The following is a 49068-nucleotide window of genomic DNA, read 5'->3' as shown; positions in this document are numbered from 1 at the left end:
AGCCAATCTGCAGGCCATCGGCCTGGAATCGCGGCGCCTGCCCGGATACGACCTGGAGGCCCTGGTGCGACAGGCGGCGGATGACGGCGGCTGGCTGATCGCCTATGGGCATGACGTGTCGGACCGGCCGACACCCTATGGCTGTCGCCCCGAGGACATCGACCGCCTGATCCGGCTGGCCAAGGCGGCGGGTCTGGACATCCTGCCGGTAGGCGCCGCCCTGGACCGGGTGGCGGCTTAGATTATGAACCCATAGAGGTCGTCACCCTCGGGCTTGTCCCGAGGGCCCATGGCGGCCGCAGGCCGGACTGGTGGCTGTTCTGGCTTTTGGTCAACACCATCCGCGTTCGTGGACGATGCAAGGATGGGCCCTCGGGACAAGCCCGAGGGTGACGGAGTATTTGAACGTCCCTGTGAAACCTGGGCTCGGTTGGGAGTCCAAATCCTAGGCCGCTTCCGCCGCGCGGCGGTCGGCCCAGGCGATCAGGGCCTTGCGGGGCCAGACCATCAACCAGGACCGGGCCGTGTATTCACCGCTGTCGATCAGGGCCTTGCGCGTCGGCGAGGCGGTCGAGGCGCGCAGGGTGTGGATCTCGTCCGGCCCCTGATGGACCATGAAGGCGCCGCCGTTCAGCGGATTCAGCCGCAGGTGGGCCAGGCGCGGGCTGATCTCGGTCAGGGGCGGGTCGTAGAACCAGCTTGAGCCGATCATGCCGGCCAGGTCGGGGCGGACCCGGCAGATCTCGGCCGCCGTGGCCCAGGCCCGGTTCCAGCCGTCCTCGTTGAAGTCGTCCAGGTGCCGGCTCTCGGTGTGGACCTCCAGCCAGGTCTTGCGATGGCCGGCGCGCAGATAGTCGAACAGGGCCTTGAAGCCCCAGCCTTCACGCACATGGCGGATCACCTGGCCCGGCCCCATGGGCGAGGACAGGTCGAGTACCTGGGACCGGGCGCCCGGCACGCTGAGGGCCAGGGCGAAGCGCACGTCCTTGGCCCAGAAGTCGGGATCGTAGGGTTCGACCCCCGCCGCCAGAAAGGCCGCCAGCTTCTCAAGCCAGAAAGGATAGAGGGCCAGGACCGCCGGCGGCAGACCGGCCGCCACCGCCCGTTCGGACAGGCCCAGGGCCCAGTGGGCGATCAGGCCGCGCCGCACGGCGTCGGGCGCCGCATCGCCGATCACCGCATCGACCCGGGCGGCCGGAAGGGCGAAGTCCCAGTGGGCGGCGGCCGAGGCTGCGGCTGCGGCGGCCCGATCCGCCGTGCGCCCGACCAGGGCGCGGTCATCCGGAGACAATCCGTCCAGAACGGCGTGGAATTCGGCAAACGGGGCGCGAACCTGCATGTCCATGACCACCAGGGTCGCATATCGGGGTTGGCGAACCTTTAAGTCGGCGCCGGAGCGCGCTAAACCGCCGCCACATCCTGAGAGGAGCGCCCCATGAGCATCGCCGCCCGCCTGACCGAACTGGGCATCAGCCTGCCCGAGCCCGCCAAGGCGGTCGCCAACTATGTGCCCTTCGTGCGCAGCGGCGACCTGGTCCACATCTCGGGCCAGCTGTCGAACGACGCCGCGGGCGGGGTCAAGGGCACGGTCGGGGCCGACGTCTCGCCGGAACGGGCGCAGGAAGCGGCGCGCATGTGCGGCGTCAACCTTCTGGCCCAGATGTCGGCGGCGCTGGACGGCGATCTGGAACGGGTCGTGCGGGTCGTGAAACTGGGCGGCTTCGTCCAGGCGGCGGGCGATTTCGAGGCCATTCCGGCGGTGATCAACGGCTGTTCGGACCTGATGGTCGAGGTGTTCGGCGACAAGGGCCGCCACGCCCGTTCGGCCGTGGGAGTGTATCGGCTGCCGCTGGGCTTCGCGGTCGAGATCGACGCCATCGTCGAGGTGAAGTGACCCTTCAGGTCCAGGTCCACGATTCCATCGAAGCCATCGGCCGCGCGGACTGGAACGCCTGTGCGGACCCGACGGGCGATCCTTTCGTCAGCTACGACTTCCTGCACGCCTGCGAGGCCTCGGGCAGCGCGGTTCCGCGCCAGGGCTGGGGGCCCCGGCACCTGAGCGTGCGCGACCAGGCGGACACGGTCGTCGGGGTCATGCCCCTGTATCTGAAGGGGCATAGCCAGGGGGAATATGTCTTCGACCACGCCTGGGCCGAGGCTCTGGAGCGGGCGGGCGGGCGCTACTATCCCAAGCTGCTGTCGGCCGTGCCCTTCACCCCGGTGACGGGGCCGCGCCTGCTGGCCGCCACCGACGCGGCGCGGGACGCCCTGCTGAGCGGGGCCATGGCCCTGACCGAACGGCTGGACCTGTCGTCGCTGCACGTCAACTTCCCGACCGGGGCGGAATGGACGGCCATGGGCGAGACCGGTCTGCTGCAGCGGATGGACATGCAGTATGTCTGGACCAACCGGGGCTACGGGTCGTTCGAGGACTTCCTGGCCGCCCTGTCCTCGTCGCGACGCAAGACCATCCGCCGCGAGCGGCGCGAGGCCCAGGCGGGGCTGGACATCCGCGTCCTGACGGGCGACGCGATCACCGAGGCGCACTGGGACGCCTTCTTCGCCTTCTACATGGACACCGGCGGCCGCAAATGGGGCCGCCCCTATCTGACCCGCGACTTCTTCAGCCTGATCGGCGAGGCGATGGCCGACCGGATCGCCCTGGTCATGGCCTTCCGCGACGGGGCGCCCATCGCGGGCGCCCTGAACCTGATCGGGCGCGAGGCCCTGTATGGCCGGCAGTGGGGCGCGCTGGAAGAGGTCCCCTTCCTGCATTTCGAGCTCTGCTATTACCGCGCCATCGAATTCGCCATCGAACGCGGCCTGTCGCGGGTCGAGGCCGGGGCCCAGGGCGAGCACAAGATCGCGCGCGGATACCTGCCGACCCCGGTGTTCAGCGCCCACCATATCGCCCACGAGGGACTGCGCGCGGCGGTGGCCGAATACCTGGCGCGCGAACGGCCGGCGGTCGAGGCCGAGATCACGGCCATGACGGCGGACCTGAGCCCCTATCGGCGGGGCTAGGGTTCTGAACCCATAAATTTCGTCACCCTCGGGCTTGTCCCGAGGGCCCATGGTCGCCGCAGGCTGGACCGATAGCTGTTCCAACTGATGGTGGAGACCATCCGCTTTCTAGGACGACGCCAAGATGGGCCCTCGGGACAAGCCCGAGGGTGACGGAGTTTTGAAAATCCTGATGAAAATTGAACCCGGTTATGAGTCCAGGCCCTACCCTAATCCGGCCGCACCACCATGCAGGTGACCCGGCGTTCGGCCAGGGCGCGGCAGGCGGCGACGGCGGCGTCTTCGGTCATGCCGGTGAAGCGCGAACGGCGCCATTCGCCGGCGCGCTGGATGTCGCGGCCGGCCTCGGCGAACTGGCTGCGGAAGCGGCGTCCGACCTCGGACAGCCAGTCGCGCGCCACCTGTTCGTCACGGAAGGCGCCGACCTGAACCGCCCAGCGGCCGGCGGGCCGGGCCGGGGCCGCGCGGGTCGCGGGCGCCGCCGCGCGACGGGCGGGAGCGGCGGCGGGCGCACCGTTCAGGCTGGCCGTCAGGTCGCCTGACGCCTGGACGCGAGCCTGGGACGGGGCCGGAATGACACGGTCGATCTGAGGCGGGGCGGCCGGCAGGGAGGCATAGGAGACGGCGGTCGATCCGCCCTGATCCTCGTCGCTGGCCGAGGCGTATTGCAGGGGGCCGGAATCCATCCGGGTGTCGACGCCATAGCCGCGCGCCTCGAACACCGTCTGGGCCACGGGGATCAGCTGGCCCTGGGCGCGCATCCGCTCGACATCGAAGCCGACATCCATCAGTTCGGCCACATGGGCGTTGCGTGAGGCGCTGCTGCGTCCGCCCAGGACGACGGTGATCAGCCGGCGCCCATCGCGCACGGCCGAGGCCGCCAGATTGTAGCCCGAGGCGTTGGTGTAGCCGGTCTTCATGCCGTCATAGCCGTGGCCCGAGGCCAGAAGACCGTTGGTGTTGCGATATTCGCGGCCGTTGTAGGCCCAGTCGTGAAGGCCGAAATACCGATAATACTGCGGGTAGTCGCGCATCACGGCGCGGCTGAGGACGGCCAGGTCGCGGGCGGTGGTGATCTGGCGGCTGTCGGGCAGGCCGTTGGCGTTGACGTAGCGGGTGTCGGTCATGCCCAGGTCGCGGGCCTTGACCGTCATCATGGCGGCGAAGCGGGCTTCGGACCCGCCGACGTGTTCGGCGATGGCCACGGCCATGTCGTTGGCCGAGCGCACGGCCATGGCCTTCATGGCGTCGTCCAGGGTGATGGTCTGGCCCGCGCCCAGGCCCAGTTTGGACGGCGGCTGGGACGCCGCATGAGGCGAGACGGTCAGGATGTCGTCCGGCTTGACCCGCCCTTCGGCCAGGGCTTCGAAGGTCAGATACAGGGTCATGACCTTGGTGATGGACGCCGGGTAACGGCGGCTGTCGGCGTGGCGGGCGAACAGCACCTCGCCGCTCTCGGCGTCGACCACGATGGCGGCGTATTTGACGTTCGGCGCCTGGGCCACGGGCGCGGGGCCGGGCGACGGCGTCGCGGTCAGCAGCGCCAGGGCGATGAGGGCCAGAAATCCGCGTCGGGCGAAAGCAAGCATCGGCGGGCGAAAACCTTCGTCTTACTGTGGCGCGGCGACGGCCCCCCGGCGCGACGCGTGGAAGCAACCTAGCATGGTCCATCCGGGTTTCATGGCGGTTAACGCCTCGTCAACGCAGATTTGACCGCTGTGAGTCGCCGGCCGGCGCCGCCCCCTACTCGCCCCGTTTCACCGCCCCCGCGAAGGTCTTCCAGCTGAGTTTCGCGTCGGACAGGGCGCCGGCGCGGAAGGCGCGGCCGGCGATCAGGACCATCAGGACCGCGAAGGCGAACATGCCCGCCATGGCCCCGATCACCTCGATCATCGGCGGGTCGGACGGCATCCGGGCGATCATCAGGAAGGGGGTGAAGAAGGGAATCCACGATAGGATGCGGACCACCGGCGCGTCGGGCGACATCAGCGCCATCTGCATGGTCAGCATCGGCACGATCAGCACCATCATGATCGGCCCCATCAGGGTCTGGGCGTCGCGCGGCGTCTCGCAGAAGGCGCCGATGGCCGCGAACAGCACCGCATACATCAGATAGCCGCCGACCATGAAGGCCGCGAAATAGCCCAGCATGCCGCCGTGCAGCAGCACCTGCCCGACATCGGCCGCCTGGCTGGGGGCGAAGTTGAGCAGGCCCGCCGCCCCGATCCCGCCCCAGGCCGCCAGCACCGTCAGGGTCAGCAGCGCCACCCCCAGAACCTTGCCGGTCAGGATCTCGGACGCCGAGGCCGAGGACAGCAGCACCTCCAGGATCTTGTTCGACTTCTCCTCCATCACGCTGTTCAGCAGGATCGAGGCGCCGGTGATGATCAGCGACCACAGCAGGAAGCCCGAGGCCAGGCCGATGATGGCCGGCAGCTTGTCGCGGAAGGACACCTCTCCGCCGCTGGCCGACTTGGGCGAGAAGACCGTCACCTCGGGCCGGAAGCGTTCGGCCGCCTCGACCACCGAGGGGTCGATGCCCGCCCCCTCGAACACCGCCATCCGGTTGGCCGAGCGCAGGGCGTCGCGGACGAAATCCTCGACCGTGTCGTCGGTGGCCCGGGCGGTCCAGACCCGCGCCGTGGGCTGGTTTTCGACCCGGTTCAGGAAGACCACGGCGTCCAGCCGCCGGTCCTTGGGCGTCTCGTCGGTCAGCCAGCGGCGCACGGCGGCGTCGCGCGCCTCGCCCGGCGCGGCGGCCAGGATGTCGGCCGGGGTCTCGACCAGCTTCAGCCTCTGGCGCGACAGAGAGGCCATGGCGCCCGAGGCGGCGGTCGTCTCGGGCGGGGTTCCGGTGGTCCTGGCGGCGGCCTCGGCCGCGGCGCGGGTGCGCTCGGCCCGGCGGTCGGCGTCGCGCTTCAGGGCGTCCTGCACGGCGGCGGCCAGGCCTGTCGCGGCGGGCCCCTCCTCCACCACCGCCACGGCGCGGACGGGCTCGGACGAACGGATCAGCACAGGCACGGCGCCGCCCAGGACGGCGAACAGCGGAAAGGCCAGCAGCGACAGCCAGAAGCCGACGGTGCGGGCGTAGGCGGCGTATTCTCGTCGCGCGATCAGCAGGGTGCGGTTCATCGGCCGGCCTCCGGCGTCATCGACTGGTCCTGGTCGGGATTGTCCCCGGTCAGGCCGATGAAGGCGTCATGCAGGCTGGGTTCCTTCAGCGAGAAGCCGCGCACGTCCAGCCCGCCCAGGAAGGCCGCCTTCAGCGCCGCCTGTCCGCCCGAGCCGGCGCCCAGGGTGGCGCGCAGGACCCGCGCCCCATCGGCCTCCGACACCGTCTCGACCCCCGCCACGCCGGGCAGGGCCGCCACCGCCTCGGGCGTGATGGCGCCGGTCAGCTCCAGCACCTGGCGCGAGGTGGCCCGCGCCTGGTCCACCGTGCCCTCGAACGCCTTCTTGCCACGGGCCAGCAGCACCACCTTGTCGCACAGACGCTCGGCGTGCTGCATCACGTGGGTCGAGAACAGCACGGTGGCGCCGTCGGCCGCCAGGCCGCGGATCATCGCCTCCAGCCCCTGCTGGTTCATCGGGTCCAGGCCTGAGAAGGGCTCGTCCAGGATCACGAACTCGGGCCGATGGATGACCGAGGCGATCAGCTGGACCTTCTGGGCCATCCCCTTGGACAGGGATTTCATCGGCTTCTTCAGCGACCCGCCCAGGCCCTGGGCCGTCAGCTGTTCGCGGGCGCGACGCCGCCCCTCGCCCGCCGACAGCCCCTTCAGCGATCCGAAGAAGGCGATGGCGTCGACCGGGGTCATCTTCTTGTAGAGGCCACGCTCCTCGGGCAGGAAGCCGATCCGGTCGCGCACGCGCCGACCATCCTCGGCCCCCAGGATCTCGATCCGCCCCGACGACGCCGGCTGCAGGCCCAGGATCATGCGGATGGTCGAGGTCTTGCCCGCCCCATTGGGACCCAGGAAGCCGCAGATCGACCCCCTGGGCACCTCGAAACTCAGGTCCGACACGGCCTGGAAATGGCCGTACCGCTTGCTGACCCGATCCAGCGTCAACGCCGCCGTCATGCACCCTCCCTCGGACTTGGGCGACAGACTAGCAAGCGAGGTCGGAAGGAGGCCAGAGACGATGCGGTCCCTGGCCCCTGTTTCCGTCGGACTCGGCCGTCAGTTCAGGACCGGCAGGTCGATGTAGGAAGCGTCCTGGCCGTCGTGATGCACGGCGTTGTCGGCGATCACGCCCTGGCTTTCCGTCTCGTTCGGCCCGCCGGTGTTCAGGTTGCGGACGAATTTCGGGAAGTTGGAGCTGGTCACCTCCACCCGGATGCGGTGCCCCGGCTGGAAGGTGTTGCTGATGGTGATCGGGGTCGGCTGGACCGTGGCCACCTGGCCGGGGGTCAGCATCGTCGGCTGGTCATAGCCGTTGCGATACCGGGCCCGCATGATGGTGTCGCCCAGGATATAGGCCGTTCCGTCCGGCGCCACGTCCACCAGCTTGACCGCGAAGTCGGTGTCCGGGGCCGAGGACGAGACCTTCAGCACCGCATCGACGAAGCCGGTGACCTGCATCGGCTCGGTCAGGGGCTCGGACGTATAGACCAGCACATCGTTGCGGGCCTCGATCTGACGCTGGTCGAAGGCGCCGGCGATGACCAGGCCGCCGTTGCAGCAGTCGCCGCCGCCGATGGTCTGGACCGGGTTCATCGGGTCGTAGCGATAGCGGTCGGCCCGCTCGCCGGCCAGCGGCGCGTCGAAACTCAGCCGCCCGTCGCCGTTCAGGCTGTTGGCCGCGCCGTCCGAGCGCAGATACATCCGCACGGTCTTGACCCCGGCCGGCGGCCACTGGGCCGCGGTGCGCCAGGCGTTCTCGCCCATGTTGAAATACTGGACGTGCGGCGTGCTGTCGGGGAAGGCGCGCCGGTCGCCCTTCAGCCAGCGGTCGAACCAGGCGTGGACCATGGCGTCGCTGTCCAGGCTGGCGTCGCCTAGGTCGCGGTCGCCCGAGCGGAAATTGGCGTTCAGCCCGGCGAAGGCGCAGTGGTTGTTCGGCCCGACGACGGCGAACTGATTGGCGGCCGCCTCGGGATCCTCGGTGGTCGAACGGGCGTGGTTGAACAGCTCCATGTTCGGCCCGATGGAGACGTCATACCAGCTGTTGAACCACAGGGCCGGGACGCCCCACCCCATGTCGTCGTGATACAGGCCGCCCTGGCGCCAGGCCGGGTCGGCCGGAGTGCGGACGATCAGTTCCTCGAAGGTGGCGGGCGGCTCGCCCAGGTCGGACAGCAGATCGCTGATGGGCAGGTGGCGGATCTGGTTGGGCCAGTTCACCTGGGGCTTCTTGGCGTCCAGATCATTGTAACCCGCCACGCGGGCGCGCATCGGCTGATCCATGTCGGCCGGGATCTGGGCCCGCAGCGGATTGTCGACGCCGTAAAGCCAGACGAAGAACAGGTTGCGCGGCACACCGCCGGTGTACCAGTTGCCCTGTTCCTGGAAGCGGCCGACCTTGCCGATGCCGGCGCCGGAGGCCTGGGGCACCATGGCGGCGTGGGCGGGGTGGTTCTGGGCCGCCAGGGCCAGCTGCCATTCGGCCGAGGACGAGCAGCCCAGGGTCCCGACCTTGCCGTTCGACCACGGCTGGGCGGCGATCCAGGTCAGGGCGTCATAGCCGTCCGTCTGGGGGTAGCCCAGGATCTGATAGTCGCCGCCCGAGAAGTAGCGGCCGCGCTCGTTCTGGACCACGAAGGCATAGCCGCGGCTGACCCAGGACAGGGCGTTGCGCGCCGTGCGCGGATTGGCCCCCAGCTCGTTGTAGGGGGTCCTCCAGAAGACGGTGGGCAGAGGCCCCTGGGCGTTGCGCGGGCGATAGACATTGGTCGCCAGGCCGACGCCGTCGCGCATCGGCACCATCACGGCCATCTGCACCTCGGCGATGCGGGCCAGTTCGGTCTGGGCGGCGGCGTCGCTGTAGCGGCTGTAGTCCTGGGCCGTGGCGGTGATCGGGGTGGCGGCCAGAACACCCGCGACGACGGCGGCGACGAAACGATTCATGCGAACTTCCTCCCGTTGGCGGCGGGACGTTAGGCCGAACCGTGGCGGCGCCGCAACGCGCCTTTTGGAATCAGGAGACGGCGATCGCGGTTGGGAAACTGCGTCCCACCACCTTGGCGGGATTCACCTGTGCGCCGTGGCGACGCACCTCGAAATGCAGGTGCGGGCCGGTCGAATAGCCGGTGGAGCCGACCAGGCCGATGCGCGTCCCCTCGCCCACCGCCTGACCCGAATGGACGTCGATCCGGCTGAGGTGGCCATATAGGGTGGTCATGCCATTGGGGTGGCGCACCTCGATGAACCGGCCGTAGCCGCCGGCGTCATAGCCGGTGCGGACGACCTGGCCCTCTGCGGCGACGAAGACCCCCGTGCCCATCGGCGCGGCGATGTCGACGCCCTTGTGCGCCCGGGCGCGCGCCTCGATCGCCAGTTTGCGCAGGCCGAAGGCGGAGGTGATGTCGTGGCCCTTCACCGGCGCCTGGAAGGCCAGTTGCCGCATCACCGGGCCGGCGGCCTCGGCCACGGCCTGGACCGGCGCCGCCACCGGCCGGGCGGCGGCCTCGGCGTCGAAACCCTCGGGTTGGGGCGCGGCGGCCATGGCCATGACCGCCAGTCCGCCCAGGGCGGCCAGCTGGACAGCGGTCTGGCCCGAATGGACCAGGAATGTCCGGGCGGACGGCAACAGGCGTCGCATTCGGCGGCGTCTCCGGCTTCGGCTCCCAGGAGCAGGAAAGGACGCGGGGGCGAAGGCAGGCCCGCACACAGGCGGGCGCCGGCCGCGTCGGAAGACGGCGTTTCTAACGATCCATGGGGCGAGATTGGGGCTGGTTCCACGCAGCCGGGGCGGCGCATCGCCGCAGGCGCGAAAAAGGGGCTCGGTGCGGGACCGCGCCCCTCGTTCGGCTGTCCGTCAGCCGGATTTAGAGCGGCAGACGCAGGGTGATGGCGCCCATGTGGCTGTCGGCATGGTCGCCGAAGCGGCCGCGATAGCCGACCTCGACCTGGAACGGTCCCATGTCGCCGGTCAGGCCCGCCGAGGCGGTGACCTGGCCGCCGAACGGATCATCGACCGACCGCGACAGGATCTGGGCGGTGTTGCTGAGGATGCCGACGCGCACCGGGTTGTCGGAATCGCTGATCGAGTCGCGATAGCCGCCTTCGGCATAGACATTCCAGCCGCCCAGGTCGGCCTCGGCCCGCAGGCTGATCTCGGCGAAGGCGCCGTCGACCGTGCGGTCCTGATACGACAACTGGGCCGCGACGCCCTGTTCGACATAGCCGTTGACGTCGCTGGACACCCAGGTGACGGCGGCGCGGGGCGACAGGGCCAGGCCGCCCATGTCCCACCACATGCCCGCCTGCAGCCGCGCGCCCTTGGACACGCCGGCGGTCGAGCCCGAATGGATGATCGGCGCCAGGGAGGTCATCCGCTCGATGTCGTTGTAGTCGTCGTTCGACACGCCGGCGGCGGCGTTGACGAAGACATCGCCCGAACGGAAGCCGGCATAGACGTCCAGGCCCAGCGAGTTCAGGGTGAAGCTGTGGCCCGCGCCTTCGACGTCGGCCACGCGCCAGGCGCCGGCCATGCCGAAGCGCAGGGTCTCGGTCCCGCTTTCCAGCGCCATCCGCACGCCCTTGCCGTCCGAACGGGCGGCGCCGACCACGCCGCGCGCGTCGATGTCGGTCTTGTCCATCAGGCCGGTCACGCTGATGCTGGTCTGGGCGGCCCAGGTCGCGCGACCGGACAGGGCGTCGGTGGCGTCCGACAGGCTGTCCTGGCGATGACGCGAGGCCGTCTCGCCCTGGTGCGTCGTATTGGCGCCGTGGTCGCCATAATACAGGTAATCATCCGCCAGGGCGGCCAGGATCTGATGCCCGCGCCCGGTCGGGTGCACCCCGTCCAGATAGAAATAGGTGTCCGGTGTCGAGCACAGCGTCAGCTGCTGCTGGTTGAAGCAGGCCGTGGTGACATTGGTCAGGCCGAAGGCGCCGGGGTTGGCGATGATGGTGTCCCCGATCTTGAAGATGTCCATCATGATGATGTTGGTGTTCGGCCGGGCGGCGGCGGTGGCGGCCAGGCCGGTCGTCAGGGCGGTGTTGAAGGTGGTCACCGCATAGTCGGCCAGGGGCGCGGCCGCCTGGCCCCGGAATTGGGGCGTGATGCTGAGTTTCGGCAGGTTGGTGACCAGGACCGTCCCGGCGCCGGACTGGGCCACGCGATTGACGATCTGGTTCACGTCGGCCGCGGCGGCGGTCGAGACGGGCGAGATCGCCGCCAGCGGATTGGCCGAGGCGCCGGCGGTCGGCAGGGCCTGGAAGATGTTGTTGGCGCCGCCCAGGACGCTGACCAGGCTTCCCGAACTGAAGGTTCCGCCGCGCGCCAGATAGGCGTTCAGCTGATCCATCATGCCCGGAGGCGAGCCGGGCCGCGTCTCCAGCCCGGTCACGGCGCCGCCGAAGGCCGCGTTCACATTGCCGGCGATGTTCAGCGAGGGATCCAGCGGACCAAAGACATTGAAGCCGATCTTCTGGGTCGTGAAGCCCAGTTGCTCGGTGAACACCGGCCCGGTGGAGAAGCGGCCCTGCCAGTAGAAGGGCGCCGGCGGCTGGGCCCCGCCGGTGATCGCATAGAGGTTGCCGTTGTCGCTGAGGCTGTCGCCGAAGACGACCAGGCGGTCATAGGACTGGGCGTTGGCGGCGCCGGCCACGGCGCAGGCCGCGGCGACGGTCAGCGCGGCCGCGGCGGCCGAGCGAAGAAGGCTGGACATGGTGTTTCCTCCGAAGACCGACGATTTGCGGTCATTGAGGTCCACTGTGCGCCGGTTTTCGCCCGGCGCAAGATGCCGCTGCGTCACCTTTCAATGCAGCAGGCGGAACCGAAGCGTCCCCGCCACAGTCTTCAGGGCCGTCAGGGCCTGCGGATCATAGTCGCGGTCCACATCGGTGATGACATAGCCGGTGCGTTCATCCGTCTTCAGATGCTGGCCCAGGATATTCAGCCCGGCGGCGCTGAGCGTCTGGTTCAGTTCGGCCAGAACGCCCGGCTGATTCCGGTGGATGTGCAGGATGCGGTGACCGCCCGTCACCTCGGCCAGCTGCACGTTCGGCAGGTTGACGCAGAAGGTGGTGTCGCCCCGGTTCAGATAGGCCAGCAGCCGGTCGGCCGCGAACTCGGCGATGGCCTCCTGGGCCTCTTCGGTCGAGCCGCCGATGTGCGGCGTCAGGATGACATTGCGGCGGCCGCGCAGGGGGCTGTCGAACGGGTCGGCGTTGGTGCGCGGCTCCTCGGGGAAGACATCGACCGCCGCCCCGCCCAGGCGGCCCGCGTCGATGGCGGCGGCGAGGGCGTCCACGTCCACCACATGCCCGCGCGACAGGTTCAGCAGCAGGGCGCCGGGCTTCATCATGGCCAGCTGCGCCGCCCCGATCAGGGCCGTGTTCTCGCCGCGCCCGTCGACATGCAGGCTGACCACGTCGCTTTCGGCCAGCAGGGCGTTCAGCGACCGCGCCCGGCGCGCATTGCCCAGGGCCAGCCGCTCGGTCAGGTCGTGGAAGACGACCCGCATCCCCAGCCCCTCGGCCAGGACCGACAGCTGGGAGCCGATGGCGCCGTAGCCGACCAGGCCCAGGGTCTTGCCGCGCAGTTCGCGCGATCCGGCCGCCGACTTGTTCCAGACGCCGCCATGCATGGCCGCCGACTTGTCCGCCACGTCGCGCATCAGGGCGATGGTCAGTCCGACCGCCAGTTCGACCACCGAACGGGTGTTGGAATAGGGGGCGTTGAACACAGCCACCCCGCGCGCGGCCGCCGCCGCCAGGTCGATCTGGTTGACCCCTATGCAGAAGGCGCCGACGGCCAGCAGGCGGTCGGCCGACGCCAGGGCGCGCGCCGTCACCTGGGTCTTTGAGCGGACGCCCAGCACATGGACCCCCTTCAGCCGCTCGATCAGGGCCGCCTCGTCCAGGGCCCCGGCCTCGGTCTCGACGGTGTAGCCGGCGTCTTCCAGCCGTTCCACGGCGGCGGGATGGACATTTTCCAGCAGCAGGATGCGGATGCGGCTGGGCGGATAGGAGAAACGGCCGCGCTCGCCCTCCGCATGCAGCAGTTCGTCCATGGAGGCGGCCACGGCGTCGGCGGCGGCCATGACCGGCGCCCGACGGGCGATCTCGGTGAAGGCGTAGAAGCGGTCGGCGGCCCCTGCCTGCTTGACCTCGGCGTCGGTCCAGCCGTCGCCGACCATGATGACCGGGGCGGTCAGGTTCAACGCGCGGATCGCCACGGCCTTGCCCCCCGCCTGCGACAGGGGATTGGCCTCGTCCACGCCCGTCACTCGCCCTTCGGCGTCGTAGCGCAGGTCGTTGCACAGCACCCGCTCGGCCGCGACGCCCAGACGTTCTGCGATGGGGGCGATGATCTCGCGGAAGCCGCCCGAGACGATGACCACCCGGTCGGCGTTATCCAGGAACCATTGCCGGTTGCGCCGCACCGAGGGCGTCCCCTCGTCCAGGATGCGGTCGGCCAGGGCGTCGACATGGGCGCGGGTCAGGGGCAGCAGAGCCAGCCGAGAACGCAGGGCGGCGCCGAAGTCGATGTCCCCCGCCATGGCCGCGTCGGTCAGGCGGCCGATCTGGTCGCGGACGGCCGGGGCGTCGGCGACGCCCGCCAGGGCCAGGTCGGCCAAAGCCTCCAGGGTCTCGATCCGCACCAGGGTGGAATCGAAGTCGAACACGAAAACGGGGCGGGCGGTCATGCGACCAGCCTGCCCCGCCTTCGCAGTCGCAGCAACCGCCTTAACGGCGATCAATCATTGACGGATCAGGCCCCGAAGCCGGCTGTCCGGCCGTTTGGCGTCCAGGGCCGCCGCGCCCACCGCCGCCGCTATGGTCGCCAGGGCCAGAAGGGCGCCGCCCTCCCTGGCGTGATCGCGGGCGTAGTCGCCAGCCTCCCGTGCGTATCGCCGCGCCGTCTTGCCGTGCTTTTTCATGGCCTTGCGCGAGGATTTTCGCGTATCGCGCCACCAGCGGTCGGAGCGGTCACGCGCCTCCTCGCCGAAATCGGACGCGCGCTCCCCCGCCTCGCTCAAGCCCTGGCGGACGCTGTCGGCCAGGCCGCCGAAACGGTCGCGCAGATCGTCCGTGTCGATCCAGCCGCGCGGGTCGAACCGGCCGCGGATGCGCTCGAACCGCGTCGGGCCGCTGCGCTGATTCAGCAGGACGGCGGCGATGGCCGCCAGGGCCACCAGCGCCAGGGCGCCGCCGGTCACGCCGGGGTGTTTGCGGGCCTCGGCCAGGACGCTGAACTGTCGGACCATGGGATAGTGAACCTCTTCGTCGAGGCCGTCCTCGGTCGGGTCGTAGAGCCCGTCGTCGAACGGCTGGTAGGCGGAATGACGATCCCGCATCAGCGAAGGAGCGAACCGGGCGAAAAGAGGTTCCGCCAGACCCGGCAGGGCGGCGTAGAAACTGGCCGCCAGCCGCCCGCCGCCGCCCACGGTGATCTCGCGGATCGGATGGCTGGCGCAATACAGGATGGTGTCGGCCACGACATGGGTCGCATAGACCGGCTGGGGGTTGTGCACCGCCTGGCCGGTCAGGTTGCGGGCGTGGCGGTTGTAGGGGGTGTCCACGGCGCCCGGCTTGACCAGGCTGAGGGCCACCGGCGCCTGTTCGCGGATCAGCTCCATCCTCAGGGCGTTGGTGAAGCCCTTCACCGCATGTTTCGACGCCGAATAGACCCCCTGAACCGGGATCGGCGCATCGGCCAGGATCGAGGCCACATTGACGATGGCCCCGCCGCCGGACCGGTCGCGCAGATGCGCGGCCGCCACCAGGGAGCCGTTGACCACGCCCCAGTAGTTGGTCTCGAACAGCCGCCTCTGGTCCTCCAGCGTGGTGTCGCGGATGGGGCCGTAGATCGACACCCCGGCGTTGTTGACCCAGGTGTCGAAGCCTCCGAACAGCCGGATGCATTTCTCGGCCGCCTCGGCCAGGGCGTCATGGTCGGCGACATCGGCCACGGCGTAGGCGGCGCGCGCGCCCTCGGCCTGGAGTTCCTCGGTCAGGCGCTTCAGGTCCTGTTCGCCCCGCGCGATCAGGAAGACGCAGGCCCCCGCCCGCGCGGCCCGCCGCGCCGTGGCCAGGCCGATGCCCGAGGTGGCGCCCGTGATGACGATGGCCTGCTGGTCCAGGGGCTTCAGTCGCGGCTTGGTCATGTCGTGCCTCTGCGGCCTCCTGCTGCGATCGGAACGGGGTGATCGGCGGGCCGGTTCCGGCGTCGCTTTGCATGCCCTGCCCCTGCCCCTTATCACGGACGGGCCGGGCGCCTATCTAGAACGAAATCGGTTTAGTTGGACGCAGGTCCAACTAAACCCAGATATTCGCTCCAGCAGAAACTGGACCATTGTTCTGGGTTCAGTCGATTCCGACTGAACCGAAAATGGTCTAGGCCGCTTCCCATTTTCCCCGCCATCGGAGCCTTCGTGACCCAATCTCCCGCGCCCGTCGACGACCTGGCCGCCGCCTTCCAGATCGAAGGCTGGCCCGTGCGCGGGCGACTGGTCCGGCTGGGCGCGGCGGTGGACGAAATCCTGTCGGCCCATGCCTATCCCGACCCGGTCGCCGGCCTGCTGGGCGAGGCCTGCGCCCTGGCGGCCCTGATCGGGTCCAGCCTGAAGTTCGAGGGCCGGCTGATCGTCCAGGCCCAGGGAGACGGGCCGGTGCGCTATGTGGTGGCGGACTACGACACCTCAGGCGCCCTGCGCGGCTTCTGCCGATATGATGCGGACGAGGTCGCCGCCGTCGCGAGCGGCCCAGCGCGGCCGGGGGCCCAGGCCCTGTTGGGCAAGGGGGTCTTCATCATGACCCTGGACCGCGGCGCCGATTTCGAGCGGACCCAGGGGGTCACCCCGATCGAGGGCGACAGCTTGAGCCTGTGCGCCGAACACTATTTCGAACAGTCGGAACAGGTCCCGACCAAGGTGCGCCTGGCGGTCGGCCGCATCGCCACCGCCGAGGGCGAAAGCTGGCGCGCAGGCGGGGCCATGATCCAGGTCATCGCCGCCGACGACGCGCGCGGCGAGACGGTCGAGGCGTGGGAGCGCAGCCGCGCCCTGTTCCAGACCCTGGCCGACGACGAGATCGTCGACCCGACCATATCGCCCGAAACCCTGCTGTTCCGTCTGTTCCACGAGGACGGGGTGCGGCTGGAGGACGCCCGCGTTCTGCGGGCCGAATGCCGCTGTTCGCCCGAGCGCATCGTCTCGACCCTGAAGGCCTTCCCGGCTGAGGATCGGGCCGAGATGGTCGAGGACGACGGCAAGATCCGGGTGACCTGCGAATACTGCTCCAAGACCTATGAGCTGGAGCCGACCGAGGTCGAACCCGCGGCCTGAACGCTTCAGCGCCCGTCCAGGTCCAGCGAATAGCCGGCCGAGCGGACGGTGCGGATCGGATTGACCGTGCCTTCCACGTTCAGCGCCTTGCGCAGGCGGCCGACGTGGACGTCGACGGTGCGGGCCTCGACATAGACGTCGCTGCCCCAGACGGCGTCCAGCAGCTGTTCGCGGCTGAAGACCCGGCCGGGGTGCTGCATAAGGTGATCCAGCAGGCGGAATTCGGTCGGGCCCAGGTGGACTTCGCGACCCGCGCGGCGGACCCGGTGGGCGACCCGGTCGATGACGATGTCGCCATGGGTGACCCGGTCGTCGGCCAGGCCGGGCCGGATGCGGCGCAGCACGGCGCGCATCCGGGCGATCAGCTCGACCATCGAAAAGGGCTTGGTCAGATAGTCGTCGGCGCCGGTGTCCAGGCCGCGCACCCGGTCGCTTTCCTCACCACGCGCGGTCAGCATGATGATCGGGATGTTGCGGGTCTCGGGCCGGCCACGCAGACGGCGGCACACCTCGATGCCCGACACCTTGGGCAGCATCCAGTCCAGCAGGACCAGGTCGGGGACCCGCTCGTCGACCTGGACCAGGCCTTCCTCGCCGTCGGCGGCGACGGCGACGTCATAGCCCTCCTTCTCCAGATTGTACTGAAGCAGGGTGGCCAGGGCGTCCTCGTCTTCCATCACCAGGATGTAGGGCTGCACGACAGTCTCTCCGAAGCTCTAACTCAGACGACAGGCAAGGTCGGGGTGGGGGCGTCGTCGCCCGGACGCGGCGTGAAGCGCGGACGGTCGCCCGCCATCTCCTCGCCCGTGATCTCATAGTGGATGGTCTCGGCGATATTGGTGGCGTGGTCGCCGATCCGTTCCAGGTTCTTGGCCATGAACAACAGATGGGTGCAGGCGCTGATCGTGCGCGGATCGCCCATCATGTAGGTCAGAAGCTCGCGGAACAGGCTGTTGTAGTGTTCGTCCACCTCGTCGTCCGAGGTCCAGACCGCGACGGCCCGGTCCAGTTCAGAGGCGGTGTAGGCGTCCAGAACGTCGCGCAGCCGGTTGGACACCAGCTTGCCCATCCGTTCGATCGAGCGGGTCAGGACCTGCATCGGCTCGCCCTCGGCCAGGACCAGGCCACGCTTGGCGATGTTCTTGGCCAGGTCGCCGGTGCGTTCCAGATCGACCGCCAGTTTCATGGCCGAGAGGGTGCGGCGCAGGTCCGAGGCCACCGGCTGGCGCAGGGCGATAAGGCGGATGGCCTTGCGTTCGATGTCGCGGTGGAAGGCGTCCAGCTTGGCGTCGCGCTCGATCACGGCGCGGGCCAGGGCGACATCGCGGCGGGCGACGGCCTCGATGGCGTCGGCGACCTGGGCCTCGGCCAGGCCGCCCATGCGGGCGACCTCGGCCGTGATCTGGTTCAGTTCGTCGCCATAGGCCTTGACGGTGTGCTGGTTCATCCGAACCGTCCGGTGATGTAGTCGAGCGTGCGACGCTCGCGCGGATTGGTGAAGATGTCTTCGGTGTCGCCCGTCTCGACCAGCCGGCCCATGTGGAAGAAGGCCGTCCGCTGACTGACCCGTGCCGCCTGGGCCATCGAATGGGTGACGATGACGATGCAGAACCGCTCGCGCAGTTCGTCGATCAGCTCCTCGATCCGGGCCGTGGCGATGGGGTCCAGGGCCGAGCAGGGCTCGTCCATAAGGATGACCTCGGGGTTGACCGCGATGGCGCGGGCGATGACCAGCCGCTGCTGCTGACCCCCCGACAGGCCGGTGGCCGACTGACCCAGGCGGTCGGCCACCTCGTCCCACAGGCCGGCGCGCTTCAGGGCGTTCTGGACCACGTCGTCCAGTTCCGACTTCGACGTCGTCAGGCCGTGGATCTTGGGTCCGTAGGCCACGTTTTCCCAGATCGATTTTGGGAAGGGATTGGGCCGCTGGAACACCATGCCGACCCGGGCGCGCAGCAGCACCGGATCCACGCCCCGGTCGTTGACGTCCTCGCCGTCCATGTCGATGCGGCCGGTGACGCGGGCGTCGGCGATGGTGTCGTTCATGCGGTTCATGGTCCGCAGGAAGGTCGACTTGCCGCAGCCGGACGGACCGATCAGGGCGGTCACCGTCTTGTCCTGGATGTCCAGGCTGACGTCGAACAGGGCCTGTTTGTCGCCATAGAAGACCGAGACGTCGCGCGCGGCGATCTTGACCGGCGCCACGACGCGCGAGGCGGCGGGCGTTCCGGAATCCATGCCGTCGGCGGCGCGATAGATGCGGTTGCTCATGGGCTTACCACCGACGCTCGAAGCGTCGCCTCAGGATGATGGCGGCCGCGTTCATCACGATCATGAAGGCCAGAAGCACCATGATCGCGGCGGCCGTGCGTTCGTGGAAGGCCCGCTCGGAGGCGTTCTCCCAGATATAGATCAGCGACGGCAGGGCCCCCGCCGGCTGGTCGATGGCGGCCGGCACGCCGGGCACGAAGCTGATCATGCCGATCAGCAGCAGGGGCGCGGTCTCGCCCAGGGCGTGGGCCATGGAGATGATGGCGCCGGTCATGACGCCGGGCATGGCCAGGGGCAGGACATGGCCGAACACCGCCTGGGTGCGGCTGGCGCCCATGGCCAGGGCGGCCTCGCGGATCGAGGGCGGCACCGCCTTCAGCGACGACCGGGTGGCGATGATCAGGGTCGGCAGGGCCATCAGGGCCAGGACCAGCCCCCCGACCAGGGGACTGGCGCGCGGCAGGTGTGCCCAGTTGATGAACACCGCCAGGCCCAGCAGGCCGTAGACGATCGACGGCACGGCGGCCAGGTTGTTGATGTTGATCTCGATCAGCTCGCTGATCCGGTTCCGGGGCGAGAACTCCTCAAGATAGATGGCCGCTCCGACGCCCAGCGGAATGGCGATCAAGGCCGTGACCAGCAGCATCAGGGCCGATCCGACCACCGCGCCCAGCACCCCGGCCAGCTCCGGCTCGGTGGAATCGCCGCGCAGGAACAGGGCGCTGTTGAAGCGGGCGCTGACGGCGCCTTCGGCCTTCAGCCGGTCCAGCCAGTCCAGTTGGGCGTCCGACAGACGGCGACGGTCGGCGGGCACGTCCCGGCTGATCTGGCCTTTCAGATACAGGTCCGCGTCGTCCGACAAGGGAACGGTGACGGGCGCCGTCTCGCCGATCAGTCCCGGTTGGCGCGCCACCATCTCGGCCATCTGGAAATTCAGTTCGGCCGAGAACAGCGACCGGGCGGCCCGGGCCTGGGTTCCCGCGGCGTCGTCCCGGATGTTCCAGCGGGCCAGCAGCTGTTCGGCCGCCATCTGTTCGAAATTGGAGCCGGCCGGATAGGCGCGGTCGATGCGGGCCGGGTCCAGATAGACCGGCGCCGAGACGGTGTGGCTGTAGAAGGCGGTATAGCCCTGGGAGACGATGCGGCCCAGCAGCAGGGCCAGGAAGACCAGGGCCGCCAGGATCGCCAGCCGGCCGTACCAGCGGAAGCGCGTCTCGCGCGCATGCCGGCGCTTCAGCCCGGCGGCCAGGCGATCGCGGGTCGCCGGTCCGGCGACCGAGGGGATTTCGACGGCCTCAGTCATACTGTTCCCGATAGGCGGCGACGATGCGCTGGGCGACGATGTTCAGGGCCAGGGTCACCAGGAACAGGGTCAGGCCCAGGCCGAAGGCAGCCAGGGTCTTGGGACTGTTGAACTCCTGATCACCGGTCAGAAGGGTGACGATCTGCACCGTCACCGTGGTCACCGTGTCCAGCGGATTGAAGGTCAGGTTGGCGGCCAGGCCGGCGGCCATGGTCACGATCATGGTCTCGCCGATGGCCCGCGACACCGCCAGCAGGAAGGCGCCGGCCACCCCCGGCAGGGCGGCGGGCATCAGGACGCGCGAAATCGTCTCGGACTTTGTGGCGCCCATGGCCAGGGACCCGTCCCGCAGCGACTGGGGCACGGCGTTGATGATGTCGTCCGACAGGGACGAGACGAACGGGATCAGCATGATGCCCATCACCGCCCCGGCGGTCAGGGCCATCTGGTTCTGCACCAGGGCCAGATACTGCCCGATCCCGTCCAGCGGCCCGCCGATCAGCCAGCCGCCGATGGTGTTGAAGAAGACCCGCAGCGCCGGCCCCACGGTCAGGGCGGCGAAGAAGCCGTAGACCACCGTCGGCACGCCCGCCAGGATCTCCAGCAGCGGCTTGACCATGGCGCGGGTCCGGGGCCCGGCGTATTCCGACAGATAGATGGCCGAGAACAGTCCGATGGGGCCGGCCACGATCATGGCGATCAGCATGATCAGCAGGGTGCCGGCGAACAGGGGCACGGCCCCGAAGGCGCCCGACGAGCCCACCTGGTCCGCGCGGATGGCGATCTGGGGGCTCCAGCGGGTGCCGAACAGGAATTCCCCCACTGGCACCGACTGGAAGAAGCGCCAGGAGTCAAAGACCAGGGAGGCGATGATCCCGACCGTGGTCAGAACCGCGACGGCCGAACAGGCGAACAGGCCGATCACGATCCAGGCCTCGACGCTGTTGCGGGCGCGGAACTGGGGGCGGATGCGGGCGAAGGCGACCAGGGCGCCCAGCAGGGCGGCGGCGCTGACGGCGCCGGCCAGGGCCAGCATCAGCCCCTGATGGACGCCCGCGATCCGGCGTCCGGTGGTGGTCAGTTCCTGGGCCAGGGGCGCGGTCCATATCTGCTGGGCCGGCTCTCCGGCCCCGACGCGGCGGGCGTCGCTGTAGAAGGCCGCGCGCTGGAAGACCGGCAACTCGGCCACCGCCGCGGATTCCTGGGCCTGGATCAGGCCGGCCGAGACGCCCGGCAGGGCCAGCTGGCCGAGGATCAGCACCGCCAGGGCGGGCGCCACAGTCCAGATCATGGCGAAGGCGGCGTATTGGCCGGGGCGCGAATGGCTGACTTCACCGCGCCCGCGACGCGCCGACAGGACGCGCCCGCCCGCATAGGCCAGGGCGCCCGCCAGCAACAGGATCAGGGGAAAGAGCCAGGCCATCTGAATCCAGGGCGCGACGCGCCGAAAACCGTCAGCCGGACAGACTCGCCCGTCCGGCTCGCGGCGGAAACTGCCCGCGATTGGTCAGCGGATTAAGACGGCGCCGTGACAGTTCTGTTACGTCGCGGGGTCCGGCGTCTCGGCGCGGGCGGGGGCCATGGGAAACCAGGCGACGAAGGCCGTCCCCTGCCCCGGCGCGCTGGCCACCGCCAGGCCTCCGAGGTGGCGGTTGACGATATGCTTGACGATGGCCAGGCCCAGGCCGGCGCCCTCCCTGGGGCCGCTCTTTTGCCCTTCGACGCGATAGAAGCGCTCGGGAAGTCTGGGCAGGAATTCTCGCGCCATGCCTGGACCGTGGTCCCGCACCGTGACGGCGGCGAAGGCGGCGCCCCGGACACGGTCGGGCGTGACCAGCGGCAGGCGGCTGAGGTCGTCGATCCGTTCGGCCGCCATCTCGTCCGCCGTCAGCCCGGACCGGACGGTCAACTCCACCACCCCGCCAGGGGGCGAGTATTTCAGGGCGTTGTCGACCAGGTTCTGGATGACCTGGATGATCTCGTCGCGGTCTCCGACGACGGAGACGCCCGAGGTTTGGCCCGACAGGCTCAGGCCCACGCCCTTCTCCCGCGCCAGGATGGAGACCGCGTCGATGACGTCGGCCGCCGCCCGCGCCAGATCGACCCGGCCGGACGGCGGGATGTGTTCGTTCAGTTCGATCCGGCTGAGCGACAGCAGGTCCGAGACCAGCCGCCCCATCCGCTCGGCCTGGGCCGACATGATGTCCAGGAATTTCTCGCGCGCCGCCTCGTCCTGGCGCGCATGGCCGCGCAGGGTCTCGATAAAGCCGCTGAGCGACGCCAGGGGGGTGCGCAGTTCGTGGCTGGCGTTGGCCAGGAAATCGACCCGCATCATCTCCATGCGCCGGGCGTCGGTCTCGTCGCGCAACACCAGCAGGGCCAGGGGCTGGCCGGCCGGATCATGCGGCAGGGGTCGGCTGAAGGCCCGCCACACCCGGTCGCGCGCGCCGCCCGGCGTGTAGTCCGTGACCCGCGCCAGCCCGCCGAACAGGCTTTCATCCACCGCCTCCAGCACCGAAGGGTCGCGAAGGGCGGACAGCAGCAGGCCCCCGCCCGGCGGCAGGCGCAACAGGTCGCGCGCGGCGGCGTTGGCGGCCAGGACGCGTCGGCCGGCCAGATCGTCCGGCTCGCCGCCGCCGACCACCAGCACGGGATCGGCCAGGGCTTCGAAGGCTATATCCAGAAGCCCCGGCGCCGGTGCGGGCGCGTCGGCCGTGGCCACGACGGCCGCGGGCTCGACGGTCGCCGGTCGGCGATTGACCATCCAGGTCAGCACGGCGGTCGCCACGGCCCCGGTCAGAAGCAGAGGCGCGGCCTCATGATGAAGAACCGCCGCCCCGATCAGGACCAGCACGGCCACCCCGCCGCTGGCCCCCGCGGTCCAGAGGCGCGACCTCAGGCTGGGCGCGACCGGCGAAAGGGGCTGTTCGTACGGCATGGCGCGACCGGTCCGGCGAAGGGGCATAAAAGACGGCGGTTCGCCAGTCCCCACCCTTTTTTCACCTCTTTGCGACAAGAGTTCCACCCTGAAACGGGGGAATACACTTGGACGGACCGGCGATCAGTCTGGTTTATCAGCACGATCTGGGCGCCCTGATCCCGGCCTCGCTGCTCTGCCTGTTCGGCTTCGTCGGCTGCCGCCTGATGCTGGCCCACGCGGTGCGGACGGGGCATGCGCGGCGTAATGGCGTCCTGGGCCGCTGGGCCCTGGGCGCCGCCCTGGTGGCGGGTCTCAGCGCCTGGGGGGCGCAGCTGATGGCCCTGATGGCCTTCGACGCCGGCATGCCTGTTCATTATGACCCCATCGGCATCGTCGCGGCCCTGGGCGTCTCGGTCGGGGCGGTCTTCCTGTCGTTCCATGTCTGCAGTGAAGGCCAGCCCATGCGGATGCTGGCGTCCGTCGCCATCCGCTCGGTGGGCTATCTGCTCATGCATGTGCTGGCGGTCTGCGCCCTGCGCACCGGCGGGATCATCCACTGGAGCATGGAGACCCTGGCCCTGGCCTTCGCCGTCCATCTGGCGCTCAGCCTCGAGGGCGCGCGGTTCCAGGCGGATGGAAAGCTGCTGGGCACGGTCAGCGCGGGGATAACCGGCTGGGCCGGGCTGACCGCCCTCTATCTGATCTCCATGAGCGGCTTCTGGATCTCGCCGGGCGCGCCCGACGCGACGGTGATGGACGGGCTGAGCCGCGGCGACATGCTGACCTGGGCGATCGGCGCGGTGATGATCCTTTGCGCCGGCCTGGGAGGGGTTGCGGCCGCCGCCTACTGGTCCCGATCCAAGGCCCTGCACCACCTGCGGACCGCCATCGAGGCCATGCCCGACGGCCTCGGCTTCTATGACACCGAGGACCGGCTGCTACTGTGGAACGACCGCTATGTCGAGGTGAACGCCGAGATCGCCCGTGTCTTGAGACCCGGCGTTTCCTTCATCGAATTGCTGCAGGAAGGCCTGCGCCAGAACCTCTACGCCCATGCCGTGGGCCGCGAGGCGGAATGGCTGGCCGAACGCCTGGCGGCGCGCCGCGAGGCCGCCGGCAGCTTCGAACAGGAGATCGGCGGCGACCGCTGGCTGCGGGTGCAGGACCGGCGAACGTCGGACGGCGGCACGGTGACCATCGTCACCGACATCACCGAATTGAAGCAGGACGCCCGCGACTTGGCCGAGGCGCGCGACGTGGCCGAACAGGCCAACCGCTCCAAGAGCCAGTTCCTGGCCAATATGAGCCACGAGATCCGAACGCCCCTGAACGGCGTCATCGGCCTGACCGAGGCGCTGGGCCGCACGCCGCTGAACCCCCAACAGCGCGAGATGCTGGACCTGATGGCGTCTTCCGGGCGGACCCTGCAAACCCTGCTGGGCGATATCCTGGACCTGGCGCGCGTCGAATCCGGGCGGATGCAGCTGGTGGACGAGGCCTTCGACCTGGCCAAGGCCGTCCAGGAGGCGGGGCAGCTGTATGAAGCCACCGCCCGCGAAAAGGGGCTGGGCTTTGTCGTCGATATCGCGCCCGAGGCCCGCGTCTGGGTTATGGGGGATGTTGTCCGGCTGAAACAGGTCCTGACCAACCTGGTCTCCAACGCCGTCAAATTCACCGACACCGGCTTCGTCACCCTGAGGGCCGAGGCCGGCCCGACGCGCGCCGGCGCGCCGACCTTGCGGATGACGGTCGAGGACACCGGCATCGGCTTCGATCCGGAAACCCGCACCCGGCTGTTCACCCGGTTCGAACAGGCCGACGGCGGCATCGCCCGGCGTTTCGGCGGCACCGGCCTGGGCCTGGCCATCTGCCGCCAGCTGGCCGAACTGATGGGCGGCGATCTGGATTGCGAGAGCGAGTTGGGCGGCGGGTCGGCCTTCATCCTGACCCTGCCGCTTCAGGCCGTCGCCGCGCCCGAGACGCCTGAGACGCCGGAGATCGTTCCCGCCTCCACGGCCGCGATGGCCACGGCCCCCTTGCGGGTGCTGCTGGCCGACGACCATCCGACCAACCGCAAGGTGGTCGAGCTGGTCCTGGCCGCCGCCCGGGTGGAGCTGGTCTCGGTCGAGAACGGCGCCCAGGCGGTCGAGGCCTTCGCGGCCGGAACGTTCGACCTGGTGTTGATGGACATGCAGATGCCGGTCATGGACGGCCTGGCCGCCACCCGGGAACTGCGCCGGCTGGAGGCCGCCGGCGGCCGGCCGCGCGCGCGGATCGTCATGCTGACGGCCAACGCCCTGCCTGAACATGTGGCGGCCGGTCAGGCGGCGGGCGCCGACGGCCATGTGGCCAAGCCGTTCAACACCTCCGAACTTCTGGCCCTGGTGTGCGCGCCCGCGGCCGGCGAGGCGGCGAAGGCCGAAGCCGCCGCCTGAGGCCCCGCCTATTCGTAACCGTGCGCCGCCTCGTTGATGACCTGGCTGGGCATGTTCGAGAAATCGACGGCGACCGGCTGGGCCAGGGTCTTCTGGAAGGTGCCGATGACGTGGGTCAGGCGCCGGCGCACCTCGCGCTCGGCCTCGGTCCCCGCATCGACGTTCAGCGGCGCCAGGCAGAAGTCGATGATGGCCTGGGTGTTGGTCAGGGGCTGCATGGTCCTGTCTCCTGTCGGGTTCACGCCGCCGCGAACTGGGCGGTTTCGGTGGAGTCCTTCAGCGCCGTCGTGGACGACTGGCCGTTCGAGATGACGGTGGCCACGGCGTCGAAATAGCCGGTGCCGACCTCGCGCTGGTGACGGGTGGCGGTGTAGCCGTCGGCCTCGTTGGCGAACTCGCGCTGCTGCAGCTCGGAATAGGCCGCCATGCCGCGGTCGCGGTAGCCGCTGGCCAGTTCGAACATGCCATTGTTCAGGCTGTGGAAGCCGGCCAGGGTCACGAACTGGAATTTGTAGCCCATGGCCCCCAGTTCGCGCTGGAACCGGGCGATGGTCTCCTTGTCCAGCTTGGCCTCCCAGTTGAAGCTGGGCGAGCAGTTGTAGGCCATCAGCTTGCCGGGATGAGCCTTCTGGATCGCTTCGGCGAAGCGGCGGGCGTCGTCCAGGTCGGGATGCGACGTCTCCCACCACAGCAGGTCGGCGTGTTTCGCATAGGCCAGGCCGCGCGCGATGCAGTGATCCAGGCCCGAGCCGGGCTTCAGGCGGAAAAAGCCCTCGGGCGTGCGGCTGTCGCGGTCGATGAAGGGGTGGTCGCGTTCGTCGATGTCGCTGGTGATCAGCTGGGCCGATTCCGCATCGGTGCGGGCCACGGTGATCGTCGGCGCGCCCATGACGTCGGCGGCCAGGCGCGCGGCGATCAGGTTGCGCTCGTGCGCCTGGGTGGGGATCAGCACCTTGCCGCCCAGGTGGCCGCACTTCTTCTCGCTGGCCAGCTGGTCCTCGAAATGGACGCCGGCGGCGCCCGCCTCGATGAAGGCCTTCATGATCTCGAAGCTGTTCAGCGGCCCGCCGAAGCCCGCCTCGGCGTCGGCCACGATGGGGGCGAACCAGTCGCGTTTCGCCCCGCCCTCGGCATGCTCGATCTGGTCGGCGCGCTGCAGGGTGCGGTTGATGCGGCGGCACAGTTCGGGCGCGGCGTTGGCCGGGTACAGCGACTGGTCCGAATACATGGCCCCCGCCGTATTGGCGTCGGCCGCCACCTGCCACCCCGACAGATAGATGGCCTTCAGCCCCGCGCGGACCATCTGCATGGCCTGGTTGCCCGTCACCGCGCCCAGGGCGTTGATGTAGGGCTCGGAATGCAGCAGCTCCCACAGGCGGCTGGCGCCGCGTTCGGCCAGGGTGTGGGTGATCGGGACCGAGCCGCGCAGGCGCAGCACGTCGTCCGGCGTATAGGGGCGCTCGATCCCGTCGAAACGCCCCGCCGGGGCCGGAACCAAATCGGCGAAAGTGGTCATGGTCGTGCTCGTTCCCTGTTCGCGGCGGCGCGCGCCGCCTTCGACAGGGATCAGAACACGTCGAAGTCAAAACCAGCACCCATATGCGGCATGAATTATAGTCCAATAGTCATAATGTGACTTTGCATTGTCAGTCATATTGTGACATGCTGCCCACATGGATCGAGGGGCCGATCACAAGCTGTTCCTGGGCGGCCGGCTGAAACGGCTGCGGCGCCAGCTGTCCCTGACCCAGACCGCCATGGCCGGCGATCTGGGCGTCTCGCCCAGCTATTTGAACCATATCGAGCGGAACCAGAGGCCCCTGTCGGCGCAACTGCTGCTGCGCCTGGCCCAGACCTATGATGTGGACCTGCGCGACTTCACAGCCGCCGGCGGCGACGCCAGCGAGGGGGCGATGGTCGAGGCCCTGGCCGATCCCCTGTTCCAGGGCCTGGCTGTGCCCCGTCACGAGGTGGTCCAGGCGATCCAGGACCAGCCCGCCCTGTCCGACGCCTTCCTGCGGCTGTACCGCGCCTTCGCCGACCGCCGGGCGCGCGACCCGGACGCGCCCGACCCCGACAGCCCCGCCGACTGGGTGCGCGAATACATCCAGGCGCGGAAGAACCATTTTCCCGAGTTCGACACTCTGGGCGAGGCCCTGGCCCAGACGCTGGAGGCCGAGACCCCCGGCGAACCGTTCGAGACCCGCGCCCGCGCCCGCCTGCTGGCCCGCCATGGCCTCAGCGTCCGCACCCTGCCGGTCGAGGTGATGGTGGAATGGACCCGGCGGTTCGACCCGCACCGGGGGCGGCTGTTGTTGTCGGAAACCCTGGGGCCGGCGTCGCGCGCCTTCGCCCTGGCCTATCAGCTGGCGGCGGTCGAACAGGCGGCCGAGATCGAGGCCGCGGTCCAGGCGGCCGCCCCCCCGCAGGGCGCCCGCGGCCTGTTGAAGACCGCTCTGACCAACACCCTGGCTGCGGCGATCCTGATGCCCTACCGCGCCTTCCACGCCCTGGCGGAAGACAGCGGCTATGACATCGCCCGGCTTCAGGCGCGGTTCGGGGTGTCGTTCGAGCAGGCGGCGCACCGGCTGACCACCCTGTCGCGGCCCACGGCGCGGGGCGTGCCCTTCTTCCTGATGCGGGTGGACCAGGCAGGGAATGTATCCAAGCGGTTCGCGGCGGGGGCCTTTCCCTTCTCGCGCTTCGGCGGCGCTTGTCCGCGCTGGCGGCTGCATTCGGCGTTCCGCACCCCCGGCCGCATCGTCACCCAGATCGTCGAGACGCCCGACGGCGTCCGCTGGTTCACCCTGGCCCGCACGGTGGAGCGGCAAGGCCAGGACGCCTTCACCGAGGGCCACGACCTGGCCATCGGCCTAGGCTGCGAGCTGTCGCAGGCGCGGCGGCTGATCCATGCGCGGGGTCTGGATCTGGCGTCGCCCGAGGTCACGCCCATCGGCCCGGCCTGCCGCCTGTGTCCGCGCCATCCCTGCGCCGAGCGGGCCGCCCCGCCCATCGACCGGGCCCTGGCCGTCGACGACTGGGCCAAGTCGATCAGCCCCTATCCCTTCGCGGCCGGGTGACGCCCTACCTCAGGTGCGGATGGCCGGCGATCATGTCGAACGGCACGCCGGCGCGCTGGAACAGCCGTCCGATCACCACGGCCGGATCATCGGCCCCCTGGTCCAGCAGGCGTTCGACATCGGCCCGCAGCGCCGGATCGCCCGAAGCCCGATCCAGCCGGTCCAGCCACTCGGCGCGGCTGAGGACTCCGTCAGGATTGTCCGCCGTCAGGCCCCGCACCAGGACGAAGACATCCTGGCCGGAGGCCGCCTCCAGCGTCAGCCAGAACACGGCGCCGCAGGCATAGTAGGCGCGATGTTCGCCCCTCTGCCCGGCCGAGGCGACGCCGCGCCGGGTCGACAGGTCGATGCAGTCGTCGACCGAGTCCTGCAGCCGGGCGCGCGGATCGCGCGCCGGGTCCAGGGCCGCCAGGCCGCGCACCGCCATCAGGTCGGCGCCGCCTTCGGTGATCCAGGCGTCGCGGGCGAATTCGTAGCGCAGTCCCTGGCTGCCCAGCCAGAAATGGGCCGCCTCGTGCGCCAGGAACCAGTGGGCCAGTTCCAGCACCTGGTCCGAGGCCGACAGCACCCCCTCGCCCTCGAAATCTATGACGATCAGATTGTCCAGCACGCTGCCGGCCATGCTGGACAGACCGCCGGTGGGCCCGGCCCAGCTGACCATCACCAGCGGCCGCTCCCCGGCGCGAGGGCCGATGCGGGCGGCGTAAGCGGCCATGATCCGGGGGGTGAAGGCCTCAAGCTCGTCATGCAGCCAGGCCGGCAGGCCGGGATCGACGATGGTGGCGATGTCGGGGGTTTCCTCCACCGCCGCGCGGCCGAACAGGACATAGGTTTCGGCGTCCGCCGCCGTCGCCTCCGCCACCCTGTGTCCGCGAAACAGGACCGGTCCGGCCCGGTCGCGCCAGGTCACCTCGGTCAGGCCGCCGGCCACCTCGACCCCGTTCAGGTCGGCCGGCAGGTCGGCGGCGGCCTGGGCCCGGTCCAGGGGGATCAGGTCGAACTGTTCGGAGAACAGGGCGACCGCCCCGTCCGAAAAGACCAGGAAGGGCGAATATTCCGCCTCCAGATCGCCGCTGAACGGCCGCAGGGCGATGCGGATGCGGCGCGGCAGGGGCCGGCCGTCCCGGCTTCTCAGCACGTCATAGTCGCCGATGCGGACGATCTCGACGCCAGGCGTCTGGACCGTCCAGCCTTGGGGCCGCCAGGGCCGGCGTCCCTCGCGCATCAGGGCCGAGACGGCGAAGGCGAAGGCGGGCCGATCCAGCGCAAGCTGATAGTCCGCGGTCCAGCGGTCGCCGTCACGGGTCACCGCGACCCGGACGATGGTGTCGGGCCCGTCCGACTGGGCGCACGCCGGCGCCGCGCCGACCAGGGCGACGAGCATGAGGGTCAGGAGAAGAAGAGGGCGCATGCGGGTTTCCTTGCCGGACCGCACCCTGAACGGCGAAGTCGGCGGCGTCACCTTAAGGACGGCTCAGCTTCGTGACCGATCCAAGGCGCGGCGGGCGGCGGCCAGTTCCTCGGCCATCACCGTCTTCAGACGGTCGGGCGCCAGGATCTCGACCTGGTCGCCCCAGGTGAACAGGTGCCAGGCCAGTTCGCGCATGCCCGAGGCGCGGAAGCGGACCACCACCGACCCATCGGCCTGATCCTCCAGCACCTGGGTCGGATGCCACCGCCAGCCGCGCGCCTCATCTGCCCCCTGCGGGCTAATGCGCAGGGCCACATCCTCGATCTGGTCCTGATAGATGCCGAACGACTGGCTGGCGAAGGCGCCCAGGTCGAAGTCGGCGGGCGGCGGGGCGTGGCCGTCCTGGGCCTCGACGCCGCTCATCCGGTCCAGGCGGAAGGTCTGGACCTTGGCCGTCTCGCGGTCGGCGGCGACCAGATAGTTTGCCCGCCCGAACATCAGGCCGCAGGGCGCCACGCTGCGCCGCCTGGGCTCGGCGCCCGGCCGCGAATACAGGAAGCCCAGCGGGCTCTGGGCCAGCAGGGCGTTGCGGATCTCGGCCAGCATGGCCTCATCCGCCGTCGGCCGCGGCCCGGCCTGGACGGCGATGGTCTCGGCCCGCACCAGGGCCTCCAGGTCCGGGGCCAGCCGGTTCAGGGTGGTCGAGCGCATGGCCGCCTTGACCTTGCGCTCCAGCCCCTCCAGCGCCGCGGCCCGCGCGGGCTCGCCCGCCGTCCGCAACACCTGCGCCGCCTTGGTCAGCTCCAGCATCTCGGTGGCGGTCGGCGCCTGTTCGAAGCCGTTCAGCCCGCCCCGGATGCGCCACCGCTTGGTCGGCGGGTCCGACACCTCTTCCGCCAGAGGGAACAGCATCAGGACCGCATCGCGCATCCGCTCCGCCGTGCGCCGACCCACCCCCGTCTCCTGCGCCATCTCGTCCAGGGTCAGGCCCTCGGCCGAGGCGGCCATGCGCCGCGCCAGTTCGATCAGCAGAACCGCCTTGTCGTGCCTCATGCCCGGCCCCCGAAAATGATACGACCGTTTCTGGCGCAATGCCGCAGCATTGTCCACTCATCGGATCACCGACAAGACCCGGAGACATTCCATGGCCCGCCGTTTCGCCCCCGCCGCCGCCGTCAACGCCAGCCGCTATCTGATCGTGCCCTGCGAGGCCGAGGGCTGCGCCGACCTGGCCGTGATCTGGGACCGGCTGGAGGAACAGGTGGTCGATGTCATCTCGGCGGCGGCCCAGGTGCGCTACACCGAGGAAGACGCCCTGTGGGACGAGGCGCGCGGCGGCTGGGAGGCGGCCGACCTGCGACTGGCGGCCTGAGGATCAGTCCGGATGGCGCGCCCGGGTCGAAGCCGCCGATTTCACGGCCAGTTCCCGCACCACGTCCAGGTCGATCTTGTTCAGGTCCGTGACATAGACGCAGGACACGCTCGACTTGTGCGGCCCCATCCTGGCCATCAGCGCCTCCCGCTCCGGAAACTCGGGCGCGAAATAGAGCACCAGATTGGCCTTTCGCGGCGAGAAGCCGTGCAAGGGCCATTCCCCGGTCGGCCCCCGATAGCGGCCATAGCCGATGATCGAAGGGCCCCACATCACCGCCGTCTCGCCACTGACCTCAGTCAGCAGGTCGTGGATCACCTGGGCCTGAGCGCGCCGTCTGGGGTTTTCGACGGCGGCGATGAAATCCGCCACCGAGGCGTCGGTCGGCCTGGTCTTGGGTTCTGAGGCCATGTGCGGCTCCTCTGCGCGATCACCTTAACAGGGCCGGGCCTCGAAATCGCGCCGGTTTCACCCTAAATGGCGGCGATGACGCAGATCGAGCCGTCCTGTCCGATCCCGACCATCGCCCCCATGAGCGCCGACGGCGACATGGATGCGGCGATCGCGGCCGCGCGCGCGGCGGTCGGCCTGCCGGTCGGATCGCGCGTCGTGGCGGCCATGTCGGGCGGGGTGGACTCCACCGTCGTCGCCGCCCTGCTGCACAAGGCGGGATACGACGTCGTCGGCGTGACGCTGCAGCTCTACGACCACGGCGCGGCCCTGAAGAAGAAGGGCGCCTGTTGCGCCGGTCAGGACATCCACGACGCCCGGCTGGCGGCCGAGACCCTGGGCATCCCCCACTACGTCCTCGACTACGAAAGCCGGTTCCGCGACGCGGTGATCGACCAGTTCGCCGACAGTTACTTGCGCGGCCAGACGCCCGTGCCCTGCATCCGCTGCAACCAGACGGTGAAGTTCCGCGACCTGCTGGATGTCGCCCGCGACCTGGGGGCCATGGCCATGGCCACCGGCCACTATGTCCGCCGCGCCGTCGGCGCCGATGGCCGCAGCCAGATGCGCAAGGCGATCGACCACAGCCGCGACCAGTCCTATTTCCTGTTCGCCACCACGCGCGATCAGCTGGATTTCCTGCGCTTTCCCCTGGCCGACCTGGAAAAGCCCCAGGTGCGGGGCGTCGCCGCCGAACTGGGCCTGAAGATCGCCGCCAAGCCGGACAGCCAGGACATCTGTTTCGTGCCGTCCGGCGACTATCGCACCCTGATCGACCGGCTGCGGCCGCAAGGCCGGGCGCCGGGCAAGATCGTGCATATGGACGGCCGCGAACTGGGCGATCACACCGGCATCACCGGCTACACCATCGGCCAGAGGCGCGGGCTGAACGTGGCGGTGGGCGAGCCCCTGTTCGTCACCCGGCTGGACCCCGACCGTCGCGAGGTGGTGGTCGGCCCGCGCGAAGCCCTGCTGACCGCCGCCCTGACGCTGGAAGAGACCAACTGGCTGGGCGACCAGGCGACCATCGACGCGGCGGCGACCGAGGGCGCGGCCGTGCTGGCGCGCGTGCGTTCGACCCGTCCCCCCTCCCCCGCCCGGCTGCGGCTGGACGGAGACACCGTTCAGGTGGTGTTCGCCGACGGCGAGGAAGGCGTGGCGCCGGGCCAGGCCTGCGCCCTCTATGATCCCGCCGATCCCGACCGGCTGCTGGGCGGGGGGTTCATCCGGGACACGACCCCGGTTGTCTGACCCCCGGATTTCAGAGTCTCTGGCTTTGGCGTCGCGGACAGGTCTGCCCGCCGACTGGCTGTATCTGCGTGACCGGTTCCCGCGCAGCCGGTGGTCCGAACCGTCGCTGGGCCCCACGGCGGCCCACTGGCTTCAGATGCATCAGGGTTTCCGGGCCCAGGGCGCGCGGATGACCGGACTGACCGACCGGTTCCGCGCCGATCCGGCCGATCCGCACGGCCTGCATCAGGCCCTGATCCCGACCCTCCAGGCCTTCCTGCAGCATCTGGATGGTCATCACCGGGTCGAGAGCGGCCATTATTTTCCCGCCTTCCGCCGGATGGAGCCGCGCATCGGCGAGGGCATCGACCTGCTGGACCGCGACCATGACGCCGTCCACGCCCATCTGGAGGCCATGCTGGAGGCGGGTCGAGCCTTCCACCTGGCCGTGGCGACCGCCGCCCCGGACGCGCCCGGCGCGGCCCTGCGCCTGGCCGACGCCATCGAGGCCGCCCTTGCGCCCCTGACCCGGCACCTGGACGACGAGGAGGACATCGTCATCCCCCTGATCGCCCTGCGCGGCGTCGGCTGACGGCGTTCGCCGAAAAAGCGCGACAGTCTGCATCCGAAATGCTCAGGTGAAGCCTCCTTCAGGGGAGCCTTCAAAGGGGAATTCGATGAAACGCGCATACGCCGCCGGCCTGGTGTCGGCCCTGGCCCTTTCCGTCGTCCTGGGGGCGCCCGCCGCGGCCCTGGCCCAGGAGGCGCCGGCCGCCGCCGCGGCCACCCGGACCTATAGCGCCGCCCAGTTCTTCGAGACCACCAGCTTCGGCATGTCCGCCGGGGCCGGCCGCGCCTTTTCTCCGGACGGCGCCCATGTGCTGATGACCTCCGACGCCAGCGGGGTGTTCAACGCCTATGCCCAGCCCGTGGCGGGCGGCGATCCGGTTCCCCTGACCGCCTCGACCACCAGCGCGGCGCGGGCGGTCAGCTATTTCCCCGCCGACGGCCGGGTCCTGTTCAGCCAGGATGGCGGGGGCGACGAACTGGACCACCTGTTCGTGCGCGAACTGGACGGGTCGATCCGCGACCTGACGCCGGGCGAGCGGCTGAAGGCCGACTTCGTGGGCTGGAACACGGACGGCGCCACCCTCTATGTCGCCGCCAACGGGCGCGATCCGGCCGCCTTCGACATCCTGGCCATCGACGCCGCGACCTACGACAGCCGCATCGTCTTCCAGAACCCCGGCGGGCTCCAGCCCGTCGCCCTGTCGCCGGACGGACGCTGGCTGGTCCTGGACCGCCAGATCTCCAGCGCCAACAACAACCTGTATCTGGCCGACCTGGAGCAGGGCGGGGAGCCGCGCCTGCTGACCCCGCACGAGGGCGACGTGGCCTATGCGGCCTATGACTTCACCCCCGACGGCAAGGCCCTGCTGATCGCCACCAACGAGACCAGCGAGTTCGACGAGGCCCTGACCTACGATCTGGCCACCGGCCAGACCCGGCCTCTGATCCGCGCCGACTGGGACGTCAGCTTCGTCACCTATTCGCCCTCGGGCCGCTATCGGGTGTCGGGGCTGAACGCCGACGCCAAGACCGAGGTCAGCCTGATCGACACCACGACCGATCAACCGGTCGCCCTGACCGGCCTGCCGGACGGAGACGTGGGCCAGGTGCGGTTCAGCCAGGACGAGGCGCGCATCGCCTTCACCGTCTCGTCCGACACCTCGCCGGCGGATGTGTTCGTCGCCGACCTGGCGACCGGCCAGGCGCGGCGGCTGACCCACGCCCTGAACCCGGCCATCGACGAAAGCGACCTGGTCGAGGCTGTGATCGTCCGCTATCCGGGCGAAGGCGGGGTGATGATCCCGGCGGTCCTGTATCGGCCCAAGGGCGCCTCGGCGGCCCATCCGGCGCCGGCCGTGGTTCTGGTGCACGGCGGGCCGGGCGGCCAGACCCGGCGCGGCTATTCGGCCATGATCCAGCATCTGGTGAACCACGGCTATGCGGTGCTGGGCGCCAACAACCGCGGCTCGTCCGGCTATGGCAAGACCTTCTTCCACATGGACGACAAGGCCCATGGCGAGGCGGATCTGCGCGACATCGTGGCGGGCGGCGACTGGCTGCGCCAGCAGGACTGGGTGGCCGACGACCAGGTGGCGGTGATGGGCGGCTCCTACGGCGGCTTCATGACCGCCGCGGCCCTGGCCTTCCATCCGGAAGCCTTCGAGGCGGGGGTGAACATCTTCGGCGTGACCAACTGGGTGCGGACGCTGGAATCCATTCCCGCCTGGTGGGGTGCGCAAAGGGACGCCCTGTTCGACGAGATGGGCGACCCCGCCGTCGACGCCGAGCGGCACCGCCGCATCTCGCCCCTGTTCCACGCCTCGAACATCAAGCGGCCGCTTCTGGTGGTCCAGGGCGCCAACGACCCGCGCGTGCTGCAGGTCGAGTCGGACGAACTGGTCGCCGCGGTGCGGGCCAACGACGTGCCGGTCGAATACGTCCTCTTCCCCAACGAGGGCCACGGCTTCACCCGCCGCGACAACCGGATCACCGCCCAGGAGGCCTATCTGGCCTTCCTGGATCGATATGTGAGGAAAACGGGCGACTGACCGGCGTCAGGCTGCCGTCATCGGTCCGCGCCGGGCCTCGCGGCCGAGCAGGGTCGTCTCGGTGGGGGCCAGGCCGAACTCGGGCAGCACCTCGCGGTGCTGTTCGACCGGCGTCCTCATCAGGCGGCCCGCCAGCCGGTTCAGATTGCCTAGCGGCGTGTCCTGGACCCGGGCGATGAGGCCCGCGAACCGGGGCCAACGGGCCGGATCCACCCTCACCCGGATCGCCTCAAGGTTCATGCAGGCGGCGGTGACGGCGAAATCGGCCACGCCAGGCTCCTCTCCGAACAGGAAGCCGTCCTGAGCAGACACGCTTTCCAGATAGTCCAGGATTTCGGGCAGTTCGACGTCGCGCGCATGGGCCACGACGGCCTGGTCCGTCTCTCCGCCGAAGAAGCGCGGCTTCAGGGCGATCTGGAAGAACAGCTTCCAGCCCAGCACGTCGAACAGCCGGGTGTCTCCATACTCCTCCAGCCAGCGCGCCCTGGCCCGGTCGCGCGGATCGGCCGGCCATAGAGACGGCCCCGGTCGCGTTTCCTCGATATATTGGACGATGGCGCTTGAATCGTTGAGGATGAAATCATCCTCGATCCACACCGGAATGCGCCTGAGCGGACTGATCCTGGAAAAGCCGTCGTTCCCCATGAAAGGCGTGATCGGATCGACCGCGACCGTCACCCCCTTGACGGCGCAGGCCGCCAGCACCTTGCGGACATAGGGCGAGACCGGACTGCCGATCAGGGTGGCGGAGGCCATCCTAGGCCGCTTCGTCCTTGGGCAGGACGTCGGCGACCGTGGGCCGGTCGGCCTGGAAGCTGATGGCGATGTCGCGGCGCTTGACGATCTCGCCGCAGCACGAACAGGCCAGCCGCGGCGTCAGTTCGGCGCCGCAGGTCGTGTGGGTGAAACTGACCCCCGCGTCCATCTCGCCATACAGGTGTTTCAGCCCCCAGCCGTGCAGGGTCAGCAGCACGTCCGACAGGTCCTTGCCCTTGGCGGTCAGCACATATTCGTTGCGCGGCGGCCGTTCGGAATAGAGACGCGGTTCCAGCACCCCGTGCGCCACCAGGGTCTTCAGCCGCGCGGCCAGGACGTTGCGCGCTACGCCCAGCCGCTCCTGCCACTGTTCGAACCGGCTGACGCCCTGAAAGGCGTCGCGGATGACCAGCAGGGTCCAGGGATCGCCGATCACCTCCAGCGTCGCGGCGATCGAACAGCTTTGTCGGGAATAGTCTGCGGTGCGGCCCATGGGTCCAAGGTGACCTCGCGTCAGGCTTTTGGCAAGTGGGTTGCCAATCGGGACGCAGTAAGTCAGTCTTGTTTTGCAACGGACAATCCCCCGAACGGGCCGGAGCGTTCCTGCATCCCTCGACTGGGGCGAGAGGCGTCTGACGCCTTTCGCCCTCCTTTTCCTCCGTCTATGCCCGCCCCATGACCGTGACCGTTTCCGACGCTCTGACCCTGACGCCCAGCGGCGATGACCTGATCGCCCGGCTGTCGGGCGACTTCTCCAACGGCCGGCAGGACCAGCCGCCCGAGACCGGCTTTCCGTTCGGCGGCCTTCTGGCGGCCCTGTGCGCCCAGGCGATGCGCCACGGCCTGGGCCTGACCGCGCCCCTGCGGACCCTGTCGGTGCAATATCTGGCCGCCGCCCGGTTCGAGGACGACCTGGCCTTTCGTCCCCGGCTGCTGCGCGGCGGCCGATCCGTCGCCTATGCGGCGGTTCAGGCGCATCAGGACGGCCGCCTGACCCACAGCGGCTCGGCCACCTTCGGCGGCGACGGCGACGGGCCCGCGCTCGCCGAGATCGCGGCCCCTCCCCCGCCCCTGGACAGTCTGGACCCGGCCGCCACCATCGCCGGCCCCATGGCCCCCCGCTTCGCCCAGCATGTCGAGTTCAGGTTCGACGGCGGCCCCAACATCCTGGGCGGCAATGAGGGCCGGCCGGTGGTCGAGCGTCTGTGGATGCGGATCGCCGATGGGCGGCCGCTGGACGAGGCGCGGCTGTGCTACCTGCTGGACGCCCTCTATCCCCCCGCCTGGACGGCCAGCCGGCGACCGCCGATGATGACGACGGTGGACCTGCGCTACGACATCCTGGCCGATCCGAACCCCGAGACGGCGCCCGACGGCTGGGCCTTCTTCGAGTTCCACATGCTGGACCTGGGGCTGGGCTGGACGGTGGACGACGCCGTCTGCTGGGGCGCGGACGGACGGCCCCTGGCCCTGTCGCGGCAGAGGCGCAAGCTGATCCCGCCGCGCCGGGCGGCGCAGGCCTGAACCTGATCCTCCCCCATCGGGGGAGGATTTTTCCTCAGCCTTCCTTCACCATCATCGCCCTAGATGGGCGGATCAGGAGACGCTCCGCCATGATCCGATCCTTCTCGCGCCTGCCCGCCCTGACCGCCGTCCTGAGCGCCGGTCTGATGCTCCAGGGCTGCCTGGTCGGGGCCGCGGTCGGCACGACGGGCGCCGTCATCGGCGGGGCGGCGAAAGCCACGGGCGCGGTCGTCGGCGCCGGCGTGGACGCCGTCACCACCTCGGACGAGGAAACCCGCCTGCGCCGCGAACGCGAGGCGCGCGAGGAACAGCGCCGCCAGGACCGCTGCGAACGCCGCCAGCGCCAGGGCAAGCGCTGCTGACCGGCATCCTGTCTCCTCCCCATCAGCGATGGGGAGGTGGATCGGCGGCATAGCCGACGAGACGGAGGGGTTCTGTCTTCGTGTCGTGAAGAGCCCCTCCACCGCTTCGCGGTCCCCCTACCCATGACATGGGGAGGAGACGCTTCATCTTCTCAAAGTGTCAGGGTGCACCGCTCGTTGATCGTCGGCCGCCCCACGGTCACCCGGCACAGACCCGGCCATTCCGGCTGTAGCCGCCCCACGAACCACAGGCACAGCTTCTCCAGGCTGGGCAGCTCCAGCCCCGGCTTGTCGTTCAGCAGGCCGTGATCCAGTTCTTCCGCCGCCGCCTTCAACGCGCGGTCCAGGGCGCCCAGGTCGGCGACCCAGCCGTGATCGGCGTCCAGCGTCTCGCTGCGCACCGTCGCCTCGACCATGAAGGAATGGCCGTGCAGGCGGCGATAGATGCTGCCCTCCGGCTCGTTGGGGAAATGGTGGGCCGCGTCGAAGGTGGCCGCCTTGGTGATCTCGAACTGCATCAACGCACGCCGATGTATTTGTGGGTCTGGACGCTGAGGCGCCACTGGGGATGGGTCAGGCAATAGGCGATGGCCGCCGTCGTATTGGCCGCCTGGTCCGGGCCGTCCATGGGCTGAAGCCAGAACCGCTCGAAATCCATGCCGGCGAACCGTTCGGGCCGCGCCAGGGCCTGGGGGAAGACCAGTTTCAGCTCCTGGCCCGACGTCTGAACCACCGGCGCATCGGCCTTGGGGCTGACGCAGATCCAGTCCAGGCCAGGGGGCGCCGCCACCGTGCCGTTGGTTTCCACCGCGATGTCGAAGCCCCGCGCCTTCAGCGCCGCGATCAGGGCCGGGTCCAGTTGCAGCAACGGCTCGCCCCCGGTGCAGACCACCAGCTTCGGCGCCCCGTCCGGCCCCCGCCACATCGCCGCGACATGGTCGGCCAGGGCTTGTGCAGTGCGGAATTTGCCGCCGCCGTCGCCATCGGTCCCCACGAAGTCGGTGTCGCAGAAGTCGCAGACGGCCGTGGCCCGGTCCCGCTCCAACCCGTTCCACAGATTGCAGCCGGAAAAGCGCAGGAAGACCGCCGGCCGCCCGGCCTGGCCGCCCTCGCCCTGGATGGTCAGGAAGGTCTCCTTCACCGCATAGGTCATGAGGCGACCCATTCGGCATGGCCCGCGGCCCTGAGCTCGCAGGCCGGGCAGGCGCCGCAGCCATAGCCCCAGGCGTGGCGTTCCCTGCGTTCGCCTAAGTAGCAGGTATGGCTGTCCTCGACGATCAGTTCGACCAGGGCGTCGCCGCCGATCCGGTGCGCCAGGGCCCAGGTCTGGGCCTTGGTCAGGGCCATCAGCGGCGTCTCGATGGGAACCGGCTTGTCCAGCCCCAGGCTCAGCGCCCGGCTCATGGCCTGGATGGTGTCGTTGCGGCAGTCGGGATAGCCGGAATAGTCGGTCTCGCACATGCCGCCGACCAGCACGCCCAGCCCCCGCCGGTCCGCCAGCGCCGCCGCCGCCGTCAGGAAGATCAGGTTCCGCCCCGGCACGAAGGTGGTCGGCAGGCCCCGCGCGTCCATCTCGATGGCCCGTTCAGCCGTCAGGGCGCTGTCGGCGATGCGGCCGTATCCGGTCAGGTCGACGACATGATCCGGTCCCAGCCGGTCGGCCCATTGCGGCAGGACACGCGCCATGGCCTCGCGCACCGTCTGGCGGGCCTGCATCTCGACCGCATGGCGCTGGCCGTAGTCGAAGCCGACCGTTTCCACCCGCCCGTATCGCTCCAGCGCCCAGGCCAGGCAGGTGGCGCTGTCCTGCCCGCCCGAGAACAGGACGAGGGCGGAATCCGGCGTGTGTGACGAGGGTTGGCTCATGGCGAATCTGCGGTCGGCCACGGGCCGCGCGCATGTATCCAGGTCGGGGTGTGTCGTTGATGGGCGGGCCTTCTACACCAGGGCGCGGCGCGGCGCAAAACAGGTCATTCACGCGCGTGAGAATTTTTTGGCGCCGCTTAACCCTTCCGAAAACCGTTCGCGGTTAATGTCCGGACGTCTGACGGGAGTTGCGGCCGGTATGCCGACCATCGAAGCGTTGACTGAACGGTCCGAACCGGCGACGCCGGAGACGCCCGCGAACGAGATTCTGGCGCGCTTCGAACGCGAACCCGACACCCTGGCCATCGCCGTGGTGCGGGAGCGCCGGCCCGTGGGCCTGATCGAGCGCGACTCCTTCCTGCTGAAGATGGCCTCGCCCCTGGGGCGCACCCAATATGGTCACCGCGCCATCGAACACATGATGGACCGCGAGCCGGCCGTGATCGAGGCGGGGGTTCGGATCGACGCCGTCTGCGACGTGCTGGTCCGCAGCGAGCCCGGCGCCCTGTTGCGCGGCTTCGTGGTGACACGGGGCGGTGTCTATTTCGGGGTCGGGTCCTGCCTCGCCGTATTGAAGGCCATGCATGAACAACGGCTGGCCGACGGCCGGCTGATGGCCGAACAGAGCCGCGCCCTGGCCGACAGCGAGGCCCAGGCCCGGACGGCCGCCCAGGCCAAGAGCCGGTTCCTGAACGTCCTGGGGCACGAACTGCGCACCCCGCTGAACGGGGTTTCGGCCGTCGCCGACCTGTTGCGGCGCCAGCCCCTGAACAGCGCGGCCCTGGCCCATGTCCAGACCATTTCCGATTCTTCCGAGACCGTCCTGCGCGTCTTGCAGGACGCCCTTGACCTTGCCCGCGCCGAGGCGGGCGAACTGGCCATGGCCCCGGCCCCCACGCCGCTGCGGGCCCTGATGGACGAGGTCCAGACCCATTGGGCGCCGCGCGCCCAGCAGGGCGGCCACACCCTGCTGATCGGGTTCGAGGGCGACACCGAACTGGCCGCCGAGATCGACGGTCCGCGCCTGAAGCAGGTGTTCAACACCCTGGTCGGCAACGCCCTGCGGTTCGCCCGCGGCGGCATGGTCGAGGCCGGTCTGAAGGCCTGGGTCGAGGACGGCCAGGTGCGGATCGAGGCCCGCGTCCGCGACGACGGCCAGGACATCGACATCGACGCCGACATCTTCGAACCCTTCGCCAAGGGAACCGCCGCCGACGGCGCCGGCCTGGGCCTGTCCATCTGCCGCCAGCTGATCGACCTGATGGGCGGCCGCATCTGGGCCGAGAACAACGCCGGGCGCGGCGCGACCTTCGCCTTCGACCTGACCGCGCCGCGCGCCCAGGTCCAGACCGAGGCGGCCAGCAACATTTCCGACCTGGAGGAACTGGCGCTTCAGTCTCAGCCCCACATCCTGATCGTCGACGACAACGCCACCAACCGCGTCGTCGCCCAGGCCCTGTGCGAGATGTTCGGCTGCACTTCGGAACTGGCCGAGGACGGTCTGGAGGCCCTGGAGGCGGTCCAGGCCCGGCCGTTCGACCTGGTGCTGATGGACATCAAGATGCCGCGCATGGACGGGGTCCAGGCGACCCAGGCGATCCGCGCCCTCAGCGGCCCGGTCAGCCAGATCCCGATCGTGGCCCTGACCGCCAACGCCGATCCCGAGGACGCCAAACGCTATCTGGCGACCGGCATGGCCGCCGTGGTCGAAAAGCCGATCAAGCCCGAACGCCTGCGCCGGGCCATGAACGCCGCCATGAACCTGGAGGCCGAGACCCAGGCCCCGGCCGAGGCGCCGGTCAAGGGATGTTCGGCGGCCTAAGCTCCCCCTCTCGAAGGCGTTTCGTCTGGGGAATCCGGCGCCTCGTCGTCCTCGTCGTCATAACCGACCAGTCGCAGCGCGCGGCCCTTCAGCCCGTTCAGTTCGCACCAGCGGATCAGCCCCTCCTCGCGGCCGTGGGTGATCCAGATCTCCTCGGGCGACAGCTCGCGGAAGGTGGCCGTCAGCTCGGTCCAGTCGGCGTGATCCGAGATCACCAGCGGCAGTTCGACCCCCCGCTGGCGCGCCCGCGCCCGCACCCCCATCCAGCCCGAGGCGAAGGCCGTCACCGGGTCGGCGAAACGCCGCGACCAGCGGTCCTGGATGGCCGACGGCGGCGCCACCGCCACCTCTCCGCCCAGGGCGTTTCGGGGCAGGCCGGTCGCCGGGGCCAGCGGCCCCAGCTCCACCCCCTCGCGCTCATAAAGGGCGTTCAGCCGCTGCAGGGCGCCATGAACGTAAATCGTCCGGTCCCAGCCCATTTCGCGCAGGCGACGGATCACCCGCTGGGCCTTGCCCAGGGCATAGGCCCCGACCAGATGGGCCCGATCCGGAAACTGGCGCAGCGACAGCAACAGCCGCCCGATCTCCTCCTCGTCCGGCGGGTGGGTGAAGACCGGCAGGCCGAAGGTCGCCTCGGAAATGAAGACGTGACAGGGCACGGGCTCGAACGGCGCGCAGGTCGGGTCGCGCCGCCGCTTGTAGTCGCCGGACACCACCATCTTCAGGCCCTTCCAGTCCAGCACCACCTGGGCCGACCCCAGCACATGGCCGGCGGGGACCAGCCGGATGTCGACCCCGTTGATCGCCGTCGCCTGGCCATAGGGCGCCGCCTGGGTGCGGCCGGCGAAGTCCTGGCCATAGCGTTCGGCCATGATGGCCAGGGTCTGGGGCGTGGCCAGGACGACGCCATGGCCCGCCCGGGCGTGGTCCGAATGGCCATGGGTGATGACGGCGCGGTCCACCGGTCGGACCGGATCGACGTGAAAATCGCCGGGCGGGCAATAGAGGCCGGCGGGGGTGGGCCGCAGCAGGTCGTCGGGTCGGATCATGTCAGCCGTTCAATCGGGCGATGGCGGACGACACAACGCACTCGACGGCCATCGGTCGCCCCGGCATGATCGCTCCCTCCCATGACCCAGTCCGATCTTCTGTCCATCCTGCCCCAGCTGGCCTCCGGCGCGGCCCACACCCATGCCCTGGGATTCGTCTATGACGGGCTGACCGATGACAAGGCCGTGCGCATCCGCGTTCCCCGTCGGCCCGATCTGGTCGGCGACGCCGAGACCGGCGTCCTGGCCGGCGGCCTGGTGACCGCCCTGCTGGATCACGTCGGCGGGCTGGCGGTCTGGATCGCCATGGACGCCTTCCGGCCCATCGCCACCCTGGACCTGCGCGTCGACTACATGCGGGCGGCCGCGCCGGGGCGCGACCTGATCGGACAGGCCCGCTGCTATCGACTGACCTCGACCATCGGCTTCGTCCGCGCCTGGGCCTTCGAGGACGATCCCGACGACCCGGTCGCCGCCGCCCAGGCCGCCTATATGGTCAGCGAAGAGCGCAACGCGGGGTCGCCGTCATGACCGACACCGCCCGCATCCTGAACCGGATCCCCTATGCCGGCTTCCTGGGGCTGAGGGCCGACGCTTCGGATCAGGGGGATCGCGTCGTCATGCCCTTCGCCGACCATCTGATCGGCAACCCGATGTTGCCGGCCCTGCATGGCGGATCGACGGCGGCCCTGCTGGAGATCACCGCCATCGCCCTGGTGGCGGTGCGCTATCCCCGCCCTCGCCTGCCCAAGCCGATCAATGTGACGGTCAGCTATCTGCGAAGCGGGCGGCCGCGGGACACCCACGCCTCGGCCCAGATCCGCCGCGCGGGGCGACGCGTTCTGCACGTCACGGCCGAGGCCTGGCAGGACCAGGGCGCCGATCCCATCGCCACCCTGAATGCCCACTTCCTGCTGGGCCAGGACGCCTGATGGTTGACGGTTGATATTGAACACAACTCATGATTGCTTCCCACGGTGACGCTTGGTCACCCGTGGGAGGAGTTCTTCATGACCAGACAAGATATCGGCGAGAGCCTGGCCGGCCGGCTGTTCGCGGCCGAAAGCGCCATCGACGCGGCCCTGGCCGAGACGGCGACCCTGGCGGCCATGCTGCCGGCGGCGCGGGCCCAGGCCTATCTGTCGGCCGTCAGCGGTCAGCGCGCCTTCGACGGCGCGGCCGCCTCCATATCGGCCCTGGCCGAGGCGCGCTCCCACCTGGTCCAGACCCACAACACCCTGGCCGCCCTGGCCCGCAAACTAGGGCTGGACACCCTGGCCTCAGGCCCTGTCGACAAGCCCGACGACCTGCCGCCGCGCACCGGCGGCGGAATAGCGCCGGCCCGCGAGGAGGCCGCGCCCTGACGCCGATGCAATCAGGGTAAACAAATCCCTACCAGATTCGCCTGGAGCGTGTTAATCTCCCGTTTACTGTTCTTTTTGGGAGAGGTTGTATGGACAGGACTGACATCATCGCGGGCGTCGCCGGCGATCTTCACGCCACCGAAAAGGCCATCGATACGGCCATCAGCCAGGCCACGACCCTGGTCCAGTCCATGATCGCCGGGCGCGCCGCCCTGGAACTGTCGCCGGTCTCCGGCGCGGTGTCCCAGACCAAGGCGATGGAAACCGTCGCGGCCCTGAGCACGGCGCGCGAGGCGATCGTCGCCTGCCACGCCGAGCTGCAGAAAGACCACCGCCGGATGGGCTGGGGCGTCTATGCCGCCGGCCCGGTCAACAAGCCGGACGACTGGGAAACCCCGATGGGCGGACCGCGCGGCCACCTGACCCGCGTCGCGTGAATTCGCGTTAAGATCGGTCATGGTCGTTTCGTAACGGCCAGACTCCTTGCTATGGTCGCCCCCGTGTCGTTTCGGCATGGGGGCGATTTCATGTTCGATACCCTCTACGCTCAGATCGGCGCGATCGTGATGATCGCGGTGGGCGTCTTCGCCTTCGTCAAGGGCGACGAGCCGGAACGGATCGGCGCCGGCGCCTATCTGTTCGCCTGGTTCGCCTCCTTGCTGGTCCAGGGCGACGGGCGGCTCTACGACGTCCAGTGGGGCATGTTCGCCATCGACATCATCATGCTGCTGGTGTTCGGCGGCCTGGTCTGGAAGTCGCGGCGGTCCTGGCCGGTCTGGGCCTGCGCCCTGCAGCTGCTGGCGGTCATGAGCCACATCATGATCATGGTCGATCTGCGGACCCCGGTCGCCTCCTTCTACACCGTGCTGAACATCGCCAGCTACGGCATCGTCCTGTCCATCGCCATCGGCACCTTCTGGGCCTGGCAGGAACGGCGGGCCGCCGGACTGGAATAGGTGGATATTCCTATCGCCCCCCTGTAGGCTGCGGGCGAATCGGGACGCCGCGCCTTGCCTCTTTCGCATGCCAAGATCTGGAAGGCGCTGGACACCCTGGCCCAGCGCGAGGGGCTCAGTCCGTCCGCACTGGCGCGCCGGGCCGGGCTGGACCCCACCGCCTTCAACCGTTCCAAACGCCTGGGGCCGGGCCAGCCGCCGCGCCCCCGCTGGCCTTCGACCGAAAGCCTGACCGCGGTGCTGGAGGCGACCGGGGTCTCCCTGGCCCAGTTCGCCGCCCTGGCCGAGGATGACGCCCCGGCGACCATTCCCCTTCTGGGCCTGGCCCAGGCGGGTCAGAACGGCTTCTTCGACGACGCGGGCCTGCCCCTGGCCGAGGGCTGGGACCAGACCGATCTGCCGCGCGCGTCGGACAGCCTGTTCTCCCTGCGGATCACGGGGGATTCCATGGCCCCCCTGTACCGTGAGGGCGACCGCGTCATCGTCGATCGGGCCGCCGCCGACATCCGGCGCGGCGACCGGGTGGTGGTCCGCACCCAGGCCGGCGAGACCCTGGCCAAGGAGATCGCCGCCCTGACCACGCGCCAGGTGGTCCTCGCCTCGATCAATCCCGCCTATCCGCCCCGCACCCTGGCCCGGGGCGAAATCGCCTGGATGGCCCGCATCCAGTGGGTCAGCCAGTAGCCCAACGCTCAGGCCGCCAGCGCCCGCGCACCCAACAACAGCTAATGCGCTCAAGCAGCGAGCCGACGCGTGGCGAGCGTTAGTGCGCCAATCGCCCTCAAGCAGCGAGCGACCGAGTCGCGAGCGGTAGGGCAAGAAAAAAGCCGCCCTTTCGAGCGGCCCTTCCCTGCTACCGAACCCTGAGCTCAGTAGGCGCGCACATAGTCGGCGCTGACCCAGCCGCCGCCGGCGATCTGGACCCAGCCGGGTTCCGAGCCAACGGCCGTTACCGGTTGACCGGCCGACAGACTGCCCACCTGGCGATAGCTGACGCCCGGACCGGAACGGATGCGCAGGTTGGAGGTGGCCTGGACCATATTGCCGTTCGACTGACCGGCGGCGCGGGCGCGTTGCTGGTTGCAGCCGATATAGCTGCCGGCCGCGGCGCCGGCGGCGGCGCCCGCCACGGTGCCCAGGGTGCGCTCGTTGCGCGCCACGTTCGAGCCGACGACCCCGCCGACAACGGCGCCCAGCAGGGCCCCGGTCTGCTGGCGGCCGCCCGGGGCGTCGCAGTTGGTGATCCCGTTCGCCTGTTGCGCCGCGGCGGCGCCCGGCAGGGCCACCGGGGCCAGACCGCCCAGCAGGGCGGCGACGGCGACGGCGGCGGACATACGGTTCGACATGGCTCTTCTCCTGTCATCGCGTTGGTCGATGCGGAAACAATGCCTCAGACGCCCCGAAGGCTCCCCTGAACGCGCCGTTGTTTTCGGTTCATGTTTGTTGCCCTACCGCTCGGCTCGCGGAGCCTCGCTGCTTGAGGGCGTAGGTAAGCCGCCCCTTCTCCCCTCGGGGGAGAAGGTGTCATGCAGCGCATGACGGATGAGGGGGATGCGTCCCCGCGCAGACCGTCAGACGATCGGGGTGGATCAGCCTTCCCCCTCATCCGAGCGGTTCCGCCGCCCACCTTCTCCCCCGAGGGGAGAAGGATCAGGGCATCAGCCCGCCAGTTCACCCGCCGCGCCGCGTTCGATCAGCTCGATCGTCTGGGGCAGGCCGTAGATGGCGGCGAAGGAGCCGAAGCGCGGCCCCTGGCTGGCGCCCAGCAGCACTTCATACAGGGCCGCGAACCAGGCGCGCAGGGGCTGGAAATCGTGTTCCTTGCCCACCGCATAGACCGCGTTCTGGATCACCTCGCCATCCGTAGTGTCCGCCGGCAGGGCGCGCAGACGCCCGGCCAGGTCGCGGAAGGCCGCCGCCTCCTGTTCCGTGGGTGCGCGATAGGTCTTCGCGGGCTTCACGAAGTCCTCGTAATAGTTCAGCGCCCGGTCCATCAGTTGGTCCAGCACCGGCTCGGACTGCGGCGTCGCCTGCGGCAGATAGCGCGCCATATAGGCCCACAGCTGGTCCTTGGACGAGGCGTTGGCCACCCCCACCAGGTTCAGCAGAAGGGCGAACGACACCGGGCTGGCCACCCTCGGCGGCGCGCCCGCATGGATCGACCAGACGGCGTTGTCGATCTGCTTGGCCGGCTCCTGCGACGCATACTGGTCGATGAAGCTCAGATAGTCGTCGATGGCGCGCGGAATGACGTTGAAATGCAGGCTCTTGGCCGACTTGGGCGACTGGAACATATACCAGGACAGGCTCTCGGGCGTGCCGTAGCGCAGCCACTGGTCCATGGTCAGGCCGTTGCCCTTGGACTTGGAGATCTTCTTGCCCTCGATGTCCAGGAACAGTTCGTAGTTGAAGCCTTCCGGCGCCACCCCGCCCAGGGCGCGACAGATCTTGCCGCTTTCGCGCACGCTTTCGATCAGGTCCTTGCCCGACATCTCGTAATCGACGTCCAGCGCGGTCCAGCGCATGGCCCAGTCGGGCTTCCACTGCAGCTTCACATGACCGCCGGTGACCGGAACCTCGGTGCGCCCGCCGGCCGGGTCGTCGAAGACGATGGTCCCCTTCTCGATGTTCCGCTCCAGCGTCGGAACCTGCAGCACATGGCCGGTGATCGGGCTGATGGGCAGGAAGGGCGAATAGCTGGCTCTGCGCTCGGGGCCCAGGGTCGGCAGCATGATGGCCATCACCGCCTCATACCGCTCCAGCAGCGTCAGCAGGGTCGCGTCGAACCGGCCCGACCGATAGGTCTCGGTCGAGCTCATGAACGCATAGTCGAAGCCGAACGAATCCAGGAACGCCCGCAGCCGGGCGTTGTTGTGGGCGCCGAAACTGTCGTGCGTGCCGAACGGATCGCGCACCCGCGTCAGCGGCAGATGCAGGTCTTCGGTCAGCATCTGCGGGTTCGGCACCCCTTCGGGAACCTTCCGCAGGCCGTCCATGTCGTCGGAAAAGGCGATCAGCCGTGTGGGCCAGTGGTCGCCGGTCAGGGCGCGAAAGGCGTTGCGCACCATGGTCGTGCGCGCCACCTCGCCGAATGTGCCCATGTGCGGCAGGCCCGACGGCCCATATCCCGTCTCCAGGATCACCGGCCGGTTCAGCGCCTCGAACGTCGTCAGCGCTTCGTCGGTCTTGCCCGCGTCGATCAGCAGTTTCGCCGCATCCCGCTCGGCGTCGCTCAGCCGCTTCTTCAGCACATGGGCCAGAAGATTGCGGGCCTGTTCAAACGGCCAGGACTTGGCGTCGCGCGCCAGGGTTTCGAGGTTCTGCAGCATGCCGGGCGGTTTGCAGCCTCACGCGCGGCGGGTCAACGACTGCCGTGCGCGCCCCGCTCGTCTCCTCCCCGTCGCGCAGCGATGGGGAGGTGGATCGGCGGCGTCAGCCGACGAGACGGAGGGGTTCTGTCTTCGTATCGCGAAGAACCCCTCCACCGCTTCGCGGTCCCCCTCCCCATTCCATGGGGAGGAGACAGGGGCGGTCAGGCTTGACCCACCCCCGCCAGCATGGCCTTTGCCCCGCCTAATGAAGACCGCCGACTTCGATTTCGACCTGCCCGAGGACCGCATCGCCCTGCGGCCGGTGGAGCCACGGGATTCGGCCCGGCTGCTGGTCGTGCGCGAAGGCGCCCTGGAAGACCGGATCATCCGCGACCTGCCGGACGTCCTGCGGCCCGGCGACGCCCTGGTGTTCAACGACACCCGGGTGATCCCGGCGCGGCTGTCGGGCGTACGCGACCGTGACG

The 49068-nt window shown here is 69.6% G+C and carries 47 protein-coding genes and 2 pseudogenes (1 of these 49 cut by a window edge); 20 read left to right on the top strand and 29 right to left on the bottom strand.

Features of this window, described 5'->3' with window-relative positions; translation table 11 throughout:
- Nucleotides 1-241 (top strand): annotated as a pseudogene (locus KF910_RS09895) (polysaccharide deacetylase); the annotation flags it as partial.
- A 204-nt stretch (nucleotides 242-445) separates the two neighbouring features.
- Here KF910_RS09895 and KF910_RS09890 read toward each other — a convergent pair.
- Nucleotides 446-1339, bottom strand: coding sequence for a hypothetical protein (locus KF910_RS09890; RefSeq protein ID WP_292261285.1), 894 nt, complete (start codon nucleotides 1337-1339; stop codon nucleotides 446-448).
- 96 nt (nucleotides 1340-1435) lie between these two features.
- On the opposite strand from KF910_RS09890, the gene KF910_RS09885 reads away from it, so the two are divergent.
- Both KF910_RS09885 and KF910_RS09880 read left to right on the top strand, forming a co-directional pair.
- On the top strand, nucleotides 1436-1894 hold the full coding sequence (locus KF910_RS09885; protein WP_292261283.1) for a RidA family protein: 459 nt from the start codon (nucleotides 1436-1438) through the stop codon (nucleotides 1892-1894).
- The gene (locus KF910_RS09880) at nucleotides 1891-3024 is read left to right on the top strand and encodes a GNAT family N-acetyltransferase (protein WP_292261280.1); all 1134 of its coding nucleotides are present in this window, start codon (nucleotides 1891-1893) and stop codon (nucleotides 3022-3024) included. Before KF910_RS09885 ends, KF910_RS09880 begins: the two co-directional genes overlap by 4 nt.
- 209 nt (nucleotides 3025-3233) lie before the next feature.
- Here the strand turns inward: KF910_RS09880 and KF910_RS09875 are convergent, their stop codons facing one another.
- The 9 genes and pseudogenes from KF910_RS09875 to KF910_RS09840 form a co-directional block, all read right to left on the bottom strand.
- A complete protein-coding gene (locus KF910_RS09875; protein ID WP_292261277.1) occupies nucleotides 3234-4613 on the bottom strand; it encodes a D-alanyl-D-alanine carboxypeptidase family protein in 1380 nt (459 codons plus the stop codon).
- A gap of 154 nt (nucleotides 4614-4767) precedes the next feature.
- On the bottom strand, nucleotides 4768-6156 hold the full coding sequence (locus KF910_RS09870; RefSeq protein WP_292261275.1) for an ABC transporter permease: 1389 nt from the start codon (nucleotides 6154-6156) through the stop codon (nucleotides 4768-4770).
- Complete coding sequence (locus KF910_RS09865) at nucleotides 6153-7106, bottom strand: ABC transporter ATP-binding protein (RefSeq protein WP_292261273.1); 954 nt, start codon at nucleotides 7104-7106, stop codon at nucleotides 6153-6155. Before KF910_RS09865 ends, KF910_RS09870 begins: the two co-directional genes overlap by 4 nt.
- 99 nt (nucleotides 7107-7205) lie before the next feature.
- A complete protein-coding gene (locus KF910_RS09860; protein WP_292261270.1) occupies nucleotides 7206-9092 on the bottom strand; it encodes a CocE/NonD family hydrolase in 1887 nt (628 codons plus the stop codon).
- A gap of 70 nt (nucleotides 9093-9162) precedes the next feature.
- A complete protein-coding gene (locus KF910_RS09855; protein ID WP_292261267.1) occupies nucleotides 9163-9786 on the bottom strand; it encodes a M23 family metallopeptidase in 624 nt (207 codons plus the stop codon).
- 226 nt (nucleotides 9787-10012) lie between these two features.
- The gene (locus tag KF910_RS09850) at nucleotides 10013-11860 is read right to left on the bottom strand and encodes an autotransporter domain-containing protein (protein WP_292261265.1); all 1848 of its coding nucleotides are present in this window, start codon (nucleotides 11858-11860) and stop codon (nucleotides 10013-10015) included.
- A 90-nt stretch (nucleotides 11861-11950) separates the two neighbouring features.
- The gene (gene serA, locus KF910_RS09845; protein WP_323805636.1) at nucleotides 11951-13207 is read right to left on the bottom strand and encodes a phosphoglycerate dehydrogenase; all 1257 of its coding nucleotides are present in this window, start codon (nucleotides 13205-13207) and stop codon (nucleotides 11951-11953) included.
- A 108-nt stretch (nucleotides 13208-13315) separates the two neighbouring features.
- Nucleotides 13316-13843 (bottom strand): annotated as a pseudogene (locus tag KF910_RS14290) (HAD family hydrolase); the annotation flags it as partial.
- A gap of 54 nt (nucleotides 13844-13897) precedes the next feature.
- Nucleotides 13898-15304, bottom strand: a complete 1407-nt coding sequence (locus tag KF910_RS09840) for an SDR family oxidoreductase (protein ID WP_292261259.1) — start codon at nucleotides 15302-15304, stop codon at nucleotides 13898-13900.
- Nucleotides 15305-15571: 267 nt separating this feature from the next.
- Here KF910_RS09840 and KF910_RS09835 point away from each other — a divergent pair, with 267 nt between their 5' ends.
- Nucleotides 15572-16483 (top strand): Hsp33 family molecular chaperone, encoded by a 912-nt coding sequence (locus KF910_RS09835; RefSeq protein WP_292261257.1) that lies wholly within the window; start codon nucleotides 15572-15574, stop codon nucleotides 16481-16483.
- A gap of 5 nt (nucleotides 16484-16488) precedes the next feature.
- Here the strand turns inward: KF910_RS09835 and phoB are convergent, their stop codons facing one another.
- The 6 genes from phoB to KF910_RS09805 form a co-directional block, all read right to left on the bottom strand.
- Nucleotides 16489-17181, bottom strand: coding sequence for a phosphate regulon transcriptional regulator PhoB (gene phoB / locus KF910_RS09830; protein WP_292261254.1), 693 nt, complete (start codon nucleotides 17179-17181; stop codon nucleotides 16489-16491).
- A 23-nt stretch (nucleotides 17182-17204) separates the two neighbouring features.
- Nucleotides 17205-17930, bottom strand: a complete 726-nt coding sequence (gene phoU / locus KF910_RS09825) for a phosphate signaling complex protein PhoU (RefSeq protein ID WP_292261251.1) — start codon at nucleotides 17928-17930, stop codon at nucleotides 17205-17207.
- Nucleotides 17927-18721: a phosphate ABC transporter ATP-binding protein PstB gene (gene pstB, locus KF910_RS09820; protein WP_292261307.1), complete on the bottom strand. Its 795-nt coding sequence runs from the start codon at nucleotides 18719-18721 to the stop codon at nucleotides 17927-17929. The genes phoU and pstB overlap by 4 nt, the downstream gene beginning before the upstream one ends.
- Before the next feature lie 37 nt (nucleotides 18722-18758).
- Nucleotides 18759-20057, bottom strand: a complete 1299-nt coding sequence (gene pstA, locus KF910_RS09815) for a phosphate ABC transporter permease PstA (RefSeq protein WP_292261248.1) — start codon at nucleotides 20055-20057, stop codon at nucleotides 18759-18761.
- Nucleotides 20050-21480, bottom strand: coding sequence for a phosphate ABC transporter permease subunit PstC (pstC, locus tag KF910_RS09810; RefSeq protein ID WP_292261246.1), 1431 nt, complete (start codon nucleotides 21478-21480; stop codon nucleotides 20050-20052). The genes pstA and pstC overlap by 8 nt, the downstream gene beginning before the upstream one ends.
- 117 nt (nucleotides 21481-21597) lie before the next feature.
- Complete coding sequence (locus KF910_RS09805) at nucleotides 21598-22995, bottom strand: sensor histidine kinase (protein ID WP_292261244.1); 1398 nt, start codon at nucleotides 22993-22995, stop codon at nucleotides 21598-21600.
- 107 nt (nucleotides 22996-23102) lie between these two features.
- Between KF910_RS09805 and KF910_RS09800 the strand changes: the two genes are divergently transcribed.
- Nucleotides 23103-25412: a hybrid sensor histidine kinase/response regulator gene (locus KF910_RS09800; RefSeq protein ID WP_292261241.1), complete on the top strand. Its 2310-nt coding sequence runs from the start codon at nucleotides 23103-23105 to the stop codon at nucleotides 25410-25412.
- A gap of 8 nt (nucleotides 25413-25420) precedes the next feature.
- Here KF910_RS09800 and KF910_RS09795 read toward each other — a convergent pair whose 3' ends face one another.
- Together KF910_RS09795 and aceA are read right to left on the bottom strand one after the other, a co-directional pair.
- On the bottom strand, nucleotides 25421-25630 hold the full coding sequence (locus KF910_RS09795; RefSeq protein WP_292261240.1) for a hypothetical protein: 210 nt from the start codon (nucleotides 25628-25630) through the stop codon (nucleotides 25421-25423).
- A gap of 20 nt (nucleotides 25631-25650) precedes the next feature.
- On the bottom strand, nucleotides 25651-26928 hold the full coding sequence (gene aceA / locus KF910_RS09790) for an isocitrate lyase (RefSeq protein ID WP_292261238.1): 1278 nt from the start codon (nucleotides 26926-26928) through the stop codon (nucleotides 25651-25653).
- Between the two features lie 157 nt (nucleotides 26929-27085).
- Here aceA and KF910_RS09785 point away from each other — a divergent pair, with 157 nt between their 5' ends.
- The gene (locus tag KF910_RS09785) at nucleotides 27086-28492 is read left to right on the top strand and encodes a helix-turn-helix domain-containing protein (RefSeq protein WP_292261236.1); all 1407 of its coding nucleotides are present in this window, start codon (nucleotides 27086-27088) and stop codon (nucleotides 28490-28492) included.
- Between the two features lie 4 nt (nucleotides 28493-28496).
- On the opposite strand, the gene KF910_RS09780 is transcribed toward KF910_RS09785, so the two are convergent.
- Nucleotides 28497-29903 carry a hypothetical protein gene (locus tag KF910_RS09780; protein ID WP_292261234.1) on the bottom strand — a complete coding sequence of 469 codons (1407 nt, stop codon included), beginning with the start codon at nucleotides 29901-29903 and terminating at the stop codon, nucleotides 28497-28499.
- A gap of 63 nt (nucleotides 29904-29966) precedes the next feature.
- A complete protein-coding gene (locus tag KF910_RS09775) occupies nucleotides 29967-30956 on the bottom strand; it encodes a helix-turn-helix transcriptional regulator (RefSeq protein ID WP_292261232.1) in 990 nt (329 codons plus the stop codon).
- A gap of 91 nt (nucleotides 30957-31047) precedes the next feature.
- Between KF910_RS09775 and KF910_RS09770 the strand changes: the two genes are divergently transcribed.
- Complete coding sequence (locus tag KF910_RS09770; RefSeq protein ID WP_292261230.1) at nucleotides 31048-31275, top strand: hypothetical protein; 228 nt, start codon at nucleotides 31048-31050, stop codon at nucleotides 31273-31275.
- A 3-nt stretch (nucleotides 31276-31278) separates the two neighbouring features.
- Here KF910_RS09770 and KF910_RS09765 read toward each other — a convergent pair whose 3' ends face one another.
- Entirely contained in the window at nucleotides 31279-31686 is a 408-nt protein-coding gene (locus tag KF910_RS09765; protein ID WP_292261229.1) for a DUF1801 domain-containing protein, read from the bottom strand.
- Between the two features lie 66 nt (nucleotides 31687-31752).
- On the opposite strand from KF910_RS09765, the gene mnmA reads away from it, so the two are divergent.
- The 3 genes from mnmA to KF910_RS09750 all read left to right on the top strand — a co-directional run bounded on the left by mnmA (nucleotide 31753) and on the right by KF910_RS09750 (nucleotide 35573).
- Complete coding sequence (gene mnmA, locus KF910_RS09760) at nucleotides 31753-32976, top strand: tRNA 2-thiouridine(34) synthase MnmA (RefSeq protein ID WP_416354697.1); 1224 nt, start codon at nucleotides 31753-31755, stop codon at nucleotides 32974-32976.
- Between the two features lie 25 nt (nucleotides 32977-33001).
- Nucleotides 33002-33547 (top strand): hemerythrin domain-containing protein, encoded by a 546-nt coding sequence (locus tag KF910_RS09755; RefSeq protein ID WP_292261227.1) that lies wholly within the window; start codon nucleotides 33002-33004, stop codon nucleotides 33545-33547.
- An 85-nt stretch (nucleotides 33548-33632) separates the two neighbouring features.
- A complete protein-coding gene (locus tag KF910_RS09750) occupies nucleotides 33633-35573 on the top strand; it encodes a S9 family peptidase (protein ID WP_292261225.1) in 1941 nt (646 codons plus the stop codon).
- A gap of 6 nt (nucleotides 35574-35579) precedes the next feature.
- On the opposite strand, the gene KF910_RS09745 is transcribed toward KF910_RS09750, so the two are convergent.
- Together KF910_RS09745 and KF910_RS09740 are read right to left on the bottom strand one after the other, a co-directional pair.
- On the bottom strand, nucleotides 35580-36329 hold the full coding sequence (locus KF910_RS09745; protein ID WP_292261223.1) for a glutathione S-transferase family protein: 750 nt from the start codon (nucleotides 36327-36329) through the stop codon (nucleotides 35580-35582).
- 1 nt (nucleotide 36330) lies between these two features.
- A complete protein-coding gene (locus tag KF910_RS09740; protein WP_292261220.1) occupies nucleotides 36331-36822 on the bottom strand; it encodes a winged helix-turn-helix transcriptional regulator in 492 nt (163 codons plus the stop codon).
- 182 nt (nucleotides 36823-37004) lie between these two features.
- Here KF910_RS09740 and KF910_RS09735 point away from each other — a divergent pair, with 182 nt between their 5' ends.
- On the top strand, nucleotides 37005-37853 hold the full coding sequence (locus KF910_RS09735) for an acyl-CoA thioesterase (RefSeq protein WP_292261217.1): 849 nt from the start codon (nucleotides 37005-37007) through the stop codon (nucleotides 37851-37853).
- An 89-nt stretch (nucleotides 37854-37942) separates the two neighbouring features.
- Complete coding sequence (locus tag KF910_RS09730) at nucleotides 37943-38215, top strand: hypothetical protein (RefSeq protein WP_292261214.1); 273 nt, start codon at nucleotides 37943-37945, stop codon at nucleotides 38213-38215.
- A 152-nt stretch (nucleotides 38216-38367) separates the two neighbouring features.
- Here the strand turns inward: KF910_RS09730 and KF910_RS09725 are convergent, their stop codons facing one another.
- The 3 genes from KF910_RS09725 to queC are packed head-to-tail and all read right to left on the bottom strand — an operon-like array spanning nucleotide 38368 to nucleotide 40081.
- Nucleotides 38368-38733 carry a 6-pyruvoyl trahydropterin synthase family protein gene (locus KF910_RS09725; RefSeq protein ID WP_292261211.1) on the bottom strand — a complete coding sequence of 122 codons (366 nt, stop codon included), beginning with the start codon at nucleotides 38731-38733 and terminating at the stop codon, nucleotides 38368-38370.
- A complete protein-coding gene (gene queE / locus KF910_RS09720) occupies nucleotides 38733-39368 on the bottom strand; it encodes a 7-carboxy-7-deazaguanine synthase (RefSeq protein WP_292261208.1) in 636 nt (211 codons plus the stop codon). Before queE ends, KF910_RS09725 begins: the two co-directional genes overlap by 1 nt.
- Nucleotides 39365-40081, bottom strand: coding sequence for a 7-cyano-7-deazaguanine synthase QueC (gene queC, locus KF910_RS09715; protein ID WP_292261204.1), 717 nt, complete (start codon nucleotides 40079-40081; stop codon nucleotides 39365-39367). The genes queE and queC overlap by 4 nt, the downstream gene beginning before the upstream one ends.
- A gap of 199 nt (nucleotides 40082-40280) precedes the next feature.
- Between queC and KF910_RS09710 the strand changes: the two genes are divergently transcribed.
- A complete protein-coding gene (locus KF910_RS09710) occupies nucleotides 40281-41903 on the top strand; it encodes a response regulator (protein WP_292261201.1) in 1623 nt (540 codons plus the stop codon).
- Here KF910_RS09710 and KF910_RS09705 read toward each other — a convergent pair.
- The gene (locus tag KF910_RS09705; protein ID WP_292261200.1) at nucleotides 41900-42952 is read right to left on the bottom strand and encodes a ligase-associated DNA damage response exonuclease; all 1053 of its coding nucleotides are present in this window, start codon (nucleotides 42950-42952) and stop codon (nucleotides 41900-41902) included. The two genes, KF910_RS09710 and KF910_RS09705, sit on opposite strands and share 4 nt — an antisense overlap.
- 81 nt (nucleotides 42953-43033) lie before the next feature.
- Here KF910_RS09705 and KF910_RS09700 point away from each other — a divergent pair, with 81 nt between their 5' ends.
- From KF910_RS09700 to KF910_RS09675, 6 genes are all read left to right on the top strand, one after another.
- Nucleotides 43034-43483 (top strand): PaaI family thioesterase, encoded by a 450-nt coding sequence (locus KF910_RS09700; protein ID WP_292261197.1) that lies wholly within the window; start codon nucleotides 43034-43036, stop codon nucleotides 43481-43483.
- Complete coding sequence (locus KF910_RS09695) at nucleotides 43480-43884, top strand: PaaI family thioesterase (RefSeq protein WP_292261194.1); 405 nt, start codon at nucleotides 43480-43482, stop codon at nucleotides 43882-43884. The genes KF910_RS09700 and KF910_RS09695 overlap by 4 nt, the downstream gene beginning before the upstream one ends.
- 78 nt (nucleotides 43885-43962) lie before the next feature.
- Nucleotides 43963-44316 carry a hypothetical protein gene (locus KF910_RS09690; protein ID WP_292261191.1) on the top strand — a complete coding sequence of 118 codons (354 nt, stop codon included), beginning with the start codon at nucleotides 43963-43965 and terminating at the stop codon, nucleotides 44314-44316.
- A gap of 89 nt (nucleotides 44317-44405) precedes the next feature.
- On the top strand, nucleotides 44406-44753 hold the full coding sequence (locus KF910_RS09685) for a hypothetical protein (RefSeq protein ID WP_292261190.1): 348 nt from the start codon (nucleotides 44406-44408) through the stop codon (nucleotides 44751-44753).
- A 90-nt stretch (nucleotides 44754-44843) separates the two neighbouring features.
- Entirely contained in the window at nucleotides 44844-45272 is a 429-nt protein-coding gene (locus KF910_RS09680) for a hypothetical protein (RefSeq protein ID WP_292261187.1), read from the top strand.
- Between the two features lie 54 nt (nucleotides 45273-45326).
- Nucleotides 45327-45956: a S24 family peptidase gene (locus KF910_RS09675; protein WP_292261184.1), complete on the top strand. Its 630-nt coding sequence runs from the start codon at nucleotides 45327-45329 to the stop codon at nucleotides 45954-45956.
- A gap of 185 nt (nucleotides 45957-46141) precedes the next feature.
- Here the strand turns inward: KF910_RS09675 and KF910_RS09670 are convergent, their stop codons facing one another.
- Both KF910_RS09670 and KF910_RS09665 read right to left on the bottom strand, forming a co-directional pair.
- Nucleotides 46142-46618, bottom strand: a complete 477-nt coding sequence (locus KF910_RS09670) for an SH3 domain-containing protein (RefSeq protein ID WP_292261182.1) — start codon at nucleotides 46616-46618, stop codon at nucleotides 46142-46144.
- A gap of 312 nt (nucleotides 46619-46930) precedes the next feature.
- Nucleotides 46931-48601 (bottom strand): lysine--tRNA ligase, encoded by a 1671-nt coding sequence (locus KF910_RS09665; protein WP_292261179.1) that lies wholly within the window; start codon nucleotides 48599-48601, stop codon nucleotides 46931-46933.
- On the opposite strand from KF910_RS09665, the gene queA reads away from it, so the two are divergent.
- A protein-coding gene (queA, locus tag KF910_RS09660; protein WP_416354696.1) for a tRNA preQ1(34) S-adenosylmethionine ribosyltransferase-isomerase QueA crosses the window boundary here: on the top strand, nucleotides 48600-49068 show its start. The gene runs 995 nt beyond the window's last position; 469 of the gene's 1464 nt are visible here — the first part of the coding sequence; the start codon lies at nucleotides 48600-48602; its stop codon lies beyond the right edge, outside the window. The two genes, KF910_RS09665 and queA, sit on opposite strands and share 2 nt — an antisense overlap.

This window comes from Brevundimonas sp. (assembly GCF_019636155.1).
Taxonomy (GTDB): Bacteria; Pseudomonadota; Alphaproteobacteria; order Caulobacterales; family Caulobacteraceae; genus Brevundimonas.
The sequence above is the reverse complement of the archived record's forward strand: the minus strand, read 5'-3'. Positions and strand labels throughout refer to the sequence as shown.

Excerpts from the sequence above, each read along its gene's own strand:
- KF910_RS09765 (WP_292261229.1), bottom strand. The coding sequence starts at position 31,686 with ATGGCCTCAGAACCCAAGACCAGGCCGACCGACGCCTCGGTGGCGGAT.
- KF910_RS09710 (WP_292261201.1), top strand. The coding sequence starts at position 40,281 with ATGCCGACCATCGAAGCGTTGACTGAACGGTCCGAACCGGCGACGCCG.
- KF910_RS09695 (WP_292261194.1), top strand. The coding sequence starts at position 43,480 with ATGACCGACACCGCCCGCATCCTGAACCGGATCCCCTATGCCGGCTTC.
- KF910_RS09705 (WP_292261200.1), bottom strand. The coding sequence starts at position 42,952 with ATGATCCGACCCGACGACCTGCTGCGGCCCACCCCCGCCGGCCTCTAT.
- KF910_RS09690 (WP_292261191.1), top strand. The coding sequence starts at position 43,963 with ATGACCAGACAAGATATCGGCGAGAGCCTGGCCGGCCGGCTGTTCGCG.
- KF910_RS09875 (WP_292261277.1), bottom strand. The coding sequence starts at position 4,613 with ATGCTTGCTTTCGCCCGACGCGGATTTCTGGCCCTCATCGCCCTGGCG.
- KF910_RS09700 (WP_292261197.1), top strand. The coding sequence starts at position 43,034 with ATGACCCAGTCCGATCTTCTGTCCATCCTGCCCCAGCTGGCCTCCGGC.
- KF910_RS09680 (WP_292261187.1), top strand. The coding sequence starts at position 44,844 with ATGTTCGATACCCTCTACGCTCAGATCGGCGCGATCGTGATGATCGCG.
- KF910_RS09735 (WP_292261217.1), top strand. The coding sequence starts at position 37,005 with ATGACCGTGACCGTTTCCGACGCTCTGACCCTGACGCCCAGCGGCGAT.
- queE (WP_292261208.1), bottom strand. The coding sequence starts at position 39,368 with ATGACCTATGCGGTGAAGGAGACCTTCCTGACCATCCAGGGCGAGGGC.
- KF910_RS09855 (WP_292261267.1), bottom strand. The coding sequence starts at position 9,786 with ATGCGACGCCTGTTGCCGTCCGCCCGGACATTCCTGGTCCATTCGGGC.
- pstB (WP_292261307.1), bottom strand. The coding sequence starts at position 18,721 with ATGGATTCCGGAACGCCCGCCGCCTCGCGCGTCGTGGCGCCGGTCAAG.
- KF910_RS09730 (WP_292261214.1), top strand. The coding sequence starts at position 37,943 with ATGATCCGATCCTTCTCGCGCCTGCCCGCCCTGACCGCCGTCCTGAGC.
- KF910_RS09775 (WP_292261232.1), bottom strand. The coding sequence starts at position 30,956 with ATGAGGCACGACAAGGCGGTTCTGCTGATCGAACTGGCGCGGCGCATG.
- KF910_RS09805 (WP_292261244.1), bottom strand. The coding sequence starts at position 22,995 with ATGCCGTACGAACAGCCCCTTTCGCCGGTCGCGCCCAGCCTGAGGTCG.
- queC (WP_292261204.1), bottom strand. The coding sequence starts at position 40,081 with ATGAGCCAACCCTCGTCACACACGCCGGATTCCGCCCTCGTCCTGTTC.
- pstA (WP_292261248.1), bottom strand. The coding sequence starts at position 20,057 with ATGACTGAGGCCGTCGAAATCCCCTCGGTCGCCGGACCGGCGACCCGC.
- KF910_RS09890 (WP_292261285.1), bottom strand. The coding sequence starts at position 1,339 with ATGCAGGTTCGCGCCCCGTTTGCCGAATTCCACGCCGTTCTGGACGGA.
- KF910_RS09850 (WP_292261265.1), bottom strand. The coding sequence starts at position 11,860 with ATGTCCAGCCTTCTTCGCTCGGCCGCCGCGGCCGCGCTGACCGTCGCC.
- KF910_RS09780 (WP_292261234.1), bottom strand. The coding sequence starts at position 29,903 with ATGCGCCCTCTTCTTCTCCTGACCCTCATGCTCGTCGCCCTGGTCGGC.
- aceA (WP_292261238.1), bottom strand. The coding sequence starts at position 26,928 with ATGACCACTTTCGCCGATTTGGTTCCGGCCCCGGCGGGGCGTTTCGAC.
- KF910_RS09840 (WP_292261259.1), bottom strand. The coding sequence starts at position 15,304 with ATGACCAAGCCGCGACTGAAGCCCCTGGACCAGCAGGCCATCGTCATC.
- KF910_RS09750 (WP_292261225.1), top strand. The coding sequence starts at position 33,633 with ATGAAACGCGCATACGCCGCCGGCCTGGTGTCGGCCCTGGCCCTTTCC.
- KF910_RS09865 (WP_292261273.1), bottom strand. The coding sequence starts at position 7,106 with ATGACGGCGGCGTTGACGCTGGATCGGGTCAGCAAGCGGTACGGCCAT.
- KF910_RS09785 (WP_292261236.1), top strand. The coding sequence starts at position 27,086 with ATGGATCGAGGGGCCGATCACAAGCTGTTCCTGGGCGGCCGGCTGAAA.
- KF910_RS09770 (WP_292261230.1), top strand. The coding sequence starts at position 31,048 with ATGGCCCGCCGTTTCGCCCCCGCCGCCGCCGTCAACGCCAGCCGCTAT.
- KF910_RS09745 (WP_292261223.1), bottom strand. The coding sequence starts at position 36,329 with ATGGCCTCCGCCACCCTGATCGGCAGTCCGGTCTCGCCCTATGTCCGC.
- KF910_RS09665 (WP_292261179.1), bottom strand. The coding sequence starts at position 48,601 with ATGCTGCAGAACCTCGAAACCCTGGCGCGCGACGCCAAGTCCTGGCCG.
- pstC (WP_292261246.1), bottom strand. The coding sequence starts at position 21,480 with ATGGCCTGGCTCTTTCCCCTGATCCTGTTGCTGGCGGGCGCCCTGGCC.
- KF910_RS09870 (WP_292261275.1), bottom strand. The coding sequence starts at position 6,156 with ATGAACCGCACCCTGCTGATCGCGCGACGAGAATACGCCGCCTACGCC.
- mnmA (WP_416354697.1), top strand. The coding sequence starts at position 31,753 with ATGGCGGCGATGACGCAGATCGAGCCGTCCTGTCCGATCCCGACCATC.
- KF910_RS09670 (WP_292261182.1), bottom strand. The coding sequence starts at position 46,618 with ATGTCGAACCGTATGTCCGCCGCCGTCGCCGTCGCCGCCCTGCTGGGC.
- KF910_RS09725 (WP_292261211.1), bottom strand. The coding sequence starts at position 38,733 with ATGCAGTTCGAGATCACCAAGGCGGCCACCTTCGACGCGGCCCACCAT.
- serA (WP_323805636.1), bottom strand. The coding sequence starts at position 13,207 with ATGGACGAACTGCTGCATGCGGAGGGCGAGCGCGGCCGTTTCTCCTAT.
- KF910_RS09740 (WP_292261220.1), bottom strand. The coding sequence starts at position 36,822 with ATGGGCCGCACCGCAGACTATTCCCGACAAAGCTGTTCGATCGCCGCG.
- KF910_RS09860 (WP_292261270.1), bottom strand. The coding sequence starts at position 9,092 with ATGAATCGTTTCGTCGCCGCCGTCGTCGCGGGTGTTCTGGCCGCCACC.
- KF910_RS09685 (WP_292261190.1), top strand. The coding sequence starts at position 44,406 with ATGGACAGGACTGACATCATCGCGGGCGTCGCCGGCGATCTTCACGCC.
- KF910_RS09885 (WP_292261283.1), top strand. The coding sequence starts at position 1,436 with ATGAGCATCGCCGCCCGCCTGACCGAACTGGGCATCAGCCTGCCCGAG.
- phoU (WP_292261251.1), bottom strand. The coding sequence starts at position 17,930 with ATGAACCAGCACACCGTCAAGGCCTATGGCGACGAACTGAACCAGATC.
- KF910_RS09795 (WP_292261240.1), bottom strand. The coding sequence starts at position 25,630 with ATGCAGCCCCTGACCAACACCCAGGCCATCATCGACTTCTGCCTGGCG.